The organism is Mycobacterium sp. 050272 (genome assembly GCF_039023525.1).
GTDB lineage: Bacteria > Actinomycetota > Actinomycetes > Mycobacteriales > Mycobacteriaceae > Mycobacterium.
This window is the reverse complement of record NZ_JBCHKV010000006.1, coordinates 161,917-219,242: the sequence shown is the minus strand read 5'-3', so window position 1 is coordinate 219,242 and position 57,326 is coordinate 161,917. Positions and strand designations below refer to the sequence as shown.

The following is a 57,326-nucleotide window of genomic DNA, read 5'->3' as shown; positions in this document are numbered from 1 at the left end:
AGGGGGGGGTGACGGCAGTCACAATGTGTCCTATAGTATCGCCAATGCTTATCAGGAATCGTGCCGCAGGGGTGCGAAGAACTGGGGTGGTCCGATGACGGTGCTGGCTGTGACGAGCGCACCTGCGCTGCTCATTCCCTTAACGCGCTGCGGCCGAAGCGGCGGTCGGTGGCGGGCGGCTGGCGCGATCGGCGGGAACCGGTGGTGATGGCATCGCGCCTTCTGTCGACCCCGATACGCGGAGTCGGCGACTTCTTCGCGATGTCGCTGGACACGTTCGTGCAGATGGTCCGCCCGCCGTTCGCGTGGAGTGAGTACGTCAACCAAACGTGGTTTGTGGCGCGGGTGTCGATCCTGCCGGCGCTGATGTTGACGCTGCCGTATTCGGTGCTGTTGGTGTTCATCTTCAGCATTCTGTTGACAGAGTTCGGGGCGGCGGATTTCTCCGGCACCGGCGCCGCGATCGGGACCGTGAACCAGATCGGCCCGATTGTCACGGTTCTGGTGGTCTCCGGAGCGGGCGCCACGGCGATGTGTGCGGACCTGGGCGCGCGGACGATTCGCGACGAGCTCGACGCGCTGCGTGTGATGGGCATCAACCCGATCCAGGCGCTGGTGGTCCCGCGCGTGCTTGCCGCCACCACGGTGTCGTTGGCCCTGGCTTCCACGGTGATCCTGGTGGGCCTGACCGGTGCGTTCCTGTTCGTCGTCTTCGTCCAGCACGTCTCACCAGGTGCGTTCGTCGCAGGATTGACGGTGCTCACCGGCGCCGCCGATGTGGTGGTCGCGTTGATCAAGGCGATGTTGTTCGGCCTGGCGGCCGGCCTGATCGCCTGCTACAAGGGCGTCTCGGTGGGCGGCGGCCCGGCGGGCGTGGGCAACGCGGTGAACGAAACCGTGGTGTTCACCTTCATGGTGCTGTTCGCCATCAACGTCATCGTCACTGCCGTCGGCATCCAGTTCACGGTGCAGTAAGGACGATCCATGAGCAGCAGCAGCGTCGTGACGAGTGTGCATCCCAGGCTTCGGCGCGCCCTTGAGCAGCTGATCGCAGGATGGAACAGCATCGGATCACAGACCCGGTTCTACTTCACGACCCTGAGTTCCATCCCGGACGCCGTAGTGCACTGCAGGACCGAACTGCTGCGGCTCATCGCGCAAATGGGGCTAGGGTCTGGGGCCCTCGCTGTGGTTGGGGGCACGGTCGCGATCGTCGGCTTCTTGACCATGACCACCGGCGCGTTGGTCGCGGTGCAGGGCTACAACCAGTTTGCCTCCGTTGGGGTGGAGGCCTTGACGGGGTTTGCGTCGGCCTTCTTCAATGTCCGGCTCATCGTGCCGGGCACCACTGCGGTAGCGCTGTCAGCGACGATCGGCGCCGGCGCGACCGCTCAAATCGGAGCGATGCGCATCAACGAGGAGATCGACGCGCTTGAGGTTATCGGCATTCGCACCGTCGCCTATCTGGCCTCTACCCGGGTATTGGCCGGCGTCATCGTGGTGATTCCGCTGTACTGCGTGGCGGTGATGATGGCGTTTCTCGCCGCTCGGACCGGCACCACGGCGATCTACGGCCAGGGCTCCGGCGTGTATGACCACTACTTCAACACCTTCCTCAATCCCACCGACCTGATCTGGTCGTTCTTCCAATCGGTCGTGATGACGGTGGTGATCCTGTTGGTGCACACCTACTACGGGTACACCGCGACCGGCGGGCCCGCCGGTGTCGGGGAGGCCGTGGGGCGCGCGGTGCGCACCTCCATGGTTGTCGCGGCGGTGGAAATCGTGTTCATCTCGCTGGCGATCTACGGCCAGTCCGGCAACTTCAACCTGGCGGGGTGACGGATGGAACACAGGCCAGGTGAGAACCGCATACACACCGGGTGGTGGACGCTGATTCTGGTTGTGGCGATCGCCGCGTTTCTCTTCGTGACCTCCACCGCCTATGCCGGCACCTTCAGGTCCTTTGTGCCGGTGACGCTGACCTCTGATCGGGCCGGTGTGGTGATGGACAGCGGCGCGAAAGTGAAGATGCGCGGTGTTCAGGTCGGCCGCGTCGCCCAGATCACCGGCGGCAAGAACTCCGTGAGCCTCATGTTGGAGATCGAGCCGGATCAGATCCGATACATCCCCGCCAACGTCGAGGCGCAGATCAACGCGACCACGGCGTTCGGCGCCAAGTTCGTCGAGCTGATCCCGCCGCAGCACCCTAGCGCGCAGCGGCTTGCCGCCGGCGCGGTCCTGCGCTCGGTCAACGTCGCCACCGAGATCAACACCGTGTTCGAGAACATCGTCGACTTGATCGAGGTTATCGACCCGGCCAAGTTGAACGCCGTACTGACCGCGGTGGCCGACGCCGTGCGCGGACAAGGTGAACGGATCGGCGAGGCCACCACCGACCTCAACGAGGTGTTGCTGGCTCTGAACGCCCGCGGCGACACCATCCGCCGAGACTGGCGCTCGTTCAAGAGTTTCAACGACACCTATAGCAGCGCCGCCAAGGACATCGTGGCGGTTCTGAATGCGGCCAGTACTACCAGCACGACGATCGTGGATCACTCAAAAGCGCTGGATGCGTTGCTGCTCAACGTCACCGGCATGTCCCACGCCGGGATCAACCTGCTCGGTGCGAGCAAAGACAATCTCGTTGGCGCGGTCAACGCGCTGGCGCCGACGACGGACCTGCTGCTGCAGTACAGCCCCAGTTATGCCTGCGCCCTGCAGGGCGCGACGTGGTACCTCAACAACGGCGGTTACACGGCGTGGGCGGGCGCCGACGGGCGCTCGGGCCAGTTCGACGCGGCCCTGATGTTCGGAAACGACCCCTTCGCCTACCCGGACAATCTGCCCATCGTCGCCGCCAAGGGCGGCCCCGGCGGAAAGCCGGGCTGCGGCTCGATGCCCGATCCGACCAAGAACTGGCCGGTGCGACAGTTGATCACCAACGTCGGCTTTGGCACGGGCCTGGACTGGCGACCCAACCCCGGCGTCGGGCACCCCTGCTGGGTCGACTTCTTCCCGGTCACCCGCGGCGTGCCGGAACCGCCGAGCATCCGGCCCTGCCTGCCCGGCCCGGCGCCCGGCCCCGTCCCCTACCCGGGAGCGCCGCCGTACGGCGCGCCGCTGTACGGACCGGGCGGAACGCCGTTGTGGCCCGGGGTCCCACCACCCCCGCCACCACCAACGCCAGATGCCGCCCCGGCCTCGGCCCAACCGACTCCCGTAGCCCCGCCGGGGTGACCAACCCCCCGATGACACGAAGACAGGAGAGAGTGTGAGCAAACAGCTCAAGGGCACTGTCTGGCGCCTGGCCGCGTTCCTGACGGTCTCCACCCTCGGCATGTTCGCCCTGCTGGCGATCTTCGCGGAATTCCGGTTCGAGGAGGGGAAGGCTTACTTCGCCCAGTTCAGCAACGTGTCCAACATGAGAAAAGGCAGCATCGTACGCGTCGCCGGGGTCGAGGTCGGCAAGGTGCGCGGCATCTCGGTGAATCGGGATTCGACCGTACGAGTCGAGTTCTCGGCGGAAAACTCGGTGATCCTCACCGAGGGAAGCCGGGCGGTGATCAGGTATGACAACCTGTTCGGCGACCGCTACCTGGCACTTGAAGAAGGGGCCGGGGGGGTCAAGACACTGCAGCCCGGTGACACGATTCCGCTGGCCCGCACCGAACCCGCGCTGGATCTGGATGCAGTGATCGGCGGCTTCCAGCCGCTGTTCCGGGCGCTGGACCCCGATCAGGTCAACGCGCTCACCGGCCAACTGATCCAAGCATTTCAGGGCCAGGGTGACACTATCGGATCATTTCTGAACCAGGCCGCGGCACTGACCAACACATTAGCCGACCGCGATCAGCTGTTCGGGCAAGTGATCACCAACCTCAACGTGGTCCTCGGGTCGCTCGGCGACCAGTCTGACCAGCTCGACAAGGCGGTCACCTCCCTGTCGGGCCTGATCGACGGACTGGCCGGGCGCAAGAAGGACATCGCCAACGCAGTGGCCCACACCAACGCGGCCGCCGGTTCGGTCGCCGATCTCTTCTCTCAAGTCAGGGAGCCGTTCCAGAAAGTCGTGCACGAGACCGACCGGGCCGCCGGCATCGTGCTCGCCGATCACGACTACTTCGACAACATCCTCAACACGCTGCCGGACAAGTACAAAGCCCTTGCGCGGCAAGGGATTTACGGTGACTTCTTCAGCTTCTACCTGTGCGACTTGATCTTGAAGCTCAACGGGAAAGGGGGGCAACCGGTGTATGTCAAGGTGGCCGGCCAGAGCACCGGGCGGTGCGCGCCGAAATGAAATCCTTCTCCGAACGCAACACCCCGCTCATCGGGGCCATCGGCCTCGCTGCAGTCACGGTCATCGTGCTGGCCGCACTCAACTTCCAGAAACTGCCCTTCCTGAACCAGGCCAACGAGTACTCGGCCTACTTCGCCGATGCCGGCGGACTGCACACCGGCGCCTCGGTCGATATCTCCGGCTACCCCGCTGGAAAAGTGTCCAGCATCGAACTCGACGGAACACGCGTGCTCGTCAAGTTCACCGTCGACAACACAATCCATCTCGGGGAGCGCACCGAGGCGGCGATCAAAACCAAGAGCCTTCTGGGCAGCAAGGTCCTCGACGTCATCTCGCGCGGCGACGGTGAACTCACCGCCACGATCCCGATGGAGCGGACCGTGTCGCCCTATCAGTTACCCGACGCCCTTGGCGACCTGGCCACCACGATCAGCGGGCTGAACACCAACCAGCTGTCGGACTCGCTGGCCACCTTGGCCCAAACGTTTTCCGGCACCGCGCCGGAGCTGAGAAACGCGGTGCAAGGAGTTGCCCGGTTCTCCCAGACACTCAACGAACGCGACGCGCAGCTACGCAACCTACTGGCCAACGCCAGAAAAGCCACAGCAGTACTGGCCCAGCGCACCGATCAGATCGTCACTCTGGTCAGGAACACCAATGCGTTGCTGGGTGAACTCCAAACCCAATCCAACGCGATCGATGAGATCTGGAACAACATCACGGCAGTCGCCCAACAACTCAAGGGGTTCATCGCCGAGAACCGTCAGCAGCTGCGCCCAGCGCTGGACAAGCTCAACGGGGTGCTGACCATCGTGGACAACCGCAAGGAGCGCCTCCAGGACGCGATCAAGCGGCTCAATGCCTACGCACTTTCCCTAGGTGAAGCCGTTTCGTCGGGCCCGTTCTTCAAGGCATACCTGGCGAACCTGCTTCCCGGCCAGTTCGTGCAGCCCTTCGTCGATGCAGCGTTCTCCGATCTCGGGCTCGACCCGGCCACCCTGCCGCCCTCCCAGCGCATCGACCCGCCCACCGGCCAGCCGGCAACCCCCGCATTGCCGGTGCCCTACCCCCGGACCGGGCAAGGCGGCGAACCGCGACTGAACCTGCCCGACGCGATCACGGGAAAGCCGGGTGATCCGCGCTATCCGTACCGGGAACCCCTACCGGCTCCGCCGCCCGGAGGGCCCCCGCCCGGACCGCCCGCACCGCCGCCACCCGGCATGCAAAACACGCCCGAGCCGACACCCTCCCCGGTCTACGTGCCGGCACCGGGTGAAGCGCCGCCCGCACAACCTGGGGGACAGCCATGACCCGGCCGCGTCTCATCCGCGCCGCCACGGCGATCGTCCTCGCGGCGATCCTGGTCGGCGGGCTGTTCGCCGCCCTCGGCCGCACCGGCCCGGCGGCGAAGACCACAGTGATCGCCTTCTTCCAGAACAGCAACGGTCTGTTCGCCGGCGACGATGTGCGCATCCTGGGTGTGCCCGTCGGGCGCGTCGCCAAGATCGAACCCCAACCACAGCGGGTCAAGGTCACCTTCTGGATCGACCGCAAATATTCGGTTCCCGCCGACGCCAAGGCGGTCATCCTCTCGCCCCAGCTGGTCACCGGGCGCGCCATCCAGCTGACCCCCGCCTACACCAGTGGACCCGTGATTCGGGACGGCGCGGTGATCCCGCAGGACCGCACGGCGGTCCCGGTCGAGTGGGACGACTTCCGCGCGCAGGTCGAGCGGCTGACCGAACTGCTCCGGCCGACCCAGCCCGGCGGCGTCAGCACACTGGGCGCGTTCATCAACACGGCGGCCGAAAACCTGCGCGGCCAAGGTGCCAACATCCGCGACACCATCATCAAGCTGTCGCAGGCGCTGTCGGCCCTCGGCGACCACAGCGACGACATCTTCTCCACCCTGAAGAACCTCGCGACACTGGTGTCGGCGTTGCACGACAGCAGCGGGCTGCTCACCCAGCTCAACGACAACCTGGCCGCCGTCACAGGGCTGTTGGCCGACGATCCCGACAAAGTCGGCCGCGCAACCAACACGCTCAACGGTGTGGTCGCCGACGTGCAGAGCTTCGCCGCAGAAAATCGTGATGCTCTGGGCGGCGCATCGGACAAGTTGGCCTCGGTCACCACCGCGATGGTCGACAGCCTCGACGACATCAAACAAACACTGCACATCTTGCCCTCGACGCTGCAGAACTTCATCTTCATCTACGAACCGGCCGGCGGCACGATGACCGGTGCCATCGCGGTCAACAACTTCGCCGACCCGATCAGTTTCCTGTGCGGTGCGATCCAGGCAGCCTCCCGTCTGGGCGCCGAACAGGCTTCGAAACTGTGCGTGCAGTACCTCGCGCCGATCGTGAAGAACCGCCAGTACAACTTCCCGCCACTGGGCGAAAACCTCATCGTCGGGGCATCGGCAAGGCCCAACGAGGTCACCTACAGCGAGGACTGGATGCGACCCGACTACGTGCCGCCCCCCGTCGCGGCGGCCGCGCCCCACCCGCCCGAACCTGCGCCGCTGCCCGCCGAGGCCGCCGCGCCGCCCATGCCAGTGGCGACTAACCCATCCGATGGCCTTTCCGGCCTCATGGTCCCGGCCGGAGGCGGCTCATGACAGCGCGTCGATTTGCCCGCGTCGCGGTGAAACTGCTTATCACCCTCGCGCTGGCCACACTTCCCGGTTGCGGCTGGCGCGGGCTGAACTCGCTTCCCCTACCTGGAACCGAGGGCTCCGGCCCGGGCTCCTTCGTCGTGCAGGCACAGATGCCCGATGTCAGCAACATCCAACCGAACTCCCGGGTCCAGGTGGGTGACGTGACCGTCGGCACCGTGAGCAGGATCGAGCGTCAAGGATGGCACGCGTTGGTGACCATGCGGCTCAACGCCGACGTCGACCTGCCCGCCAACGCGACCGCCAAGCTCGGCCAAACCAGCCTGCTGGGGTCGCTGCACCTTGAACTCGCCCCGCCGGCGGACACGCCACCGGAAGGGAAGTTGCACGAGGGCTCCCTGATCCCTTTGGCGCACGCAGGAGCCTACCCGACCACCGAGCAGACCCTGGCCGCGATCTCCATGCTGCTCAACGGCGGCGGAGTGGGGCAGATCCAAGACATCACCCGGGCGTTTTCCACCGCACTCCGGGGACGAGAACACGACCTGCGCAGCATGATCGAACAACTCGACAGATTCGCCACCCTCACCAATGACCAAACCAGCGACATCATCGCCGCCACCGACAGCCTCAACAACCTGGCCGGCAAGTTCGCCGACAACAAACCCGTCCTCGATACCGCGCTGCGCAAGATCCCCGACGCGCTGGTCGAACTACACAACGAGCGGGACAACCTCATCGAGGCGGCCGATCAGCTCGGCAAGTTCAGCGCACTGACGGTCGACTCGGTCAACCAGACCAAAGCGAATCTGGTCAGGGAACTCAAGGACATGGGGCCAGTGTTGGAATCGCTGGCCAACGCCGGGCCCAGTCTGACACGTGCCCTGAGTCTTTACACGACCTATCCGTTCCCAAATGAAACGCTTGAGAAGTGGATGCGCGGCGACTACGGCAACCTGAGCCTGATCGTCGACCTCACGCTCAGCCGCATCGACTCCGCACTCTTCACCGGCACGCGGTGGGAGGGCAACCTCACCGAACTGGAGCTGCAATGGGGCCGCACAGTCGGCCAACTGCCCAGCCCCTACACCCAAGCCAACCCGCTGATCATTCCGTACCGTTGGGATCAGGGACCCTAAATGTATCTGCACAAACGTGTAAAGGTTCAGCTGGCCATCTTGACCGTGCTCGCGCTCGTCGCGATGTCGCTGATGACGCTGCACTTCATGAAACTTCCCGCCAAACTCTTCGGTATCGGCCGGTACACGGTGACGATGGAACTGCCGCAAACCGGCGGGCTGTATGCGACCGGTAACGTCACCTACCGCGGCACCGAAGTGGGGCGGGTAGAGTCGGTGCACCTCACCGACACCGGCGTGGCAGCGGTGCTGTCGCTCAAATCCGGCATCGACATTCCCTCCGACGTCAAAGCCGAGGTGCACAGCCAGTCGGCGATTGGGGAACAGTACGTCGACCTGTTGCCCCGCAGCGACGCCGCGCCGCCGTTGAAAAACGGCGACGTCATCGCGCTGCGCGACACCTCCGTGCCACCCGACATCAACAAACTGCTCGCCGCGGTCAACACCGGCTTGCGGGCGATCCCGCGGGACAACCTCAACACCGCCATAAACGAGGCATACACCGCAGTAGGCGGGCTGGGCCCCGAACTCGCCCGGCTGGTCAGGGCCTCCACCCAGTTGTCGATCGACGCCCGCACCAACCTCGACTCACTGACGTCGTTAATCGACCAGTCCCGACCGGTGCTGGACTCACAGACCCAGACCTCCGATTCGATCCAGGCATGGGCGGCCAACCTGGCCACGGTCACCGCTGAACTGCAAACCCACGACAACGCGGTGGCGGGAATCATCGACCACGGCGGCCCTGCGGCCGGCGAGCTGCGACAACTCTTCGAGCGATTCCAGCCCACCTTGCCGATCCTGCTGTCCAACCTGGTCAGTGTCGGCCAAGTCGCCCTCACCTACCGAAATGACATCGAAGAACTGCTGGTGCTGCTGCCGCAAGCGGCCGCGATCCGCGCTGGCAGTGTTGTCGCCAATGCCAACACCAAGCAGGACTACCGTGGCGAGTACATCAGCTTCAACCTCAACATCAACCTCCCACCGGCCTGCACCACCGGGTTCTTACCCGCCCAGCAGCGGCGTCCCCCGTCCTTCGAGGACAGCCCCGAACGCCCCGCCGGCGACCTGTACTGCCGGGTGCCCCAGGATTCGCCGTTCAACGTACGCGGAGCGCGCAACATCCCCTGCGAGACCGTTCCCGGCAAACGCGCACCCACGGTGAGAATGTGCGAAAGCGACGAACAGTATGTACCGCTCAACGACGGCTTCAACTGGAAGGGCGACCCCAACGCCACCCTGTCCGGGCAGGACATCCCCCAGGGAGCTCCCGGATCACCGCCGACCGGAACCCCGCCTCCCGCTGCCGCGAGCCCACCCCCACCACCCGTAGCGGCCGCCCAGTACGACCCCGCCACGGGCACCTACATCGGACCCGATGGTAGGCAATACACCCAATCCGACCTCGCCCAGACCGGCCCGAAGGAGAAGACGTGGCAGACGATGCTGACACCGCCGGGCAGCTGAGAACCACCGGCCGCACCTCGACGCTCATACCGGATGAACACGGCGACTTTTCACCCATCGGCCCGGACCCGACGCATGACGGCGATGCCGGCATCGCCGATGACAGCACCGCGCCCGACGGCGAGGACACACCCACCGCACCCCCGGACGAACCGAAGGCGACCCGCTCGCCGCTGCGGGCCGCGATGCTGGTAGGGGTCACCGCCATCGCGGCGCTGGCGACGCTGGCGGGATGGCTGGGATTTCGTCTGCACCATCTGCAACAGGCGCAGACCCAGCGAAATGTGTATGTGCAGGTGGGCAAGCAGGCGGCGCTGAACCTGACGACGATCGATTGGCAGCACGCGGACGACGATGTGCGCCGCATCATCGACGGCGCGACCGGGCAGTTCTACGACGACTTCACCAAACGATCACAGCCGTTCATCGCCGTGGTCAAACAGACCAAATCGACCACCGTAGGCACCGTCACCGAGGCCGCGCTGGAGTCCGAAACCGCCGGCACCGCCCAGGTACTGGTCGCCGTGTCGGTCAAGACGTCGAACGCCGAAGTGCCCGACCAACAGCCACGGGCCTGGCGGATGCGCATCTCCGTGCAGCAAGTCGGCGACCAGGCCAAGGTCTCCAACGTGGAGTTCGTGCCATGAGGTGGCCCAAGCCGCGTCGTACCGGCGATCCCACCGACACCGACCCGGCCCAGGAAACACCCACCGCGACCGAGGACGACGCCAAGCGCACGCCGCCGACGGCGCGACGACGTATCCGCTGGTCAGCTGTGTTCGCCTACGGGATACTGCCAGCCCTCGCACTGGTGCTCGGCGCAGCCGCCGGCGGGCTGAAATGGCAGGTTGGTTCCCTGCGTGAGGCCCAGCTGGCCGTCGCCGAGTCCGTGCGGGCCGCCACCGACGGGACAATCTCGATGCTGTCCTACAAGCCCGGCACTGCCGAGAAAGATCTGACCGCCGCCCAAAACCGACTGACAGGACAATTCAAGGATTCCTATGCCTCGCTAACACATGACGTGGTGATCCCCGGGGCCAGGCAAAAGCAGATCTCCGCGGTCGCCAACGTTCCGGCCGCGGCGTCGGTGTCGGCCACCGCCAACCACGCCGTCGTCCTTGTTTTCGTCAACCAGACCGTCATCGTCGGCAGGGACGCACCCACCAGCACCACCTCCTGCGTGCGAGTGACGCTGGACAAACACGATGGCCGATGGCTCATTTCCCAATTCGAGCCGATTTAGCCAACATGATCGGGGTTCCACTCACAGCACCACGCAGCATTCAGACCGTCTGCATGGCGATGTGCTGCGCGGCAGCGCTCGGTGTGGCCACCGCGCACGCGCCTGCCGCGCATGCAGACTCGGTGGCCTATCTGGTCAACGTGACCGTGCGGCCCGGCTACGGCTTTGCGAACGCCGACGCAGCCTTAAGCTACGGTTACGGCATTTGCGACAAGGTGTCCAGCGGCGAAGGCTACGGGCAGCTTATCGGCGATCTGCAGGCTGATTTCCACACCGCCGACGACTATCAGGCCTCCTATCTGATCACCCAGTCGGTCAACGAACTCTGCCCGGCGTTGATCTGGCAACTCAGGAACTCCGCTGCACATGACCGCCCGCCGCCCTCTAGAGACGACGGCTGACATCGAGGAGATCAACATGCGGCAGTTGCTGTTGACCGTGCCGGCCGTGGTGAGCGTCGCCGTCGGTGCTGTGATTGGCGCGCCGATCGCACAGGGCGACAACAAACGACTCAACGACGCGGTCGTCGCCAACGTGTACACCATTCAGCATCAGGCAGGCTGCACCAACGACGTCACGATCAACCCGCAACTGCAACGTGCCGCCGAATGGCACACCCGGGATGTGCTGAACAATCGCGACCTCGACAGTGATATCGGGTCTGACGGTTCGACGCCGCAAGACCGCGCCAAGGCAGCCGGTTTCCAGGGTCGGGTGGCCGAAACGGTGGCGATCAATCCGGCCCTAGCGATCAGCGGTGTGGAGTTGATTAGCCGGTGGTATGACAACCCGGCATTTCTCGCCATCATGTCCGATTGCGCCCATACTCACATCGGCGTGTGGTCGGAGAACGGTTTCGACCGCACCGTGGTGGTCGCCGTCTACGGGTAGCCAGAGTGGGCCAGCTCCCGCAGATCGAAGCGAAGCGGCTACATCGGCCGTCGGCCTCACCACTGGTCAGGTTATTCATGATGAGTTTGACTCACATCAGCAGCACCCGTTGGGCACTCCGGCGGATCGGCCATCGCAGAGGATTGCCGGTGATCATTGGCTGGGCCACCATGTGGTGACGGTGTCGCACATCGGTCGTACGCGGTGCTCGGCCGCCAACAGTGCCAGATGGGCCAGTGTTTCACCGTTGGCGGCGCGACGCATGAAGTTGGGTACTTGCGCCCAGGGCCGCGACCACCCCAGTCCGGTGGTGATCTGCCAGCAGGTTGACCCAGGGCAGTCGGTCACCACGCGTTCGATCTCACCAAGGCGCGTGCGGTGATGGGTGAGGAGTTCGTCCAGCCTGGTTGTGAACGCGTCGAAGCGGTATTCGTGGGCGGGAAGCACCTCGTCGGGTTGGTAACCGCGCAGTTTGGTCAGCGAGGCGAGGAAGTCGGCGAGGGGATTGGCGGGTTGCTGGGGATGCACGGAGATGTTCGGGGTGATCCGCGGCAACACGCAATCGCCGGTCAGCATCAGCCTGCGGTCGGGCTCCGCGAAGCAGAGATGCCCGGGCGAATGGCCGGGCGTCCAGATCGCGCGCAGGTTCCAGCCCGGCAACGGGAGACGATCGCCATCGTCGATGAACCGGTCGGGTTCGGCCTGCCGGACGAACTGTCGGATTCCAAGTGACGCCGAGCTCAGTTCGTCCAACTCGGTCTCAGGCACCCCGCAGTCCATCAGCAGGTCTCGCATACTCGTCACGAGAGGTTCCACCTCGCCGTAGCGCGTCGGCAACACCGCGGCATCTGCCGGGTGCACCCCGACCCATGCTCCGGAATGCTCACGCACCCGACCAGCCAATCCGTAGTGGTCGGGGTGGACGTGCGTGATCAGCACCGCGGAGACGTCGGTGATGTCGCATCCGGCCTTGGACAGTCCCTCGACGAGCGCCGTCCACGCTTCTTCGGTGTCCCAGCCGGCGTCGACAATGGCGACCCCGTCAGGCAGCTCGAAGGCATATACCAGCACGTATCGCAGCGGATTATCTGGGATCGGCACCGGGATCGACCACAATCCCGGCCGCACCTGCTCGACCGGCGGCAGCACGCCGTCTACCCAGGCCTGCCGCTGAACGGCCCCCGGCGCCTCGGCCATGGCTGTGTTCCTCCTGTCGAGGTTCCGACGCCCACCGTCACCCGGGACAAATGTTACTCATTGTTCACAATCCCCCAGCACGCCCCTAGCTGGCTGCTATGCCGAGGACCGCGTGTCCCATGGCGGCCAGACGGGCAGCGACCCGCTCGGCGGGCAAGCCGGTCTCGCGGTAGTGAAGGATCGACTGGATCGCGCCGATTGCGCCATGGACGACCGCGCGGACATCGGCCTCGTCGAGCTCCGCGCGCAACTCCGCGACCACGTGCACCCATTCCTCGAGATACAGTCGCTGCTTGCGGCGCAGGCGGCGTCGCTGCTCATCGGACAAGTTGTGCAACTCGCGGTAATAGACGATCGCCAGCTCCCGGTCGTTGATCACCAGCGAGACATGGTCGGCGACCAGCGCGGTCAACGCCTCGCGCTCATCGCGAGCCTGGTCCACGATGGACGAGGCCCGCTCCAGCAGCGCGTCGATCACCCGCTCGAACAGCGACGCGAGCACGGCGGCCTTGCTGTCGAAATGCCGGTAGATTCCCGGTCCCACGATTCCGGCCGCCACACCGAGATCCGTCATCGACACGGCGTGATAGCCTCGCTCGGCGATGAGTCCGGCGGCCGCGGCAAGGATACGCTCACGACGTTCGCCGCCCCGCGTCCGTTGAGTAACGATCGCCCCGCTCACTGTCCGCTCCTCTCGAGTGGCCGCATCCAGCGTCGCCTGCTTCTGTCCTGAACTGTCCCGGCGCCGCCGCCGTCTAGCACCGATGCTAACAGTGGTTAACATGCCGACGGCGCGGGTGATGAACGGTTCCACGGGGCAGACCACCGCAACCGAGCCCCGCGACGTGTTCGTCGGCTCGGCCGCCAGGGGCCGGCACGCCCATCCGGTCGGCGATCACGGGGATGGTCGGTCTGGGCGCTGGCTTTCGGTCGCCGCGGGCGAGCTGGGAAGGCGCCCTTACTCCTCGGGCAGGATCAGGGACCAGAAGCGCGACTGGCGATCGTTGGTCAGGCTCATGTAAACGTGTTTGGCTTCGGTGAAATCGAGGAATCCGTCGTCGCCGAGTTCGCGGCCGAGGCCGCTTTGCCGGTACCCGCCGAACGGTGCGTCGGGGCGCAACTGGTGGTGGTCATTGATCCAGACCGTACCGGCGCGCAAGCGGCGGCTGATTTTGTAGGCGTTGACCATGTTGGTGGACCACACCGTCGCCGCCAAGCCGTAAATCGTGTCGTTGGCCAGGCGCACCGCGTCGTCGACGGAGTCGTACCCGATGACCGAGAGCACCGGGCCGAAAAGCTCCTGACGGGCGATCGGCATGTCGTTGTCGACGTTGTGGATCACCGTCGGCTGGAAGAAGTAGCCGTCGCCGATTTCGGCACGACGACCACCACACGCCACAGTGGCGCCGGCGACTGCGGCATCGTTGACGACGCGCTCCAGCTCGGCAACCTTGTCGGCCGAGATCACCGGGCCGAGGTCGGTCTGCGGGTTGCGCGTGTCTCCGAGTCTGATCGTGGCGGCCCGCCGCACCAGCCGGTCGATGAGTTCCTTTTCCCGCCCGCGTGGCACGAAGACCCGGCTGCCCGCTTCACAGCACTGCCCGGCGTAGAAGTTGACGCCGAACAGCACGCCGTCCACGACGAGATCGAAGTCGGCGTCCGGCAGGATGACCGACGGCGACTTTCCGCCGAGCTCTAGGGTGACGTTCTTCAACGTCTGTGCAGCCCCGGCGGCGACGCTGCGCCCAACCCCGGTGCTGCCGGTGAACGTGACATGGTCCACCAGAGCACTTTCGACGAGGTATTGGCCCACTTCGATGTCCCCGGTGACGACGTTGAACTGCCCGGGGGGAAGATCGGTGCGCGACAACGCGTCAGCCAGCAGCATCGCCGACAGCGGCGTGCGCGGGTTGGGCTTGAGCACGACGCTGTTGCCCATCAGCAGCGCGGGAATGACCTTCCACACGGCCAACAAGAGCGGGAAGTTGAAGGGGGTGATGGCCGCGACGACGCCCTCGGGTTCCCGCACGACGTGGCTGACGCTGAACGGCGGCGAATGGAACCCCAATGGCTGCTCCAGTCGCAGGCTCGGGGCCACATCGAGGAAATGCTGGCTGTGGGCCAAGGCGAATCCGACATGCAGAGCGCTTGCCGTCTTGATCGGTGACCCGCATTCAGCGATTTCCGCGTCCAGGAGGGTGTCCTGGTTTTCCACCAGGTAGTCGACGGCCGGCTGCAGCGCTCGGACCCTGCTCCGCACGTCCAGGCCGGCCCAGGAGCCCTCATCGAAGGCCGTGCGGGCACAGGCGACCGCCGCCTCGACGTCGGCGATCCCTCCGTCGGCGACATCGCCGACGACGGAGGCGGTGGCCGGATCGATGACCTCTCTGCGTTTGCCACTGACGGCGGGACGCCACGTCCCGCCGATGTATTGCTCGAAGCGCCATCGCACATCGGATTTCACCGGTGCTGTCATTGTCATCTTGGGTCTCGCTTTGCTGGTTGTAAGACGGGTCTGGTCAACTGGCGACGAGCTGTCAATCGCGGTAGCGAATTGTGATCGCGTGTTCGGGGCACGCCTGTGCGCCTTCCTCTGCTTCTTTGACCAACTCCGGCGGAACGGGATTGAGGATGACGACAGACTTTCCTTCGTCGTCCAACTCGTAAACCGCTGGCGCCAGTGAGTGGCAGCGGGCATGGCCCATGCACCGGCCGAGGTCGACGGTGACCTCTGCGGATTTGCTGGTCACGGGATTCCTCACGACCCGGCCTCGAAGATCACCGGCAAAGACTTCACGCCCCAGGTGTCACCGGTGTGCCACACCGGTGGCTTCTCGGGATGCAGCCGGTATTCGGGTGTGCCACGCCGGAACATCTCCTCCAGCAGCACTTTGATCTCCTTGCGCGCAACATGGGCGCCCAGGCAGCGATGAATGCCCGAACCGAACCCGACGTGGCGGTTGGGTTTGCGATCCGCCACGAACTCGTTGGGATTGACGAACTCCTCGGGGTCCCGGTTCGCCGACGGCCACAACAGAAGCAGGCGATCGTCCTTGCTGAGGTTCTGCCCAGCGAACTCGCACGGCTCGGTGACGGTTCGAGCCAGACCAGGCACCGGGGAGATGTATCGGATCAGCTCTTCGATGGCAACGTCGAGTGCTTGCGAGTCCTCGATTCGCGCTTTGATCGCCTCGCGAATCGAGCGGTCCGTCGCGAACAGCTGCAACATCCGGCCGATCGCGCTCGCCGTGGTGTCGAATCCCGCGGGCACCAGCAGCAGGCAGAAGCCCAGGATTTCTTCATCGGTCAGCTTTATGCCCTCGACGTGCGCCTGATCCAGCTCACTGATCAGGTCATCACCGTGGCCATTCTCCCGGAGCTTCGTGAGCAGCCCGGCGAAGTAGGTCATCAGCCCCAGGCCCGCCGTGGCGGCTTTCTCGTGCTTCTGTTCGTCGGAGTCGTCCGGATCCGGCTGCAGCATCTGCACGGCGAGTTCATACATCTTCTCGCTGTCCTGCTTTGGGATTCCGAGGAAGAGCTCAAGGATGACCCGCAGTGGAAGCTGGACCGCGACCTCTTTGGCGAGGTCGACGTCGCGCTTGCCCTCGATGTTGTCGAGCAGTTCGGTAACGAGTGACCGGATCTGCCCGTCCATTTCCTCGACCCGCTTGGGGCTGAATCGCTGGCCCACCAGGGCGCGGTAGTTGGCATGGCCGGGGGGATCCGCCTCGATGGGAATCATCGGGACGGGATTGCCGAACGGCGGTATCGTCACCGGAAACGACGAGAACCGCTCGGGGGTGTGCGCAGCGTCGTAGACGTCACGATAGGTGGAGAAGGCGTAGAAGCCGCCGTGTTCGACGGAGTGCCCGACCGGGCACGCCTCGCGCATCCGTTCATAGATTGCCAGTCGGTGGCGCTGGACCTCCCGGTCGTGCATGCTCAGATGCTCGATGAACTTGTCAGCCGCGTCGGCGTCGAGCCGGGTGGGTCGTTCATCATCGATGTTGAGCTCATGTGTCGTCATTGTTGAATTCGCTCCAATCTTCACGAATGGCTATGAATGGCTATGGGTGTTACGTGGTAACGCGTGGAGGCTGCCGCCGAGACAGACTCGCGTCGCCCGGGCGGAACCACCTCTTCGGCTCGGCGGCTAGTCGTCGGACAGGATGACCAGCCCGCGGATGTTGCGACCCGCGAGCATGGCCTCGTACCCGTCGTTGATCTGATCAAGCGAGTAGGTGTTGGTCACCAGTTCATCGAGCTTCAATTTGCCGGATTGATAGAGGTCGATCAGCTGGGGAATGTCGGAGAACGGGTTTGAGCTGCCGTACACGGTGCCGAGGATCTGCCGCTCGAACATCACGACGTCGAAGGGAGCGATGGGCAGGCGGTCGGCGCCGGCGGGGGGCACGGCGACCAGGACGGCGCGTCCGGCTTTCCCCAGCGCCTGCAGCGCCTGCGCCAGGATCGCCTCGGTCAGAACGCCGGGCGTGGCGATGGACACGTCGGCCCCCCTGTTCCAGGTGGCCTCGAGGACCGCCTCGACCGGATCGACGGCGTTCGGGTCCACGACGTGCGTCGCGCCGAACACCTCGTAGGCGAGTTTGCGCTTGACCTCGTCCGGTTCGACGGCCACGACGACGCGGGCACCGGACGTCGCAGCCCCCTGGATCGCGTTCATGCCGATTCCGCCGGCGCCCCAAACGACCACGGATTCACCGGGCCGCACCTTCGCCTTGTTGACCGCCGCCCCGTAGCCGGTGGGCACGCCGCACCCGATCAGGGCTGCGGTGCGCAGCGGAACGCTCTGATCGATCTTCACCACCGACACATCAGGCACCACCGTGTGCTCGGCAAACGTTCCCAGCAAGCACATCTGGCCAGCGCCTTGCTCTCCGACGTGGAATCGATAAGTCCCGTCGAGCTGCGGACCGGCCAGGATGCTGGCACCCAGGTCGCACAGATTGGAGTGTCCGGTCGCACATGAGCGGCAGTGCCCGCACGCGGGGATGAAGGACAACACCACATGGTCGCCCGGTTCGACCGACGTGACCTCGGCGCCGATCTCTTCGATGACACCGGCCCCTTCGTGGCCGCCGATCACCGGATACGGCATCGGAAGATCGCCCGTTACCAGGTGGTAGTCGCTGTGACAGAGGCCGGTTGCGGCTAGGCGCACCCTCACCTCATGCGGGCCCGGCGGGTCGAGATCCACCTCCTGCACCTTGAACTGCTCGTTTTGCCCATGGAGCACTGCCGCCCGAGTCTTCACGAAACTCCCTTCGTCGACACAACCACACCGAACACCCATCCACGCCGCGACGCCGGCTACCCGAACACGCGTGTCGAATCGAAGGCCCGTCGTCGTTGTCGGTATGTGACACAAGCCGCCGTTGATGTGACTCATGTCATTGAGTATGATGATCATACGTCATATCCACATCGCTGACAAGAATGGAATCTCCAGACTTTGCCCGTACCGCTGATTGCCAGCGCAAAGTTTCGGCCAGTTTACCGAGCAAGGAGCCAGGAGTTTTGGATGCCGGACGGGGTCGAACAGATCGAAGAGGTACCTAAATAACATGATGAAAATTAGCCTCCCCTCGCGGTCACAGGCATCGCCTGACGGCCCTGAAGGGGGCGGCCCGGCTGGTCAGCGGACGACGAGGTCGGCGTGACGCACACCTTCGCCCCCGGCGGCGAGGCCCGCGCACGGATCGCTGTCGTCGGCGCGGGGCCCGCCGGCTTGTACGCGGTGACCGAACTTGTGGAGTCGAGTCACCTGGTGCACATAGACGTGTTCGAACGGTTGCCCTCGCCGTTCGGGCTCGTCAGGTACGGAGTCGCGCCGGACAACCAGAAGATCAAGTCGGTCACCCGCGTTCTGGGCGCACCCTTCGCCCATTCAGCCACGGTCCGTTTTCTGGGAAACGTTTCCTTCAGCCGTGATATCAGCCGAGACGAGTTGCGACAATGTTACGACGCCGTCATCTACGCGTTCGGCGCCGAAGACGGCCGAGTGCTGGACATACCCGGTAGCCGCCTGCCGGGCAGCTTTGCGGCCAAAGAATTCGTCGGCTGGTATTCCGGACATCCCAACGCTGCTGAGCACAACTTCCCGTTGCACGGTCGGGGCGTGGCCGTGGTCGGGGCCGGCAACGTCGCCCTCGACGTCGCGCGAGTGCTCGCGCGCAGCGCCGAGGAAATCGCCGCCACCGACGTGCCCGACCGGGTCGTCACCGCACTTCGCTCCAGCCGCATCACCGACATCTATCTGCTGTGCCGACGTGGCCCCGCCCAGATGAAGTTCACACCGGTGGAACTTCGCGAACTCGGCGAGCTATCCAACGCCGACCTCATCATCGATCCGACCGAATTGGCGTTGAGCGAAAGCGAGCGAGCGTTGCTGTCGGGAAAGCCCCAGCTCGAACGCATGATTTCAACGCTGCGGCAGTGGGCGGATCGGCCGCTGCAGGGCAAACCGAGAAGACTGCACCTGCGATTCCTCCGAAGCCCCGCCGCTATCCTCGGCGACGATCATGTCAATGGCGTGGTCGTCGAACGCAACGAACTGACCGACGACGGCCGGGCGCGCGGTTCGGGCCAATACGAGATCCTCGACGTGAACCTGGTGCTGCATGCCGTCGGCTACCGCGTGCATCCAATCGCCGACTTGCCCTACGACAGCGGCACGCAAACCATCCGCAACCACGGGGGCCGCCTTATGGACGAACAGGGCGATGTCCTGCCGGGCGAGTACGTGACCGGATGGGCCAAGCGTGGCCCCAGTGGGGTGATCGGCACCAATCGGGCCGACGCCGCCGAGACCGTCAAGAACCTGCTCGCCGACCTGCCCGACCTCGCACCGCCGAGATACGACCCCCACCGGACGGTCATCGAACTGCTAGAGCATCGCGGGGTCGAGGTCGTGGACTGGGCGGGATGGCGGCGGCTGGACTCCCACGAAATTCAGGCGGGTGAGCGCCGAGGAAGCCCCCGGGTCAAGACCCCGGATCTGGCCGCCATGCTCGATCGCGCCCAACCCCTGGCCCGCGAGGCCCGAAGGACGCCGGGGCCGGCACCCCGAGCCCGGCCGGGCGAACACGACGATGACCCGGACGTATCCAGTGGTGTGCCCGAGAGCCCACCGAAACCGCACGCACAGTCGGCATCCCAACCCAGGTCCACAACACAGTCTCTGCGAAGGAGCTAAGACATGATCGACCGACACATTCCTTGGATGCAGCCCAGCTCAGCCCCGGCCCGGTTCCGTGAGATGGGCGTGTGGGGCGACCAGACGATCGCGGACGTCGTCGACGACCACGCACGACGGCATCCCGAAAAGACCGCGGTCATCGATTCCCGCGAAAGGCTGACATACGGCGAACTCAGGGACCTGTCGCTGTGCCTTGCGCGGGTCCTGCTCGATCACGGTATCGGGCCCGGCGATCCAGTCGCCATCCACCTCCCCGGCTGCGTCTTGCTGCCGGCGCTGCACCTGGCGTGCAACAGGGTCGGCGCGCTGTTTCTGCCGGTCAGCACCGGCTGGCGCGGCGCTGAGCTGCGGTCCCTGCTGGGCACGGTGCGGGCGCCGATGCTGATCGTCCTCAACGACAATGGTGGCTTCGACTACCTCGGCCTGGCAGAGACGCTGCGTGACGGGTTACCCGACCTCGAACACGTGTTGACGGCCCGAGGCGGTGCGCTGGAATCGCTGGCTGCTGACGCGGCGCCCTTGACCCCAGCCGAGCTCGACCAGCATCGCCCGAGCCCCGACGCCCCCGCACACGTCATGTCCTCGTCGGGAACGACGGGTATCCCCAAGGCGTCGGTGTGGAGTTCCAACGACCTGGTCGCCCTGCTGGTCCACCACATGGGCCGTCGTCTCCACATCGGCCCCGGCGACGTCGCCGCCGCCATCGCGCCGGCCAGCACGGGCTCGACCGGCTACGTCTTCCCCGTGCTGGCACCGCTGCTCGTCGGCGCGACGACCGCGCTGTTGGAAACCTGGAAGCCGCGGGCCGCGCTGGACCTGATCATCCGGGAACAGTGCACCTACGCGACCGCCGTGCCCACTCAGATGATCATGATGCTGGACCTCCCACTCGAGCAGTACGACCTGTCGCACTTCACCCGGTTCAACAACGCGGGCGCCCCGCTGCCCCCGGCCACCGCGCGCGACCTCGAAACACGGATGGGCTGCCGCGTGCAAACCATTTACGGGGCCACCGACGGGGGAGTGCCCGCCATCACATCGATCGACGATCCAGACGAGCTACGCCACGCCACCGTCGGCTCGGTCTGTCCCGGTGTCGAGGTTGTGCTGGTCGGTGCGGACGGCAACCCCGTGCCGCCCGGTGACGCGGGTGAACTGTGCTGGCGTGGGCCGAACAAGTCCTACGGCTATCTCAACGAGCCCGACTACGACCGGCAGGCGTGGGACGGTGAGGGTTTCTTCCACTCCGGTGACGTCGGTGAGCTCGACGACCGTGGATACCTCCGCATCGTGGGGCGCATCAAGGACATGATCTTGCGGGGAGGCACCAACATCTTCCCGCGGGAAGTCGAGGAGCTGCTGCTCGAGCACCCTGACGTGGCCGGCGTTGCGATCGTGGGAATCCCCGATGAGCGGCTCGGTGAGCGGGCCTGCGCCGCAGTGGTGCCCGCTTCAGCCACTCCGCCCCGGCTCGACGATCTGTGCGCGTTTCTGCTCGGCCGCCAGCTCGCCAAGGCCAAGCTCCCCGAAAGGCTCATCGTCCTCGATGAGCTGCCCACCAACGCCGGTGGAAAGGTCGACAAAGGGCTCATTCGAAACCTCGCAATCAAGGACCTGGCAGCTCACGCACGTAACGAAGACCCAACCCCGGCTCACCATCGGCCGTCCGCGGCAGGTGTGCTGGCCGACACCGCGCCGTCAACCGCAGATCGCGCAGCTGAGGGAACGGCATGAGCGATCAGACCGGCCCGCTGTCCGGGGTGCGCGTGCTGGATCTGTCCGCGCTGGCCCCAGGGCCTTTTGCCACCATGCTGCTCGGCGACCTCGGCGCGGAGGTGATCACGGTGGAGGCCCCGGCCGCAGCGCGAAGCGGCAGCGGACTTGGCGAGTTACCCGGTTACGGCGGCGAGCGGGCACGCCGACAGGGCATCAACCCGCTGTATCGCTCCCGACGATCACTCGTGCTGGACCTCAAGCAACCGCAAGCCCTGGAGATCGCCCTGCGACTGGTGCAGCGCAGTGACGTCTTCGTCGAGGGGTTCCGGCCGGGAACCTGCGAGCGGCTCGGATTGGGCTATGACACCGTCGCCGCGCGAAACCCGGGAATCGTCTATTGCTCGCTGACCGGCTACGGGCAATCCGGGGAGCTGGCGATGCGCGCCGGACACGATCTGAACTACATCGCCGAATCGGGCCTGCTGTCGGCGACGACACGCGATGGCCAGCGTCCGGGCATACCCGTCAACGTGGTGGCCGACTTCGCCGCAGGAGGTTTGCTCGCGGCGTTCGGCATCCTGGCTGGCCTGCTGGGCCGCCAGGCCAGCGGCCGGGGGACTCACGTCGACGTGTCGATGTATGAGGGGCTGCTCGGCCTGCTGCAGGTGGTGCAGTCGTGGACGCGGGCCTCCGCGCCGGACCCGTCGTGGGGTCGGGGCCTGCTGTCGGGGGCGGTGCCCTTCTATGACTGCTATCGCACGGCCGACGGGCAGTGGCTGTCGGTGGCCTCCCTGGAGCCGAAGTTTTTCTCCAACCTCTGCACAGCACTGGGCCGCCCCGACCTGATCCCCGCCTATGCCGACCAGTCTCGATGGGGCGAGCTGCGGGCCGCATTCGAGCAGACCTTCTCCGCTGCCTCCCTCGCGGAATGGCTGGCCCGACTCGACGAGGTCGACACCGCTGTGGCTCCCGTGAGGTCGCTGCCCGACGCGTTCGACGCAGCGCAGCGCAGAGGATTGTTAGACGCGCCGGGTGCGGTTGGCCCGCTGCCGCGCATGAGCGCGTGGAAGCCAACCGCGGGATCGGTCGTCACCCGGCCCGGTCAGCACACCCGCGAGATTCTCGATGAGATCGGCCTTTCCCGGGACGAGATCGAAACGCTGCTGACGGCCGGCGCGGTCATGGAGTGACCTCGGCGACAACTCAACGCAGACGAGGATGATTATTGTAAGGTAACCGACGCAGGACCTGGGTACTAGAAGCATCATCGGAGAGTGAACATGCAGGCACGTGTCGCCGTCGTCACAGGCGCCGCTAGGGGAATCGGACGCGAGATCGCGCTGGCGCTCGGCCGGCAAGGCCGCCACGTCGCGGTGGTCGATCTGCGCGACCACGAAGCCAAAGAAACGGCAGCGACGATCGCCGCAGCCGGCGGCACCGCCGTGCCTGTCGCCGTGGATGTCACCGACCCGGCGTCGGTGAAGGAGGGCCTGACCGAGGTTCGCCGGCAGCTGGGACCGATCTCCATCCTGGTCAACAACGCCGGGTGGGACGAGCTCAAACCTTTTCTGGATACCGACGAGGAGTTCTGGCAACGCGTGATCGAGATCAACTACAAGGGCGTGCTTCGGACCACCCACGACGTGCTACCAACCATGATCGAGGCCCGGTGGGGCCGGATCGTCAACATCGGCTCGGACGCCGGCCGCGTCGGTTCATCGCTGGAGTCGGTGTACTCGGGAGCCAAGGGCGCGGTGATCGCATTCACGAAGACGATCGCTCGTGAGGTCGCCCGCGCGGGGGTGACCGCCAACACGGTGTGCCCGGGGCCGACCGACACCCCTCTGCTGGGCGAGATCGTCGAAGGCCAAGCCGATGCCGACAAGGTGATTGGTGCGATGACCCGGGCGGTGCCGATGAAGCGGTTGGGCCGGCCGGAGGAGGTCGCCGCCGCGGTAGCCTTCCTCGCGTCCGAGGACGCCGGATTCATCACCGGACAGACGCTGTCGGTCAGCGGTGGCCTCACCATGGCCTAGCGTTGGCCTAGCGTTGACCGACAGCTGCAGGGCACGGAAACACTACAGCCCTCCGGTGCCGCTCCTTACCTCCAGGTTCTTGACGATAGCGGGATCGGCGCTGATCTTCCCGAGGTGGCGCGCGCCACCGGGAGAGCCGATTTCGGCGAAGAAGTCAGCATTGATCTGCAGATAGTGCCTTACGTCGTCTGGGAGATCGGTTTCGTAGTGGATGGCCTCCACCGGGCAGACCGGTTCGCACGCTCCGCAATCGATGCATTCGGCCGGGTGGATGTACATCATCCGTTCGCCTTCGTAGATACAGTCGACCGGGCATTCCTTGATGCATGTCTTGTCGAGAACGTCGACACATGCCTCGGTAATCACATAAGTCACGGATTCACCTTTCTCTACTATTTGTGTAACCCCGTTGCGACGTCATGCTGGACGTGGCGGATGACCGTCGGCTGGCACCTGGCAGAACGGGGGTTGTCGGCTTCACGCGGCCGAGGGGGCCGAAGATGGTCTGGGCTATCCGGGCACGGTGTTCGCGCCCGGTCCCGTACGCCTGTTCCAGTGCCTTCCCGCGTTTGAGCCACAGGTGCAGGTCATGCTCCCAAGTGAAGCCGATCCCGCCGTGGCACTGCAAAGCGCTGTCGTTGGCGCTCTTTTCCGCTTCCGACGCGCAACTCTTGGCGACCGCCGCGGCCGTCGGCGCTTCCGCTGACCCGCTGGCGACCAAGTGCGCGGCGACCCACGTCGCCGGCCGGGCGAATTCGACCGCGAGATAGGCGTTGGAGAGTTGATGCTTGACGGCCTGGAACGATCCGACCGGTCTGCCGAACTGCTCGCGCTGCCGCGCGTAGTCGACCGTGGCTTCCACGAGGTGCGCCCCGATGCCTACGAGTGTGGCGGCGGCGGCCACGGAGGCGCGCACCGCTAACCAGTCCGCGCGGCCGGTGCTGCCGGGCAACACGGTATCGGCGCTGGCTTGGGCGTGAACAGTCGCCAGGCGGCGGGCGCGGTCGTAGGCTTCGTGGGCCTCGATGTCGCAGTCGCTCACAGGTACGGCGTGCAAAGAGTCCTTGATCGCCACCACGACAAGGTCGAATGAACGGTCGACGACAGCGAACGGCGCCCCAGGGGGCTGGATGGTGGCGACGAGTTCGCCTGCGGCGATGGCGGGCAACCACCGCTCTTTTTGGCGGTCGCTGCCCATGTCTGCGATCGTCAGCGCCGCCACCGCCGTCTCCAGCAGCGGGTCGGGGAGTGCGACCCGGCCGGCTTCCTCGAGCAGCAAAGCGAGCTCCAGATCCGACTGTCCTAGCCCGCCAAAACATTCCGGCACCACGACACCGAGGAACCCCACCTCGGCCAGCCGGGCCCACGCGGACCGGTCTACCGCCCGGTCGGCATCCCAGGCGGTACGGACCCGCGAGGGCGGGCACTCGGTGCGCAAGAATTCGCGTGCCGCCGCCGCCAGTTCTTTGTGGTCGGGTGTGAGGTCGATGTTCACCGAGCCTCCCGTGGAAGTCCGAGTAAACGCTCGCCGATGATGTTGCGTTGTATCTCGTTGGTTCCGGCGAAGATTCGCGACGCTCGAGCGTGCCAGTACCGGCGATGAAACCCGGCCCCATCGGGGCAGGACGGGGCGTCCGCGAGTTCAGCGAAGGGACCCAGGATCTGCAGGGCCGTTTCCTGGATTCTGCTGTCGAGCTCCGACCAATACAACTTGACCAGGCTGGACCTAAAACCGACGCCGTTGCCCGCGGCGAGCTGGCTGGCGATGTGCTGCATGTACCGGCGGAAAAGCTCAGCCTCGGCGAATCGCGAGGCGATCTCGTCGCGCCATGCCGGATCGTCGGCGACGCCCGCACGTTCGGCAAGTTCGACCAGCTCCCGTACGTCGTTGGACAGCCGTACGTGGTTGCCCAAGCCGGTGCCGCGCTCGTAGCCCAGCGTCGCCATGGCCACCCGCCACCCGTCACCGACTTCTCCGATGACGTTTGTGGCGGGAACGCGTACGTCGGTGAAAAACACCTCGGCGAAACCCGGCTCGCCGTGCAACTGGCGGATCGGTCGCAGCTCGATGCCAGCACTGTCCATCGGCAACACGATGTATGTCAGGCCCCGATGCCGAGTCTGGCCGGGGTCCGTGCGGACCAGGGCGAACATCCAATCGGCGAACGCGGACAATGATGTCCAGATTTTCTGGCCATTCAGGACAAAATCGTCCCCGTCAAGCACCGCCCGAGTCCGCACAGCGGACAGGTCACTGCCCGCACCTGGTTCGGAGAATCCCTGGCACCACAACTCGTCGCAGCTGAGCATCCCCGGCAGCCAGCGCCGCTTCTGCTCGGTCGTGCCGAACTCGATGATGGTGGGGCCCGCTAGTCCGAGGGCGAGCCGGTTCAACCGCTGCGGAGCGCCGGCCCGGTGGTACTCCTCGTCGAACAGCATCTGGCGCATGAAGTCAGCGCCACCGCCGCCGTACTCCTGCGGCCAGTGCAGCGCCGCGTAGCCAGCGGTATAGAGCGCCTTCTCCCATTCCCGGTGTGCGGCGACCCCCTCGGCCGTATAGGCCGGCGGTAAGGGGTCAGTCGGCACGTTGGCCGTCAGCCAGTCGCGTACCTCGTCACGGAAGGCCAGCTCTGAGTCGGAGTACGCCAACTCCATCGTCAACGTCTCCCTGAATTCTCGCCGCCGTCACCAGTTGAGCCCGTCATCGTCACCGCCAGGGTGAGAAGTCGGGCTTGCGCTTGTTCATGAAGGCGTCGGCACCTTCGGTCTGCTCGCCCGACGCGAAGAAGCCGGGGTTGACCTGGTTGAGGATGCCGAACCGGTCCTGCGCTTCCCGCATGGCCGCGACGGAGTCGTCAAAGGACTTCTTGACCAGCTTCAGCACCGTCGGGCTCAGCGCCAGCAACTCGTCGCACCAACGCGCGACCTCGGCATCCAGGTCCTCCTGCGGCACACAGGCGTTGATGAGCCCCCAGTCCAGCGCCTGCTTGGCCGAGTAACGCCTGCACAACATCCAGATTTCCTTGGCCCGCTTCATCCCGACCACCGTCCACAGGTAGCTCACCAGCCATCCCTCGGCTGGACTGGCGACGCGCGGACCGTTTTGTCCGAGCACCGAGCGATCGGACGCGATGGTGAAATCACAGGCGTAGGCCATGTGGTGGCCGCCGCCGATCGCATAGCCATCCACCCGGGCGATCACCGGCTTGAGGCACTCACGAAATGCGCGGTAGAGCTGCTTGACCAACTCGTCAAAGGACTCATCGCCGGCGTTGAAAGTGCTCTCGTCCTCCACGCTGACATCACCGCCCGCGCAGAATGCCCGCTCGCCGGCACCGGTCAGCACGATCACCCCGACGTCGCCGTCCTCACCGGCACGTCGCACCGCCCTGGTCAACTCCCTGAGCGTGTGCGGGGTGAACGAGTTCAATTTCTCCGGGCGGTTGATCGTTATCCGGGCGACGGCATCCTTGACTTCGTAGAGGATGTCGGAGAACTGCACCATTGAACTGCTCATCGAAACAACTGCTCCTTCCCAACATTTCCGGGCCGCGGAATGGGCCTCGGTTATCGATATTCAGTGGACTTGGATATCCAACGTGCAGAAAGCGGCCGACCCGTCACGCCGGAACGTTCTGGGCTGGTCGCCGGCCGGCAGTAGACGCGAACGTCGCCTAGCCATAGCCGAAGTCGGGCGACCGCTTACCGATGAAGGCATCGAAACCCTCGCGCGCCTCCTCACCGGCGAACAGCTCGACAACCCCGGCGGACTCGGCCCGAAACCCTTCGGAACGGCCCCCGTCCAGTCGTGCGAGCACACACGACTTGATGTGGCGCATGGCCTGGCGCGCTCCTGACGCAAGCTGTCCGGCGAATTCGACGGCTTCGTCGACAACATGGTCGCCCTCCACAACCCTGTTGACCAGGCCGAGCGTGTGCGCTTCGGCGGCGCTTAATGGCCGGCCGGTGTACAACAATTCCAGGGCGCGGCCCTTGCCGATCGTCTCGCACAGCCGCTGCGTTCCTCCGGCACCGGGAAGCAGGCCCAATCGAACTTCGGGAACGCCCAGCCGCACGCGTTCGCCAGCGAACCGCAGGTCACACGCGAGGGCGAGCTCGAGGCCACCTCCCATGGCGTTACCGTTGATCGCAGCGATCACCGGCAACGGCAGCGCTTCCAGATCGTTGAGGGCCCGTTGGATCGTGTTGACAAAGTACGCAAATCCGGCCAGATCGATGTCGCGCATCACTTTGATGTCGGCGCCGGCGACGAACTGTTCTCCGTGTCCGGTGACCACGATGGCACCGACCTCGGGCAATGACGCCGCCTGCGAAGCCGCCCGGCTGATCTCTTGCACCACCTGCAGATCCAGCGCGTTAGCCGGCGCGCGATCCACCGTCAACAGTGCGACCCCGCTTTGCACCTCGACGCGGACGAATTTCGTGTCGCCTGCGGCGATAGCCATCGAACCTCCAGTAGCGCTTACGCTTGCACCCTTGCAACCCGGACCTTATCGTAGTACTGATTATAAGGCAATGTGCCAGTCTTGCGCCGCCTACCGAGCCGGGAAGCGAAGGACTGCACGCGTGCCAGCTGCTCCTACACCAGGGGGCGTGCAGTCGCCGGGTTGTTCGTCATGACCAAAACAAGGGAGTTCCGAATGCTCACGTTCCGCGGAAAGCCGACACCGGAGCAGTCGGCGTTTGTCGACGCCGTCGATGGCTTCTGCCAGCGCGAATGCCCATCGCACAAGCTCCGCGAGCTGACCAAGGGCGGCACCGTCGCCCACAACGACGAGCTTTACGGCAAACTTGCCAGCACCGGCTGGCTCGGGCTGACGATCCCCGAGGAGTACGGAGGAGTCGGGGGAACACTGTCAGAGGTCGCCCTGCTGACCGAGCGCCTGGCCTACCATCGCGTCCCGGTCGGCGGATACCTGACCACAGTGATCACACTGCAGGCGCTGCTCAAGTACGGGTCCGAAGAACAGAAACGTGCTGTGTTGCCCGGCGTCGCTGCCGGTGACATCCTGTCCATCGCGATCACCGAGCCCGATACCGGTTCTGACGCAGCTGCGGTCAAGACCCGGGCGCGCAAGGTGGGCTCGCGGTGGCAGCTCAGCGGCGAAAAAACCTTCACGAGCAACGCCAACCATGCCCGCTGGGTTCTGGTGGTCACCCGCACCAACACCGACGTGCCTAAGCATCAAGGGCTGAGCCTGTTCCTCTTGCCGATGGACCGGCGCGGCGTCAGCTTCGAACGGCTCGACATGCTCGGACATATCGACACCAACATCACTCGCTATGAGGACGTCGATGCGGGCGATGACGAGATCGTCGGAGGAATCGACCAAGGCTGGCGCGTGCTGGTACGCGGCCTCAACAGCGAGCGCCTCATCATTGCGGCCGAGGCCCTCGGCATTGGGCAGCGCGCGTTCGATGAGACGCTCCGGTACGTGAAGGAGCGGCGCCAGTTCGGCCAACCTATTGGTCGCTTCCAAGCACTCCAACACGGCCTTGCCGAGAGCGCGGCCAAGCTGCTGTCAACCCGGCTGCTGGTGGAGCACACCGCGGCGTTACTCGCAGCCGGAGAAGCAGCGCCGGGTGAGGCTTCCATCACGAAGCTGCAGGCGACGGAGACCGCGAAGGAAGTAGCACTGCAAGGTATGCAGTTCATGGGCGGCATGGGGTACAGCATGGAAAGCGAGATGCAGTCCTATGTCAGAGACACCCTTGTCATGACCATTTTCGGCGGCACGTCGCAGATTCAGAAAAACATCATCGCCGCCCAACTCGGGCTTGCCGACTGATCGGCAACCGCCGCGGCGCACAGACTTTGCCGCCCTTTGCCGAGCGGCAGGGTCACATCCAAGAAAGACACCCAATAGTGATGAAGGGAACAATCATGTCAGTCGAAATCGACCTGACCGGGCGCTGCGCGATCGTCACCGGCGCGGGTAGCGGAATCGGGCGCGAGGTAGCAACTCTTCTCGCACGTTCAGGAGCGAGAGTCGCTGCGGCGGATGTCAACGAGGCTGCCGCCAAGGAAACGGCCGCCATCATCGAACAGGCGGGCGGCACAGCGACCGCCGTCACGGTGGATGTGCGCGACCCACAGCGCGCGCGTGACGCGGTGAGCGCCACGGTAGAGCAATTGGGTGGGCTCGACATCCTCGTCAACAACGCTGCGGCGTGGAGTGTGGATCTGTTCAAGAACCTCACCTATGAGCAGTACCAACTCGACGTGGGCGTCACGCTGATCGGCACGATGGTGATGACCAAGGCGGCCTACGACCACATGCGTGAGCAGAAATCGGGAACGGTGGTGAATCTGATCTCAGACGCCGGCCGAATCGGCGAACCCTTCCTTGTTTCCTACAGTGCCGCGAAAGGAGGGGTAGTCGGCTTTACGAAGGCCTTCGCCAAAGAAGCCGGCCGTTACGGCATCCGATGCAACGCAGTGTCGCCGGGCACCACCAAGACCCCGGGCGCCAGCGCGCTGATCGAAAAGTGGGGCGGTGAGGAGAACTTGGTCAAGGCCTATCCGCTTGGCCGGCTCGGCGAACCTATCGACCAGGCGAACGCGATCCTGTTCTTCTGCTCTGACCTCAGCTCTTGGATCACAGGTCAGATCCTCAGCGTCAGCGGTGGCTACAGCATGGTGGACTGAGTGCCGCGCGATTGCGGATCTTGCGTGCGTGAGCTTGCCGTCATGTCAGCGTGGGGGCGAGCGCGCGCGGTTGTTCATGCAGGCGGTTGCTAGTCACGTTTCACCGAGTTTGGCGGCTCAACCGCCCGCCAGGTAGCGACGCAGGGGCCACGTTCGAAAATCGTGAGCACGCCCGCTTTGGAGGCTTTGATATCGATGACGCCGTCTGCGGTTGTTGCTGGGGTTCGTACGCCGGTCGGCAAGCTGACGGGTTCCCTGAAGGACTTTTTCGGGCAGCGATCTCGGCGCGATCGCCAGGCGCCGCACCTCTTGATGGACAACCGCCCTGGCTATAGGTACGGCGATGCCATAGTGCTCGACGACATAGCCTACGACGGCCCGTTTCACCGATCAGACGATGGGCGCTTTGACCGAGCGCGCAACGAGGTCGATCAGTTCGTTCACCCGCGCGGAGCAGGACGATCTCGCTGCGCAGTCACACCAAAGGCTGCTGCGGCATGAAAAAGACGGTGTCTACGCCGAGGAGGTGGTGCCGGTCAAGATCCCGCAGCCCGGAGGGGACCCGCTGGACTCCACCCAGGACGAAGGGAGCCGCGCCAACACCACCGGCGAATCGCTGGGCTGGATTGAAGCCCGCCTTCCGCAAAGACGGCACGATCACCGCCGGTTCCGCGTCGCAGATCTCCGACGGCGCTGCGGTGGTGGTGGTGAACAAGGCCAAGGCGCGGGTTGGGTCTGACGCGGCTGGCCGAGATCGGCGCTCACGGCATGGTCGCGGGCCCGGATTCCGTGCCTCGCTCGCAGCCGGCCAACGCGGTCAAGAAAGCCATTGGCCTCAAGGGACTTTCGGTCCACCAGCTCGACTTTATCGAGACCTATGAGGCGTTCGCGGCGGTCTCCCCGGCTTCTATGGAGGGACTCGGCGTCGATCCGCGGAGAGTGAATGTCAGTAGCGGAGCCATCGCGATCGGCCATCGATTGGCAGTCGCGCGGATCACTCTTCACGCCGCCCTTGAGCTGGCCCGACTTGGTTCCGGCTGCACGGTGGCCGCCCTACGCGGTGCGGGCGACCGGGGCGATGGACTCGTCCTGCGCGCCGACTAGCCACTGACAACACCCGACGGGACCTCGGCGGCTGCACCAAAGAGTGCCCGACGGCCTGCCGCGAAGACCCGCACATCGACACCAACACACAGTAAGGAGATCGAAATGCCCACCGATTACTCTGAATTCCCCAGTTTGAGGCTCGGCCAAGCCCAGGAAGGTGTCCTTGAGATGGTTCTTGATGCGCCTGGCCTGAATTCGGTCGGCCTCGGTATGCATCGTGACCTCGCCGACATCTGGCCCGTCATCGAACGGGATCCCGACGTGCGTGTTGTGGTGGTTCGCGGTGAAGGGCCAGCCTTTTCCTCCGGTGGCAACTTTGACTTGCTCGACGCGATGATTTCGGACTACGACAGCCGGCTGCGCATCATGCGTGAGGCACGTGACTTGGTCCTCAATATGGTCAACCTCGACAAGCCGGTGGTTTCTGCAATTCGGGGGCCCGCGGTGGGCGCTGGGTTGGTCGTCGCCTTGCTCGCCGATATCTCGGTCGCGAGCCGCACGGCGAAGATCATTGATGGGCACACGCGCCTTGGTGTCGCGGCTGGCGATCACGCCGCCATTTGTTGGCCATTGTTGGTTGGCATGGCCAAGGCGAAATATTATTTGCTTACCTGTGAACCGCTTTCCGGTGCGGAGGCCGAGCGAATCGGTTTGGTGTCGATGTGTGTCGACGACGATGAAGTCTTGGCAACGGCACATCGCATTGCCGCTCGGCTGTCCGACGGCGCGCAGGCTGCTATCCGCGGGACCAAGCGCAGCCTCAACCATTGGTATCGAATGTTTGGACCCACTTTCGAGGCCTCGCTCGGCATGGAGTTTCTCGGATTCGGCGGCCCCGACGTCCAAGAGGGGTTGGCAGCGCACCGCGAAAAGCGTCCGCCACGGTTTGGCCTTCTGTCAACGGATGATTGACGATGACACACGTCTGGAGGGCTGGACCGCGATTGTGACCGGCGGCGGGGCGCTCTGAATTGTTGAGGTATCGGTTCGCGATCAACGTCGCTTGAGGGCAAGAAATCTTGCTCGCGCGGGGTCAACCGCTGTCGCTTGCTTCAACGGCATTTGCGGAGTTCGCCACAACAAAGAAGTTAGAACCAACAGTGCATGGGTGTGACGAAGTCACGAAGGAGGTGAAGAAAGAGATGTTGATGCCGCGACTCCACAGTGAATCCGCCCGGACATCGTCATGTCCTGGCGCCGTCGTCACTGAATGGCGTCGAACCCAGCGTGTCACCGCAGATTGACTTGACCGCGGTGTCGGCAGGTGCGGTTCGATGACTGATTGATCCAGTCGATTGCGAACATGTCTGTCAGATGGCACTGTTTCCGCTTGCGGGGCTGGCGAAGGGCCCGACCTGCGGATTGGCATGCGGCGCTACCGCTAGTCGGTCTGGTAGAGCGCAGCGAACTGCTCGCGGAGCCGGTATTTGAGTATCTTGCCTCCGACGGTCTCGGGTAGCTTGTCGGCGAACACAACGCGCTTAGGGGTCTCGAAGCCGGCGAGCCTCTGACGGCAGAAGGCGAAAATATCGGATTCAGTGGGCGCGCGCCCGGCTAGGGGTGTGACGACTGCTGTGACGGCTTCGCCCCAGTATGGGTGCGGCAGTCCGATGACTGCCGCTCGCGCTACGTCGGGGTGGGTGTGCAGCACAGCCTCTACGCGCATGCTCGAGATGTTCTCTCCACCGGACTTGACGATGTCTTTGTAGCGATCGACCATGATTCGCAGCCCGTCGCGGTCAATCGAGGCACTGTCGCCGGAGTGAAACCAACCGCCACGGAAGGCTTCGCGTGTGGCGGCTGGGTTGCGGTAGTAGCCGGCGGTCATGATCGGCGATCGGTAGACCGCCTCACCGGGCTGGCCGCGCACAGGCTGGCCAGATTCGTCGACGACGTCGGAAGCAAGCAGCGGGCTGGGCACACCGACGTAGTTCGTCTGCGGTGCGGTTGCGCCGTGCACCTCGGGCCACTTCGCGGGCCAGAACCGATGACATGCGATCGCCTCGGTCTGACCGAAGATGCCCATCGTCACCAGTTCTGGGCCGCAGAGCTGCATCAACCGGTCGAGCAGCTTCGGGGCAAGTGCCCCCCACCCGTACACGAGCACGCGCAGGCTGGTTGGGTCGAACTCTGGGTGCGCCTCGAACTCGTCGGCGAGGGACGCAACGAATTGCGGTGAGCCGGCCCACAGCGCGGTGATCCGCCGGGCGTCGACAGCCTTTGCCACCACGTCGGGTACAGGTTTTCGGCCGATCAGCAGGCTGCCTCCGCTGAGAAACGCCGAGAACATGAAGATCTGGTCGCCGACGTGGTAGGTGATCGGCAGGAACGTGGCCAGGCGCAGGTCGGATTCCACGGTGAGACCGCGAGTCAGCGAAAGTGCGAAGTTCATCGCCGCGAGGTAGGTGCAGTGGTGGGACACCATTGCACCTTTGGGCATCGATGTGGTGCCCGAGGTGAACAGGAGCTCCCAGATGTCGTCGCCGTGGATCTCCACATCCGGCTCGGTGTCGGGTTTGTCGTCGATCAGCTCGGTGAAACTCGGCGTGCCAACCACGGGGGTGTCGCCGATGGTGATCGTCACACCAGGGCGCAGGCCGGCCGCGCTGAATCCGGGTTCGGCGCGTGGCCACAACTCGGCGTCCACCACCGCGAAGGCTGGTTCGGTTAGTTCGATGAGATGTTTAACCACATCGGGAGCCAGGTTGGGGTTGACGGGGACGGCCACCATTCCGGCCTTCGCGATGCCGATCTTGGCAAGGCAGGCTTCGACGGAGTTCTCGCAGAACAGCAGCACACGCGCGCCGGGTTGAAGTCCGACACATGCGAGCGCGTGCGCGAATCGGTTTGCGCTTTGGTCTGCCTGACGATAGGTCAGCTGGGCAAACCGCTGGTCCCCATAGGCGCCGGGCCATCCGGCGACCGCGATCTGGTCGGGGTAGCTCCAGGTGAGCCGTTCGAGCACGTCACCTACCGACGTCCGCTCCCATCGGCGCGTTGCTCGCCTGCCTCGCAGGGTGGTCACATCCGGGTCCATCGCAGCTCCTTGTGTCACGCTTATCCCAGCCGATCAACGCTCTAGTGATTCCTTGTTCACAATGTTTCGCGCCGGCGCCACGCCGAGACAGCCGTGCGCGGCGGTCCTGAGCAGCTCGGCGAGCCGAAGCGGCGGTAGTCCGCTGCGGAAGAACAGGGTCGATTGGATGGCGCCGATGGCGGCGTGCACCGCGACCCGCAACTCGGCGTCGGCGAGGTCGGGACGCAGGTGGCCGAGCACGTGCACCCACTCCTCCACGTAATGTCGTTGGGCCCGGCGCAGCATTCGCTGCTGTTCCGGCGCAACGTTGTGCCCCTCGCGGTGATAGACGGCGAGCACCGCACGGTCCTCGATCGCGATCTGGATATGGTCGTCCACCAGCGCTGACAGGGCTTCGTGATCGCTGCCCGTTGTCGAAATGATCGCCGTGGCACCCTCACTGAGCCGTCGCATCACCTTGTCGAGAAGTGCCACCAGGATCGCGTCCTTGCTGGGGAAGTGGCGATAGATCCCCGAGCCCACGATGCCCGCCCGGGCTCCAATGTCGACGAGACCCACGCTGTGGTACCCACGCTCGGCGACCAGTTCGGCGGAAGCGGCCAGAATCCGCTCCTTTCGTTCCGGGTCACGCTGCCGCGCGCGCGTCGCACCGTTATCCATCTGGCATTCCTCGCCGTGCGTGTCGTACAGTCTGCGGTGTGAACAGTGAATCACATGTCGTGTGCCGTGGGGGAGCGTTATGCCGGTGCTGACGTCCCAGCTGGATACGGCGAGTGAGGCATACCGTGCCAACCGGGAGGCGCAGCTGGGGTTGCTCGCGCAGCTCGATGAGCAGGTCGCGCTTGCGGTGGCCGGTGGTGGTGAGCGGTATCGGCGGCGGCATCGTGAGCGGGGGCGGCTTCTGGTCCGGGAACGTATCGAGTTGCTGCTGGACCCGGCGAGCCCTTTTTTGGAGCTCTCGACGTTGGCCGCGTGGGGGACCGAGTTCACCGTGGGGGCCAGTGTGGTGACGGGCATCGGTGTGGTGTCGGGGGTGGAGTGCGTGGTGATTGCGCACGACCCGACGGTGCGGGGTGGGGCGATGAATCCGTATTCGTTGCGAAAGACGTTGCGCGCGTTGGAGATCGCGCGGGTGAACCGGCTGCCGGTGATCAACTTGGTGGAGTCCGGCGGGGCGGATTTGCCCCAGCAGGCCGAATTGTTCGTGCCGGCGGGCCGGATCTTTCACGAGCTGACGGAGTTGTCGACGCTGGCGATTCCGACGGTGGCCTTGGTGTTCGGGAATTCGACGGCGGGCGGGGCGTATGTGCCGGGGATGTGTGACTACGCGGTGCTGGTGGATGGGCAGGCCAAGGTTTTCCTGGGTGGTCCGCCGTTGGTGAAAATGGCTACCGGTGAAGTGGCCGACGATGAGGCGCTGGGTGGTGCCGGGATGCACAGCCGCGTTTCGGGGCTGTCGGACTATTTCGCCGCCGACGAATACGACGCGATACGGATTGGCCGCCAGATAATGTCGCGGATCAACTGGCGCAAACTAGGCCCGGCGCCTGTCGGGTGCGCGGAGCCGCCAGCGTATAACCCGGAGGAGATTCTCGGGATCGTCTCTGCCGATGTGAAGGTGCCGTTCGACCCCCGTGAGGTGCTGGCGCGGGTGGTGGATGGCTCGGAGTTCGACGAGTACAAGCCGCTGTACGGGACATCGCTGGTCACCGGGTGGGCGCAGGTGCATGGCTATCCGGTGGGGATTTTGGCCAACCATCGAGGGGTGTTGTTCTCCGAGGAGGCCAAGAAGGCCAGCGAGTTCATCCTGCTGGCCAACCAGACCGATACCCCGCTGGTGTTTCTGCAGAACACCACGGGCTACATGGTCGGTGCGAGCTACGAGCAGGGCGGCATCATCAAGGACGGCGCCAAGATGATCAACGCGGTGACCAACAGCACGGTGCCGCATGTGACGATCACCATGGCCAGTTCGTTCGGTGCCGGCAACTACGGCATGTCGGGGCGGGCATACGATCCGCGGCTGCTGTTTGCGTGGCCGGGGGCGAAGCTGGCGGTGATGGGCGCGGCGCAGTTGGCCGGGGTGATGTCGATCGTGGGTCGGGAGTCGGCGGCGTCGATGGGGCGGCCGTTCGACGAGGAGGCCGACCGCGAGCGCACAGCGGCGATCGAGGCCCAAATCGACACGGAGTCGCACAGTTTCTTTGTCACTGCCCGGCTGTATGACGACGGGATCATCGACCCGCGCGACACCCGCACTGTGCTGGGCATGTCGCTGTCGGCGGTGCACTCCAACACCGTGGCCGGGCGCCGCGGCTTCGGCGTTTTCCGGATGTGAGGCTGATGATCCAGAAGCTGTTGGTGGCCAATCGTGGCGAGATCGCCGCCCGGGTGATGCGTACCGCGCACGCGATGGGTGTCGGGACGGTCGCCGTGTACTCCGACCCCGACGCCGACGCGCCGTTTGTCGGGCTGGCCGATGAGGCCGTCCGGCTGGCGGGCGCCGTGCCGTCAGATACCTATCTCAACGTCGAGGCGATCATCGATGCGGGCCGGTCGACGGGGGCCGATGCGGTGCACCCGGGCTACGGGTTCCTGTCGGAGAATGCCGGGTTCGCGGCGGCCTGCGCGCAAGCCGGACTGGTGTTCGTAGGGCCACCGCCGGCGGTCATCGCCGCGATGGGCTCAAAGGTCGAGGCGAAAGCGTTGATGGTGAAGGCTGGCGTGCCGGTGCTGCCGGGCGCAACCCTAGACGAGGACGCCGATCTGGCCGCCGAGGGGCAGCGGGTGGGCTATCCGCTGCTGGTGAAGGCGGCGTTCGGCGGTGGCGGGCGCGGCATGCGGATCGTGGAATCCGCCGAAGAGCTCGCCGACGCGGTGGCGGCTGCCCGCCGGGAAGCGGCCTCGGCCTTCGGCGATGCGACGGTGTTCCTGGAGCGCTATGTCGTCAATCCGCGGCACGTCGAAGTGCAGATTCTCGCCGACACACACGGGGCGGTGGTGCATCTGTTCGAGCGGGAGTGCTCGATTCAGCGGCGCCATCAGAAGATCGTGGAGGAGTGCCCCTCACCGGCCGTCGACGACACCCTGCGCGCCGAACTCGGTGCGGCCGCGGTGGCCGCGGCCAAGGCGATCGGCTATGTCGGTGCCGGCACCGTGGAGTTCGTGTTGTGGCCGGACGGGTTCGCGTTCCTGGAGGTCAACACCCGGTTACAGGTGGAGCACCCGGTCACCGAGCTGGTCACCGGCCTGGACCTGGTGGAGTTGCAGCTGCGGATCGCCGAGGGCGAGCCGCTGCCCCCGGAGGCCCTTGATGCGCGCATCTGCGGGCATGCGATCGAGGCGCGACTGTACGCCGAGGACGTGGGCGCTGGTTTCCTGCCCGCCACCGGGGTACTGCACCGCTTCGCCGTACCGGAGGACCCGGGCGTGCGGGTGGACACAGGGGTGGTCGACGGCTCGGTGGTCAGTGCGTTTTACGACCCGATGTTGGCGAAGGTGATCGCGCACGGGCCCACGCGTGCCGAGGCGGCGCGGCGGCTGGCCAGGTGGTTGGCGCGCGCTCAGCTGCACGGCGTGACCACCAACCGCGACCTGCTGGTCGGCATCCTGCGCGAGCAGGAGTTCCTGGCGGGCGGCACCGACACCGGATACCTCACCCGCCACGACCCGTCGATGCTCGCTGCCCCCGCGCAGGGGGCGCTGGCGGTGCACGCGGCCGCGGCGGCGCTGGCCGCGCAGGCGCAGGCCAGGGCGACGGCGCCGGTGCTGCAGACTCTTCCCGCGGGGTGGCGCAACATCGCAGGTGTGTCCCATCGAGTCGGCTACCAGTGCGGGCAGCGCGTCATCGAGGTCACCCATCGCAGGGTAGGTGACCGGGTGCTGATCGAGGTGGACGGCCAGCCGCTGTCGGCGGTGCGGGTGCTGGCGGCCGTACCCGATCGGGTTGTGTTGGAGGTCGAGGGGGTGCGCCGTTCGATCAGCGTGCACCAGGTTGGGGCGATGTCATACATGGACAGCGCTCTCGGATCAACTGAGCTGGTCGAAGTGCCGCGGTTCCCCGATCCGTCGTCGGCGCGGCAGGCCGGCTCGCTGCTGGCCCCGATGCCCGGCACCGTGGTGCGGGTGCTCGCCTCGCCCGGCACCGACGTCGCCGCCGGGCAGGCACTGATCGTGTTGGAGGCGATGAAGATGGAACACACCGTCACCGCCCCGACCGGCGGGACCGTCGTCGACGTGTGCGTAGCGCCCGGTGATCAGGTCGACACCGGGCAGACGCTGGCCATCGTCGAGGACAGCGCCGAAGACGGGGACGGGGGACAGCAGTGAGTGATCCGGTGACCTACCAGGTTGTCGATGGGGTGGCCTGGTTGACCATCGACCGGCCCGACGCGCGCAACGCGCTGAGCGCCGCGGTGCGTCAGGGTCTGTGGGACGGCGTGCGCCGGTTCAACGACGATGACGACGCACGGGTGCTGGTGTTGACCGGGGCGGGAGAGAAGGCGTTCTGCGCGGGCGGGGACCTCAAGGAGATGGCAGCCACCGCGCTGACCGTGCCGCCGCCGGATTTCGCCCCGCAGTTCGGCCGCAACATCGACGTGGTCAAGCCGACCATCGCCGCGGTCAACGGGGTCGCGTTCGCCGGCGGGTTCCTGCTGGCCCAGCAGTGTGACCTGGTGCTGGCCGCCGAGCACGCGACGTTCGCGATCACCGAGGTCAAGGTGGGCCGCGGCGCCCCGTGGGCGGCGCCGCTGTCATGGCTGGTGGCGCCCAGGATCGCGCTGCAGATCCTGCTCACCGGCGATCCGATCAGCGCGCACCGGGCGCAGCAGGTTGGCCTGGTCAACGAGGTGGTGCCGGCCGCCCAGCTGCATGAGCGCACCCAGGAGTTGGCGCAGCGGATCGCCGCCAACGCGCCCCTGTCGGTGCTGGCCGCCAAGCGCACGGCCTACCTGTCGGCGCAGCACCGGATCGATGAGGCCTACACGCTGGCCGAGCAGATCTGGGAGCCGGTGTATCACTCCGAAGACGCTCAAGAAGGCCCGCGAGCGTTCCGGGAGAAACGCGCACCGGTATGGAAAGGACGCTGAGGGATGCCGATATCGATGCAGGCGCTAGCCGATGATCTGGCCGCCGAGACCGCCGACCTGCGCGACCTGCTGTCGACGCTGCCCGACGCCGAGTGGCGCCGGCCCACCCCGGCGCCGCGTTGGTGCATCGGCGACCAGGTGTCACACTTAGCGTTCTTCGACGACGCAGCGGTGCAGACGGCCACCGACCCGGACGGCTTCCTGGCCGAATTGGCCCGCCTGAACGCCGAAGGTGGGGTCAACCCGGATTCGATTGCCGCGCGGTATCACGATATGCCAGGCGAGGCGCTGTTGGCCTGGCTGGACGAGGCGCGAATCCGCCTTCTGTCCGTCTACACCTCGCTCGACCCGTCCGCCAGGGTGCCGTGGTTCGGCCCACCGATGAGCGCCGCCTCGTCGCTGACTGCCCGGTTGATGGAGACTTGGGCGCACGGCCATGACATCGCCGACGCGCTCGGCGTCGACCGCGAACCCACCGACCGGTTGCGCCACATCGCACACCTCGGGGTGCGGGCTCGGGCGTTCAGCTACACCGCCAACGGCCTGCAGCCATCCGAGGTGCCGGTGCGCGTCGAGCTCACCTCACCCGGCGGTGCGACGTGGAGCTGGGGGCCGCACGACGCCGCCGATCGGGTGAGCGGTCCTGCGCTTGACTTCTGCCAGGTGGTCACCCAGCGGCGGCACCGCGACGACACCGAGTTGGCGATCACGGGGTGCGCGGCGGGGGAGTGGTTGGCTATCGCCCAGGCTTTCGCCGGATCCCCGGGCGCGGGACGGGCCAAAGGGCAGTTCCGATGACGGCAGCAGGCCGTGCCCGGTCGGTGCGGATCGCCAACTGTTCGGGGTTCTACGGCGACCGCATCGGTGCCGCCCGTGAAATGGTCGACGGCGGGCCCATCGACGTGTTGACCGGGGATTATCTGGCCGAGCTGACCATGCTCATCCTGGCCAAAGCCCAGCGCAAGGACCCAGGCGCGGGTTATGCCAAGACCTTCCTCACCCAGATCGAGCAGGTGCTCGGTACCTGTCTGGATCGCGGCATCAAGATCGTGGCCAACGCCGGCGGGTTGAACCCGGCAGGCCTGGCCGACGCGGTGAGCGAGGTCGCGGCCCGGCTCGGGCTCGAAGCGCGGGTGGCCCACGTGCAGGGCGACGACCTGCGCGGCAGACTTACGGCCATCACCCCGGCGGTGCGCGGCGAACCGGTGTCTGCCAACGCCTACCTCGGCGGGTGGGGGATCGCGGCCGCCCTGGGCGCGGGAGCCGACGTGGTGGTGACGGGCCGGGTCAGCGACGCGTCGCTGGTGGTCGGGCCGGCGGCCTGGTGGCACGGCTGGCGAGTCGACGACTGGGATGCGCTGGCCGGCGCGGTCGTGGCCGGGCACGTCATCGAGTGCGGGCCGCAGGCCACCGGCGGCAACTACGCGTGCGCCGAGGAACTGCCAGACACCCGCTACCCGGGGTTCCCGATCGCCGAAGTCTGCGCGGACGGGTCGTCGGTGATCACCAAACACCCGGGCACCGGCGGGCTGGTGTCGGTGGGCACGGTCACCGCTCAGCTGCTCTACGAGATCGGCCCGCCGGCTTACCTAGGCCCCGATGTCACCGCGCACTTCAACACCCTCACGCTCACCCAGGCCGACCGGGACCGGGTCGCCATCTGCGGCACCCGCGGCAGCCCCCCACCGGCGACCCTCAAAGTGGCGCTCAACGACGCCGGGGGCTACCGCAACACCATGACGATGGTGCTCACCGGCCTGGACATCGAGGACAAGGCCGCCCGCGCGCAGACGATGCTGTTCGACGTGCTGGGCGGACGCGAGCGCTTCGCCGAGGTAGACGTGCGGCTGCTGCGCTACGACACCCCGGACGCGCCCACCAACGAGCAGGCCACCGCACACCTGCGGATCACCGTCAAAGACCCCGACCCGGCGAAGGTCGGCCGGCGCTTCTCCAACGCCGTCATGGAACTGGCCCTGGCCGGCTACCCCGGATTCCACACCACCACCCCGCCCACACCGGAATCCGCCTATGGGATCTACCGACCCGCGGCGGTGCCCCGCGCGGTGGTGCAGCATGTCGCGGTGCTGCCCGACGGGCAGCGCCGCGTGGTGCCCGACCCACCGGCCGCGGCCACCACCGCCCCGGTGGTGGAGGGGGTTGCCGCCGCGCACACCGGCCTTCCGGTCGGGCAGACCCGCCCCGCGCCGCTAGGGCGGGTCTGCGGCGCCCGCTCCGGGGACAAGGGCGGCGACGCCAACATCGGGCTGTGGGTGCGCGACGACGCCAGCTATGTTTGGCTGCGCGAATACCTCTCCATCGAGCGGCTGCGCGCGCTACTGGGCCCCGAGGCCACCGACCTGCAGATCGACCGGTTCGACCTGCCCAACCTTCGCGCGATCAACATCGTCGTACACGGTCTGCTCGGCGACGGAGTGGCCTCCTGCACCCGACCCGACCCGCAGGCCAAAGGGCTGGGGGAATACCTGCGCAGCCGCGTCGTCGACATTCCCGAGGCGCTGCTCCACAGGTAACCCGACTACAGACCGTCCGACCGACCCGAGGCCCACGCTCCGTCCGCGCGCGTGTTGATCAGTCGACGAGCTCGACGATGGTCGCGTTGGCCATGCCGCCGCCTTCACACATGGTCTGCAGGCCGAACCGAATGCCGTGGTCACGCATGTGGTGCACCAACCGGGTCATCAAAATCGCCCCCGAGGCGCCCAAGGGATGCCCGACCGCGATCGCGCCGCCCAGCGGATTCATCCTCGCCGGATCGGCACCGGTCTCCGCCAGCCAGGCCAGCGGCACCGACGCGAACGCCTCATTCACCTCAAACGCCCCGATATCGCCGATGGACAGACCGGCGCGGCGAAGCACCTTCGCCGTCGCCGGGATCGGCCCCGTCAGCATCGAGACCGGATCACTACCGGCTATCGCGCCGGCGTGATAGCGGACGATGGGGGACAGGCCGAGTTCCTCGGCCCGCTCGGGCGAGCTGACCAGCACCGCGGCGGCCCCGTCGGCGATCTGGGAGGCGTTGCCGGCGTGGATCACCCCGTTCTCGAGGAACGACGGCTTCAGCGTCGCCAGTTTCTCGACGGTGCTGCCGCGGCGCAGGCCCTCGTCGGCGACCAGGCCGGGAGCTTCCGGCACCGCGACGAGCTGACGGTCGAAGGCGCCGGCGTCGATAGCCGCCGCCGCCCTGGCGTGGCTCGCGCAGGCGAACTCGTCGAGCCTTTGTCGAGAAAAGCCCCACTTCGCCGCGATCATCTCGGCGCCACGGCCTTGATGAAAAGTCGATCCCTCGAGGGCCGTCTCGTAGCGGTGTAGCAGCCGTGGCCCGTAGGGCAGCCCGACGTCGCGGCCGGCGCCCAACGGAACCCGGCTCATGCACTCCACGCCCCCGGCGACGACGAGATCGTACTGCCCCGACATCACCATCGCGGCCGCGAAATCGAGGGCCTGCTGGCTTGAGCCGCAGGCCCGGTTCACCGTGGTGCCGGGCACACTGTCGGGCCAACCGGCGGCCAGCGCTGCCGAACGGCCCACGTTAGCCGACTGGTCGCCCACCTGGTTCACGCAGCCCCAGATGACGTCGTCGATCAGGGCAGGGTCCACACCGGTCCGCTCGACCAGCGCCTCCAGTACCCGTGCGGACAGGTCCACTGGATGCACACCTGCCAGTGCGCCGCCTCGCTTGCCGATCGGCGTTCGAACCGCTTCGACGATCACGGCCTCAGACATGTCAACCTCCAATATCTGATAATCATTATCAGCACACTATCCGATGTGATGGTCCCAACTCCAGGGCTTGGTACTCGTTAGTGCGCCTAGCGGCGGCGCATTGACCACATTTGCGGGGCCCGCTCGGTCTGTACAGCCACGTCCCAGCCCAGAGCCGGCGGCCCGGTCTCCAGCCGGAAGGTGCGCGCCATGGCGCGGGCTAGCGCAGGGTCAGTGGCCACTTGGCGGGCAAGGTCGAAGGCCCGGTCCTCGACCGCCTCGTCGGCGACCGACTCCCACGCCAGGCCCAATTGAGCCGCGCGGTCCCCGTCGATCTCGGCACCGCACAGCGCCATCGCCGCGGCCGCTTCGCGGCCGGCCAGGCGGGACAGCAGCACGAAGTGTCCCCCGCCCGGGTGCAGACCGATGCGCTGGAAGCCCGACATCAGCCGCGCGGTGCGAGACACGATCCGCAGGTCGGTGGCCAACGCCAGGTTCAGGCCCGCGCCGACCGCCGGGCCGCGTACGGCGGCGATGGTGACTGCCCGCACGGACCCGATCCGGGTGAACGCGGCATAGATGGCCGACAAGCCCGCATAGGTGCCCTCTTCGGCTGGGTCAGATCCAGCGTCGCCGAGCGTGGTGGTGTGCGCTCCCGCGCAGAACGATCCGCCCGAGCCACGGATCACCAGTGCGCCGATCGAGTCGTCGGCGTCGATGCGGTCGGCGGCGGCGACCAGTTCCCGGGACATCTCCGGGGTCAGCGCGTTGCGCCGCTGCGGTGCGGCCAAGGTGAGGGTGGCCACGCCGCCTTCCACGGTGAGTTCGATCTCCACGGTTTCTCCGTTCATGCGGGGTTATATGCCGGTGATCGTGGGCCACAGCCCGTCGCCGTCGCCGGCGATAACAGCGCGGCCTAGCTCACGCGCCCAGTACTCGGCGGAGCCGCACTCTTCGCGCCAGGCCCACAGTCGACGCGTTAGGTGATGGAGGCGGTGTTCCTGGGTAAAACCGATCGCCCCGTGAACCTGATGGGCAATCCGGGCCGCCGGTCCGGCCGCGGCGCTGGTCCGTGCTTTGGCCGCGGCTATGGCCAAGGTCGCGGCGTCCGGATCGGCAGCCACTGCGGCGACCGCCGCCTGCGCGGCGGCACCGGCGCCCGCAACCAGGCCGGCCAACTCGGCGATCTGATGGGCCACGGCCTGAAACTGCCCAATGGGCCGGCCAAACTGGACCCGCTCTCCGGCGTAGCGCACCGTCGCCTCCAGCACTGCATCCAGGGCGCCGGAGAGTTGGACCGCGCGGGCGAGCGCACCTAGGCGGCGCAGCTGGCCCGCCGTGCCTGGCGGCACTTCGGCAATAGCCGAGCTGGGTATGCGCACTCCGTCGGCGGCCAGGTCGTCGCGAGGCTCACCGGCCAGATTGTCGATGCTCACCAATCGGCAGTCGGCAGGGTCGAGGAGGGCCGCCAGCGCGGGCTGCTGATCATCGGTCACCACCAGCACGCGTTGAGACATTCGCGCATACGGCACCCGGCTGGCGACGCCACGCAGGACGGCTCCGGCGCCGTCCGGCGTGAGAGTCAGACCGGCCCCGTAGGCCACCGTCACCGGCCCGTCGGGCAGGGCCAGCCCGGACACGGTGCACCCGGCGGCCACCGGGAACAGCGCCTCGGCCAATGGGACGGGCGCGGCGTGTGCGGCAGCCACACGCAGCACCGCGGCCGCGTCGGCAATTCCACCGCCGGCGCCCCCCAGCCGTTCGTCAACCCCGATCCGGGTCAGCCCGATCTCCTCGAGCCGCTGCCAAAGCTGCGGGCTCCATGAGCCCTCTGCTGCGGAGATGAGCTCCGGAGTGCAGTGCCGGTCCAGCAGGTCCGCTGCGGTGCGTTCGACCAGATCGATGTCGCTCATCGCAACCCCAGGCCCCGCGCCACGATGCCGCGCAGTACCTCGTTCGTGCCGCCGCGCAAGGTGAAACCAGGCGCGTGCAGTACCGCCCGCGCTAATTCCCGTTCGAGGGGATGAGGTGAGTGTCGGCTCGGTTCGACCTGCGCCAACGTCCGGACGACATCGATGATGTCGTTTTCCAGCGTGGTGCCCGCGTCCTTGACCAAGGCGGCGGCGACATCGGGGGCCTCCCCGCGATCCAGCGAGCCGGCGATCTGGAGCGAGAGCCGGCGCAACGTCCACAGCTGTGCTACGAGCGCGCCGACAGCGATCGCCTGACGATCATCGTCGGGGTCGGCGCCGCACACCAGTTCGCGCAGCAGCGGCAGGGTCGACAGGAACCGCTCCGGCCCGGAGCGTTCGTAGGCGAGCTCGGAGGTGACCTGCCGCCAGCCCGCGCCCACCTCGCCGAGGACCATGTCGTCGCCGACGTGGACGTCATCGAGGACGACCTGATTGAAGTGATGCTCGCCGTCCAGCAACCTGATCGGTGTGATCGTCACTCCCGGCGAGGTCAGGTCGACGATGAACTGGCTCATCCCCGCGTGCCGGTCCCCCTGCTGCAGTGGTGCCGTCCGGCACAACGCGATCATGTAGTGGCAGCGGTGAGCCTGGCTGGTCCACACCTTGGTCCCGTTGAGCACCCAACCGTCTCGCTCGCGTCGCGCGGCGGTCCGGATGGAGGCGAGATCCGAACCGCTATCGGGCTCGCTCATCCCGATGGCGAAAAAGCACTGGCCCGCCGCCATCGCGGGGAGGAACTTCTTGCGCTGCGGCTCGGTGCCGTAGCGCAGCAATGCCGGCCCGCTCTGCCGGTCGCTGACCCAGTGCGCCACTACCGGTGCTCCGGCCGCGAGCAACTCCTCCACCACGACGAACCGGTGCAGTGCCGGCCGCTCATGCCCGCCGTAGCGGCGCGGCCAGGTCATCCCGAGCCAGCCGCGATCCCCGAGGCGCGCCGAGAAGTCCGGGTCGAAACCGGCTAGCCAGGCGTCGGTCTGCGGCTCGAACGCGCCCCGGCGCCGCTCGTGGTCGAGGAATGCCCGGACCTCATCGCGCAACTGTTCGGCCTCGACGGGAAGCTCGACGTCCGGCAGCCGCAACTGCGGCGAGGCCATCGTTGACGTGGCCATCAGCTCACCACCTGGGAAGCGAGGCCAGGTTCTGATCCGTCGCCGCGCGGCATGTGCGCGCAGCGATCGTGTGGGATTGCGGTCACGATCGCTTCCTTCCGGGCTAGAGCTGGGCGCAGCAGGGGACGTACTTCATGTCCGGCGCTCACCGTCTCAACAATACCGTATAGATCGTAATCATTATGATCTGGAGATCTCCGGTTGGTTGTTCGGGGATTTGCCATCGCGGTGTCCAGCCGATGCCGGCGATCCGCGTGAGCCATCCCGTGCTTACCCGATCGTGTGAAGTTCAGCAGGTCGGCCGCTCCGTGCTCTATCCTCGCAGCCGGACCGTAATGCCATAATCATTCGCACGGACTAGAGAATCTCGCCCGGAGTACGGGCAGCCAGACGTTCACTCCACGGCGGTGCCGTGCCGATCGCAGGAGGACCGACATGGCGACGAACCCACCAAAGCTGCTTTCCTCGTCCGAGGACAGGCTTGAGGAACCGATTCCCGCCAACCAGATGCCGCTCGGTTTGGTCGGCACCCCATGAATGCGCCGGTGACGGTCAAGGAAGCCGGGTTCGGCGTCATGCTGCCCAATTTCGATCCCCTACGGCTCGGTACGCCGCCGCTCCTGGCTGCCGCCCGCCTCGCAGAAGACCTGGGGTTTGAGTCAGGGTGGGTTGGCGATCATCTGAGCTTCCATCCGCCAATCTTGGAGCCGTGCGGGGCGCTCGCGGCCGTCGCTGCTGTCACCCAGCGTCTGGTGCTGGGCACCGGCGTGCTGCTGTTGCCGATGCGCAATCCGGTATGGACAGCGAAGCAGCTCGGGACGGTCGCCGCGCTCGCGCCGGACCGCCTGATCGTCGGAGTCGGAGTGGGCGGGGAGAACCCGGCTGAGTTCGAGGCCGCCGGGTACCCCGTTGCACAGCGTGGCCGCAGGCTGGACGAGGCGATGGTTGTCGTCGATGCGCTGATGCGCGGCGAGGCGGTGGACCATCCGGGCCCACTGCTTCCGGTGCATTCGCCGAAGCTGGAGCCGGTGCCATCGTCGCGCCCGCCGCTGGTGGTCGGTGGTCGATCCGCCCACGCGGTGCGGCGCGCGGCCCGGCTCGCTGAAGGCTGGTTCGCGGTGTGGCTGAGTCCCCGTCGAGTGCGTGCGGCAGTCGAAGATCTGCGGGCTCACGCGGAGGAGTTCCGCAGGCCCGTGTGCACGACGGTGATGTTGGTGTTCGCGCACATCACCGAGGGCACCGAAACGGGTCGCGCCGAACTGCAACGATTCGTTGCGGGTCAGTACGGCATGCCGGTCGAAGCTATCGAGAAATGGTGTGTGATCGGCAGCGAGGCGCGGGTGGCCGACGTGCTCGCGGAGTACCGCGACGCCGGCGCCGAGTCGTTCGTGATAATGCCGACCGCCGCTAACGTGTTGGCACAGTACGAACGACTCGCCGCGGTTCGGGAGCAGCTTGCGACGCACGTCTGACGAGTCGCTCGACCGAACTCGCGCCCTCTTGCGTAATGAACTCTCGCACCAGTAGATGCCCGGCGCGACCAGCTCGCCCGCTACCTGCGAACCGCGGTCGTCAGCCGATAGCGGTGATCCGCGTGGGCCAGCTGGCACATCGCCGCTGTGCGTGCGACGGTGTCGAGTCCCCGCAGGTCGGCGGCGCCGTGTTCGGTCACCACCCAATGCACATCGGCGCGCCCGGTGGTGACTGGACCGTCCACGCGGTCCACGATGCGAGAGACCGACCCGCGGTTGGCGGTCGACGGCAGCGCCACGACGCCCACTCCTCCCGGGGACATCGCCGCGGCGCGTAGGAAGTCGACCTGGCCGCCGATCGCGCCACGCCGTCGGCCTCCGATCCCCTCCGCGTTGACCTGGCCGGAGAGGTCAACTTGCAGTGCCGAGTTGACCGCCACGAAGCCAGCGATCTTGCCCGCGACTGCCGGGTCGTGCACCCGCTCGACCGGGCGCACCTCGACGGCCGGGTTGTCGCGCAGGAAGTCATACAGCCGGTCGGTGCCTACTGCGGTACCGGTGACCACCGCCGGCCCGCCCGGCTCCCGGGCGAGCGCACCCGCCTCGGCGAGACCCACGACCCAGTCCCCGACTAGTCCACTGTGCACGCGCAGGTTCCGGTGCCCATGCAGCGCGGCGGCGACCGCCGAGGCCAGGGCGCCGATACCCAGTTGTACGGTGGCGCCGTCGGGCACCAATCCGGCGACATGCGCGCCGATCTGCGTGGTCACCGGGTCGGGCGCCGGATCGGGCACCTGGATCAAGCAATGGTCCGCCGGCACGGTGGCGGCCAAGCGGGAGTGCGGGATCGGCACCGGGCCGTGCGTGCGGGGTACGGCCGGGTTGATCTCGCCCAGCACGACGCGGGCGACGTCGAGCGCGGCGGCGAGGTAGTCGACCGTGACGCCCAGGCTGTGGTTGCCGTCGGCATCCGCGGGGGACAGCTGACACAGCACGACGTCGGCACGCAGACGGCCCGACCGGAGCAGCTTGGGCAAGGCGGACATGTGGCAGCTGATCACCTCGAGCGGGATGTCGGCTGCCGCGCCGAGCGCGCCGTAGGACCGCAGTTGAAGCCCCGGGGCCGCCAGCCGCGGGTTGTAGGTCAGTCCTACGAATCCGACGACCTCGCCCAGCCGCTCGGCCTGCTCGGCCAGCGCCGCAGTGAGCGTCAGCGGCTCTCCGGCACCCTGGCCCCACAGAATCGTGTCTCCCGGCCGCACGAAGCGGCTCAGGTCGATGTCGGCCGCGGGGACCGTGGGAACCGGCCAGTGGACGCGCATACCCCGATCGCCCACGCGGGTTCAGCGCTGCGGCCTCAGCCGCTCGGCCCGCGATCGCAGCGCATAGCGCATGAACTTCCCCGTGCTGGTCAGCGGGAACGACTCGACCATCTCGACCGCCTCCGGCCACTTCGTCCGGCTGACCCCCTTCTTCTCCAGGAACGCGGTGACTTCGGCGAGCTCGAGGCGGCCGCCCGGTGTGCTCGGGACGATGAACGCCGCGGGCCGCTGACCGAGCCGTGCATCAGGCATGGCCACCACCGCCGCCTGACCCACCCCCGGATGCTCGTAAAGGACCTCCTCGACTTCGCGTGGATCGATCTTGTACCCGCCGCGGTTGATGAGGTCGTCCCGGCGCGACACGAAATATCCGTAGCCATCGGTGTCGAAGCGGACCACATCGGCCGAACGGAACCAGCCGTCGGCGGTGAACATCTTGGCCGTCGTCTCCGGCTGGCCGTAGTATCCGACGATGAAGCTGGGTCCACGCGCCCACAGCTCACCTTCTCCGGGTAATGGCACCTCGCACTCGGCCTCGCCTTCCTCCACCAGCTCCATCAGCCGCTGCTGCACGCCGCGGACGGCCTTGCCGAAACTTCGGCTGGTGATCGAGATCGGGTCGCCGGGCCGCGTCATGTGGGTGACGCCCGCCTCGGTGTAGCCGTAGAACGCGTACACGTCGGCGCCGAGGTCGGCGTTGAGCCGGTTGAGGATGTCGGCGGGACACGGGGCGCCGGCGTAGCAGATCGCGCGCACCGAACGCACATCGCGCTCGCGCAGCCGCGGGAACCGGGCGAGGTCGATCAGCATCGGGGGAGCCCCGAGCAAGTAGCTGGGGCGGTCCCGTTCGAGCAGTTCAACACAGCGGCCCGCGTCCCAGGCCGCCAGCAGAGTAAACGGCGCCCCGCGGTGCAGCGCGGACAGCACACCGATCCCCAGGCCGGTCAGATGCGCGATCGGGGTGACGATGATCCATTGCGCGTCGGCGGGAAACCGCTGTTCGGCCTCGAAGTTGCGGATCCAGAAGAGGTTGTTGGCGTGCGTGTGCAGCTCGGCCTTCGGCCGCCCGGTCGTCCCGGAGGTGAACATGATGAAAAACGGGTCGGCCCCTGTCGGGCGCAGCGCTGCGAGGTCGTGGTCCGGCCCCTCGGCGCTCACCAGGTCCTCGAAGCGGATCGTTCCGGCCGCGCCGGTACCGCCAACCGCGATCACATGCTCCAGTGTGTCGATCCGCTCGCGCATCACCAGAGCCAGTGGGACGTACTCGCGGCTTCTGAGCCGCTGCGGCACTATCAGCGCCCGCGCCCCAGTCAGTCCCAGCACATAGTCGAGCTCGTGTTCGTCGTAGGCCATGTGGCAGAACACGGCGAGCAGTCCGGCGCGGGCGCACGCCAACAAGGTCAGGCAAAACTCGCTGGTATTGGGCAGTTGCATGGCTACCCGGTCGCCCGGGCGCAGACCCAGCCCCAGCAGCGACGACGCCAGTTGACGGGTGCGTTGCTCGTACTCACGGTACGTGGTCCGGCGCCCGTCCTCGTCGAGGATGGCCAGCGCGTCTGGGCGCTCGGCGGCATGCCGCTCGAGGTCGTGCACAAAACTCTGCTCGGTCCAGGCTCCCTCGTCGACATAGCGTCGCAGAACCTCGCGCGTGACCCAGGTGTCCTCGCGCGCGGCCAGCGAGTCCAGCCGCGCATTCAGTCGATCGGCCACGTTCTCACTCCTATGTCACGTGCCGCTCAGCCCGGTGCGGCTCATGTGCTGCGCGGCTGGGGAACTGGCGGGTACCGAAAGGCGTTGCCACCGTCCCCGTGCGGTCGAGGCGCCCGTTCTCCGCGCCCTTGCGTCGCCGCATGACAGCGGCCTATTTATTATAAGCATATGGAGGTATAGTACAGGCTTTGTGATCGCTGTCACTCACCCTGCCGGCATGCATATCGGACGAGGGGGCGGGTGCGTGCATGACGGTATCGACAGCTAACGAAGGCTAATGGAGGGGTGATGGGTTCAGATTCTGCTTCCAGTACCGGTAGGCCGTCGCTGGTTTGTTTCGGCGCCGACATCTATCAGCTGCGCGACGCGGCCGTCGCGGCGGAAAAGGCCGGCTTCGAATCGGTGTGGGCGGCGGAGTTCTACGACCGGTCCGCGACGATCGCTCTGGCCGCAATGGCCACAGCGACCTCGACGATCGAGCTCGGCAGCGGCATCGCCTACGGTTTCGGGCGAACGCCGTTGGTGCTCGCCGCTGAGGCGCGCGATCTAGACACGCTGTCGGATGGTCGGCTGCTACTCGGCCTGGGTACCGGCACCAAACGGATGCAGCAGGACTGGCATGGACTTGATGGCCAGCACCCGGCAGCGCGTATCGAGGAACTTGTCGGGCTGTTGCGCCGCCTGTGGCGGCTGCATGAGGGCCCGATCGCTCACGATGGGCGCTTCTACCGCCTGCATGTCCAGCCGACCGCCGCGGTGTCGGCGCCGCTGCGCACCGATATTCCGGTCTATCTTGCCGGCGTGAACCGGCGCATGGTGCAGGCGGCAGGTGCGGTGGCTGACGGCCTCGTCGGCCACCCCTTGTACACCCGCGACTACGTCGAGCAGGTGGTTCGGCCGATGCTCGCCGAAGGTGCCGCGCGTACCGGCAGGCGGCCGAATGTGCCCATCGCGGGGTATCTCATTTGCTCGGTGGACCACGACGAGGCGCGTGCCCGCGCCCGCGCGGCGGCGCAGATCGCGTTCTACTCGACCGTGAGGACATACAACCCCATCCTGCAACTCGGCGGGTTCATGCGCGAAGCGGAGGCGATCCGCGCCGCGTGGAAGAAGGGGTCGAAGGAGTCCATGCTGGCCGCGGTCAGCGACCCGATGATCGACGCGATGGCCGTCGCCGGTACACCCGAACAAGTCCGCCAACAGGTCCAGCAACGCTGGGCGGGGGTGTACGAACGGACCCTGCTCTACCCGCCGACCTTTGGCGGTGAGCCCGACCTTGGCCTGTTGATCGACAGCTTTGCCCAATGAGCGGCGGGCCTGGCGACTGTCAGCTGACGATCAGGGTGACGGTCTCGGCGACGCAGACCGGACGCTCGACGCCGGCTGCTTCAACGACCCAGCCGAACACCACTTGGGTGCCGGCCGGCGTGGTTTGCACCCGTCTGATGGTGGCGGTCGCGCGGATCTTGGAGCCCACCGGGACGGCAGCGGGGAAGCGCACTTTGTCAAGGCCGTAGTTGAGCCGCGCTGATCCGGCCTCGATCGAGTAAAGCCGCGAGCCGAAGGCCGGCAGCATCGACAGCGTGAGGTAGCCGTGCGCGATGGTGCCGCCGAAGGACGACGCGGCGGCCCGTTCCACGTCGACGTGGATCCACTGATGGTCACCGGTCAGGTCGGCGAACCGATTCACGATGGCCTGGTCGATCTGCGTCCAGTCGGTGGTGCCGAGCCCCTCGCCGATCGCCGACTGCAGCTCCTCGATCGAGGCGAACACCCGCGCGGTCATCAGACGACCCGCTCGAAGACCGCGGCCAGGCCTTGGCCACCGCCGATGCACATCGTTTCGAGTCCGTAGCGCGCCTGCCGGCGGTGCAGTTCACGCGACAGCGTTGCGAGCATCCGGACCCCGGTGGCGCCGACCGGGTGGCCGAGCGAGATGCCGGAACCGTGCACATTGGTGCGCTCGTGGTCCTCCTCGGTGAACTTCCACTCGCGCATCACGGCCAGCGCCTGGGCGGCGAACGCCTCGTTGAGTTCGATCACCTCCATGTCCGCCAGCGTCAGTCCGGCGCGGCCGAGAGCCGCCTCGGTGGCCGGCACCGGGCCGATGCCCATGATCTTGGGCGGAACCCCGGCGACCGCCCAGCTGACCATCCGTACTAGTGGACGCAGGCCGAGCTGGTCGGCCAGCTCCGCGGTGGTGACGAGGCACATCGCCGCGGCGTCATTCTGACCGCTGGAGTTGCCCGCAGTCACGGTGGCCTCGGGGTCCGAGGAGACCAAGATCGGCCGTAGTCTGGCCAGGGATTCAAGCGAGGTGCCCGGCCGCGGGTGCTCGTCGGCGTCGACCACGGTGTCACCCTCGCGGCCGGGAACAGTAACCGCCACGATCTCCTCGGCCAGCACGCCGGCCTGCTGGGCGGCGACCGCCCGCCGGTGGGAGCTGACCGCGAGCCGGTCCTGCTCCTCGCGGCAGATAAGGTATTCGCGGCGGAGGTTCTCGGCGGTCTCGAGCATCCCGCCGGGCACCGGGTGGAATCGGCCGCCGGCTGTGGACCGCGCTCTGACCAACCCGTCGTGTATCTGAACGCCGGAGCGCGCGCCGCCCCACCGGATGTCGGTGGAGTAGAACGCCGCGTTGCTCATGCTCTCCGTGCCACCGGCGACCACGACATCCTGGGCACCGGTCTGCACCTGCATCACCGCGTTGATCACGGCCTGCAGCCCCGATCCGCAGCGGCGGTCCAGGTGCTGTCCAGGAACGGTGACCGGCAGCCCGGCGTCCAGGGCGACCACCCGGCCGATCGCTGGCGCCTCGCTGTTGGCGTTGCAGTGGCCGAGGATCACGTCATCGATGCGCTCTGCGTCGATGCGGGTGCGGTTCAGCAGGCCGCGCAGGGCGATTACTCCCAAATCTACGGCGGTGAGGTCCTTGAACATGCCGCCGTAGCGGCCGATAGGGGTGCGAACGGGCTCACAAATGACGACATCACGCATCGGTCGTGCCTTTCGGCGTGGGTGGACTGACGGCGCGGCCGGTCACATGAACCTCCCGCCGGTGACCTCGGCGACGGTGCCCGTCATGTACGACGAGAGGGAGGACGCGTAGAACAGCGCCACCGCGGCGACCTCGGCCGGTTCGCCGGCGCGACCCATCGGTATCTCGGCCATCTTTTGATCCCAGACCTTCTGCGGCATGGCCTCGGTCATCGCCGTCCGGATCAGCCCGGGCTGGATCGCGTTGACCCGCACGCCGTGGTGGGCCACCTCCTTGGCGGCGGCCTTGGTGAGTCCGACGATGCCCGCCTTCGCGGCCGAGTAGTTCGTCTGCCCGGCCATCCCGACCTTGCCGGACAGCGATGAGATGTTGACGATGGCTCCGGACTTCTGCTCGCGCATCCGGGCAGCGGCCAGCCGGGTGCCGTTCCAGCAGCCCTTGAGGTGCACGGCGATGACCTGGTCGAACTGCTCCTCGGTCATTGTGCGCATGCTCGCGTCCCGGGGGATGCCGGCGTTGTTGACCATGACGTCTAACGACCCGAAGGTTGTCACCGCAGTCTCCAACGCCCGCTCGACCTCCACCGCGCTGACCACGTTGCACGCGACGCCGACGGCCAGATCCGACCCCAGAACCTTGGCCGCCGCCGCGGCGATAGCGCCGTCGAGGTCGGCAAGCACGACCCGGGCGCCCTCGGTCGCGAACGCCTCGGCAATGGCGTACCCGATGCCCTGCGCACCGCCGGTGATGACCGCCGTCTTGTTGTCGAGGAGACGCATCAGATGGTCCTGTTCTTGTTGCGAGCTACCAACTGGGCCGCGATTACGTTGCGCTGGATCTCGTTCGTGCCTTCGCCGACAATCATCAGTGGCGCGTCGCGGAAGTAGCGTTCGACCTCGTATTCGCACGAGTAGCCGTAGCCGCCGTGGACGCGGATCGCGTCGAGTGCGACCTGCATCGCGACCTCGGAGGCGAACAGCTTGGCCATGCCGGCCTCCATGTCGGCCCGCTCGCCTGCATCCAGACGCTGAGCGGCGTCCAACGTCATCAGCCTCGCGGCCCGCAGCTTGGTGGCCATGTCGGCCAGCAGATTGCCCACCGACTGGTGCTGCCAGATGGGCTTTCCGAAGGTCTCCCGCTGCTGGGCATAGGCCAACGCGTCGGCGAGGGCGGCCTGTCCGACGCCGACCGCGCGGGCGGCAACCTGAATTCGTCCTACCTCAAGCCCACGCATCATTTGCCGCCAGCCGTCGTTCGGTTCGCCTCCCAGGACGGCATGGGCCGGCACCCGCATCCGGTCGAAGGTGAGTTCGCACGCCTCGACGCCGCGATAGCCGAGTTTGGGGATCTTGGCCGAGATGGTCAGGCCCTCGCCGGGCTCGACCAGCACCACGCTCATGCCCCGGTGCGCCGGCTGGGCGTTTCGATCGATGACGCAGAGCAAGCCGATCAGGCCGGCGTGCTGGGCGTTGGAGATCCAGGTCTTCGAACCGGTGATCACCAACTCGTCGCCTTTTCGAACAGCGTGCGTGTGCATTCCCTGCAGATCGCTGCCACCAGACGGCTCGGTCAGCGCCATCGTCGTGCGAAGCGAGCCGTCCGCCATCCGGGGCAGATAGGCCTCCTTCTGCGCGGTCGTGCCGAAGTGGCGGATCAGGTAGCTGATCACGGAGTGTCCGCCCATCGCGCCCGCCAGGCTCATCCAGCCGCGGGCCAACTCCTCGGTCACCGCGGCGAAGCAGGCGGTGCTGACGTCCACACCGCCATGCTCCTGAGGGATGAGGAGCCCGAAGAAGCCGAGCTTCTTCATCTCGTCGATGAACTCCTCGGGGTAGGTGTCGGTCGCCTCGAACTCCCGCACCCGGGGCCGGACACGGTCGTCGACGAACGCGGCGACGAGGCCGATCATGGCCTGCTCATCGGTGGTCAGACCGCTCATGGGCGTACTCCTAAAGGAAGCGGGTGGGTGGTCAGGCCTGCAGTGGCCCAGTGCGAGCGCTCAGGGCAAGTCATCGCAGGTACAACCGCACTGTGTCGATCTCATCGCGGAGCAGGCGGACGTCCTCCCGGGTGGGGCGTGCCGTCTCACAGACGTCGTGGGCGACAGGAATGTCCCAGCCGGTCGCGGCCTTGACGTCCTCAACCGTCAGCCCCGGATGTACCTCGCTGATGAGCAACTCGCCGAACTTGTCTGGCCGGCGAAGGACCGCCATTGGTGTGATTACGGCTGACACTCCGTGACCAGGGGGCACCATCCGCACATCCTCTTCGCGTGCGCGCACCGGGCTGGGCGAGGTGCAGAAGTCGAGCCGTTGCGGAAGTGCACCGGGGTCGTGTCGGCGCAGCACGACGATGCACTCTCCGGCGTTGGGCATGATCTCGGTGGCGCCGCCGGCACCGGGCAGCCGCACGCTCGGCTTGACCCAATCGCCGATGATGCTGGTGTTGAGGCTGCCCCAGCGGTCCACTTGCGCGGCGCCCAGGAAGCCGACGTCGATGTGGCCGCCCTGCAGCACGTAGCCGAAGAGGGCGTGCATGCTGATCACGGCCTCGGCGCCGGAGACCAGGACGGAATCGGCGATGCCCTCGGCCAGTCCCTCAGGGTGCGAGCCGCAAACGCCGGATTCGTACACCAACTCGAGGTCGGGGTTTATCGTGCGCCGCGCCAGGTCGACGGCCAGGGTCGGCAGCCCTACGCCTGCGAAGACCCGGGTCTTCCCCGCCAATTGGCGGGCCGCGACGGTGGCGAGGAACTCGGTGCTCGACGGTGCGACGTCGGACACGGGCGAAGCCGTCATGAGTGCTCCAAGACGGCGGAAGCCCGGCGGCCGAAGTTGACCGGCCGTGAAGTGCGCTCGAGGACCCGCAGGTCGGCCCAGCGATCCTGCCCGAGGTGCTCGAGATATGCCGCCCGGTCGGGCATTCCGTAGACCCACTCCGAAAGCCACGAGAGGACGGCGGCGCGGTCACGGCTGATCGGCGTCCACTCGCGATAGAAGGCGTTGTCGCGGTCGTAGTAACCCTGGCTATAGGACGGGTGCGCACCGCCCGAACAGCAGACAACCGCGGTGACGGCGTGCGCGGGGATGACCGTGCGGTTCGGATCCGACCTGATTACCTCGGATTCGACGATCTCCTCGACGGTGACGATCACGGTGCGTGCAGCGTAGGCGGCCTCCTGCTGAGCGCCCACGATGCCCCACATCTGAACATTGCCACAGCGGTCGGCACGCTGGGCATGCACGATCGTGACATCCGGCCTGAGCTGGGGCACGACGTAG

52 protein-coding genes and 1 pseudogene (1 of these 53 running past the window's edge) are annotated in these 57,326 nt (G+C 66.5%); 28 read left to right on the top strand and 25 right to left on the bottom strand.

Annotation, left to right across the window (positions count from 1 at the left end):
* Positions 1 to 207 precede the first annotated feature (207 nt).
* From AAHS21_RS15200 to AAHS21_RS15145, 12 genes and pseudogenes are all read left to right on the top strand, one after another.
* A complete protein-coding gene (locus tag AAHS21_RS15200; RefSeq protein ID WP_342928444.1) occupies positions 208 to 975 on the top strand; it encodes an ABC transporter permease in 768 nt (255 codons plus the stop codon).
* Between the two features lie 9 nt (positions 976 to 984).
* The gene (locus AAHS21_RS15195) at positions 985 to 1,842 is read left to right on the top strand and encodes an ABC transporter permease (protein ID WP_342928443.1); all 858 of its coding nucleotides are present in this window, start codon (positions 985 to 987) and stop codon (positions 1,840 to 1,842) included.
* 3 nt (positions 1,843 to 1,845) lie between these two features.
* Positions 1,846 to 3,240, top strand: a complete 1,395-nt coding sequence (locus AAHS21_RS15190; protein WP_342928442.1) for an MCE family protein — start codon at positions 1,846 to 1,848, stop codon at positions 3,238 to 3,240.
* A gap of 34 nt (positions 3,241 to 3,274) precedes the next feature.
* A complete protein-coding gene (locus AAHS21_RS15185; protein ID WP_342928441.1) occupies positions 3,275 to 4,303 on the top strand; it encodes a virulence factor Mce family protein in 1,029 nt (342 codons plus the stop codon).
* Positions 4,300 to 5,613: an MCE family protein gene (locus tag AAHS21_RS15180; RefSeq protein ID WP_342928440.1), complete on the top strand. Its 1,314-nt coding sequence runs from the start codon at positions 4,300 to 4,302 to the stop codon at positions 5,611 to 5,613. The genes AAHS21_RS15185 and AAHS21_RS15180 overlap by 4 nt, the downstream gene beginning before the upstream one ends.
* Positions 5,610 to 6,926, top strand: coding sequence for a virulence factor Mce family protein (locus AAHS21_RS15175; RefSeq protein WP_342928439.1), 1,317 nt, complete (start codon positions 5,610 to 5,612; stop codon positions 6,924 to 6,926). The genes AAHS21_RS15180 and AAHS21_RS15175 overlap by 4 nt, the downstream gene beginning before the upstream one ends.
* Positions 6,923 to 8,062 carry a virulence factor Mce family protein gene (locus tag AAHS21_RS15170; protein WP_342928438.1) on the top strand — a complete coding sequence of 380 codons (1,140 nt, stop codon included), beginning with the start codon at positions 6,923 to 6,925 and terminating at the stop codon, positions 8,060 to 8,062. The genes AAHS21_RS15175 and AAHS21_RS15170 overlap by 4 nt, the downstream gene beginning before the upstream one ends.
* Positions 8,063 to 9,529, top strand: coding sequence for an MlaD family protein (locus tag AAHS21_RS15165; RefSeq protein ID WP_342928437.1), 1,467 nt, complete (start codon positions 8,063 to 8,065; stop codon positions 9,527 to 9,529).
* Positions 9,496 to 10,176 (top strand): Mce protein, encoded by a 681-nt coding sequence (locus AAHS21_RS15160; protein ID WP_342928436.1) that lies wholly within the window; start codon positions 9,496 to 9,498, stop codon positions 10,174 to 10,176. The genes AAHS21_RS15165 and AAHS21_RS15160 overlap by 34 nt, the downstream gene beginning before the upstream one ends.
* On the top strand, positions 10,173 to 10,772 hold the full coding sequence (locus AAHS21_RS15155; RefSeq protein ID WP_342928435.1) for a hypothetical protein: 600 nt from the start codon (positions 10,173 to 10,175) through the stop codon (positions 10,770 to 10,772). The genes AAHS21_RS15160 and AAHS21_RS15155 overlap by 4 nt, the downstream gene beginning before the upstream one ends.
* A gap of 53 nt (positions 10,773 to 10,825) precedes the next feature.
* Positions 10,826 to 11,173 (top strand): DUF732 domain-containing protein, encoded by a 348-nt coding sequence (locus AAHS21_RS15150; RefSeq protein WP_342928517.1) that lies wholly within the window; start codon positions 10,826 to 10,828, stop codon positions 11,171 to 11,173.
* 16 nt (positions 11,174 to 11,189) lie between these two features.
* Positions 11,190 to 11,660 (top strand): annotated as a pseudogene (locus AAHS21_RS15145) (CAP domain-containing protein); the annotation flags it as partial.
* Positions 11,661 to 11,816: 156 nt separating this feature from the next.
* Here the strand turns inward: AAHS21_RS15145 and AAHS21_RS15140 are convergent.
* The 6 genes from AAHS21_RS15140 to AAHS21_RS15115 form a co-directional block, all read right to left on the bottom strand.
* Complete coding sequence (locus AAHS21_RS15140; RefSeq protein WP_342928434.1) at positions 11,817 to 12,860, bottom strand: MBL fold metallo-hydrolase; 1,044 nt, start codon at positions 12,858 to 12,860, stop codon at positions 11,817 to 11,819.
* An 85-nt stretch (positions 12,861 to 12,945) separates the two neighbouring features.
* On the bottom strand, positions 12,946 to 13,542 hold the full coding sequence (locus tag AAHS21_RS15135) for a TetR/AcrR family transcriptional regulator (protein ID WP_342928433.1): 597 nt from the start codon (positions 13,540 to 13,542) through the stop codon (positions 12,946 to 12,948).
* 276 nt (positions 13,543 to 13,818) lie between these two features.
* A complete protein-coding gene (locus AAHS21_RS15130; RefSeq protein ID WP_342928432.1) occupies positions 13,819 to 15,342 on the bottom strand; it encodes an aldehyde dehydrogenase family protein in 1,524 nt (507 codons plus the stop codon).
* 55 nt (positions 15,343 to 15,397) lie between these two features.
* Complete coding sequence (locus AAHS21_RS15125) at positions 15,398 to 15,610, bottom strand: ferredoxin (RefSeq protein WP_342928431.1); 213 nt, start codon at positions 15,608 to 15,610, stop codon at positions 15,398 to 15,400.
* Between the two features lie 8 nt (positions 15,611 to 15,618).
* Positions 15,619 to 16,887 (bottom strand): cytochrome P450, encoded by a 1,269-nt coding sequence (locus AAHS21_RS15120; protein ID WP_342928430.1) that lies wholly within the window; start codon positions 16,885 to 16,887, stop codon positions 15,619 to 15,621.
* Positions 16,888 to 17,013: 126 nt separating this feature from the next.
* Entirely contained in the window at positions 17,014 to 18,135 is a 1,122-nt protein-coding gene (locus tag AAHS21_RS15115) for an NDMA-dependent alcohol dehydrogenase (RefSeq protein WP_342928429.1), read from the bottom strand.
* A gap of 402 nt (positions 18,136 to 18,537) precedes the next feature.
* Between AAHS21_RS15115 and AAHS21_RS15110 the strand changes: the two genes are divergently transcribed.
* The 4 genes from AAHS21_RS15110 (at position 18,538) to fabG (AAHS21_RS15095) (ending at position 23,831) form a co-directional block, all read left to right on the top strand.
* Positions 18,538 to 20,076, top strand: coding sequence for an FAD-dependent oxidoreductase (locus AAHS21_RS15110; protein ID WP_342928428.1), 1,539 nt, complete (start codon positions 18,538 to 18,540; stop codon positions 20,074 to 20,076).
* Positions 20,077 to 20,079: 3 nt separating this feature from the next.
* Positions 20,080 to 21,813 carry an AMP-binding protein gene (locus tag AAHS21_RS15105; protein WP_342928427.1) on the top strand — a complete coding sequence of 578 codons (1,734 nt, stop codon included), beginning with the start codon at positions 20,080 to 20,082 and terminating at the stop codon, positions 21,811 to 21,813.
* Complete coding sequence (locus AAHS21_RS15100) at positions 21,810 to 22,985, top strand: CaiB/BaiF CoA-transferase family protein (RefSeq protein ID WP_342928426.1); 1,176 nt, start codon at positions 21,810 to 21,812, stop codon at positions 22,983 to 22,985. The genes AAHS21_RS15105 and AAHS21_RS15100 overlap by 4 nt, the downstream gene beginning before the upstream one ends.
* A 90-nt stretch (positions 22,986 to 23,075) precedes the next feature.
* A complete protein-coding gene (gene fabG / locus AAHS21_RS15095) occupies positions 23,076 to 23,831 on the top strand; it encodes a 3-oxoacyl-ACP reductase FabG (protein ID WP_342928425.1) in 756 nt (251 codons plus the stop codon).
* 42 nt (positions 23,832 to 23,873) lie between these two features.
* Here fabG (AAHS21_RS15095) and fdxA read toward each other — a convergent pair whose 3' ends face one another.
* The 5 genes from fdxA to AAHS21_RS15070 form a co-directional block, all read right to left on the bottom strand.
* A complete protein-coding gene (gene fdxA / locus AAHS21_RS15090; protein WP_342928424.1) occupies positions 23,874 to 24,206 on the bottom strand; it encodes a ferredoxin in 333 nt (110 codons plus the stop codon).
* Between the two features lie 4 nt (positions 24,207 to 24,210).
* The gene (locus AAHS21_RS15085) at positions 24,211 to 25,326 is read right to left on the bottom strand and encodes an acyl-CoA dehydrogenase family protein (RefSeq protein WP_342928423.1); all 1,116 of its coding nucleotides are present in this window, start codon (positions 25,324 to 25,326) and stop codon (positions 24,211 to 24,213) included.
* Positions 25,323 to 26,486 (bottom strand): acyl-CoA dehydrogenase family protein, encoded by a 1,164-nt coding sequence (locus tag AAHS21_RS15080; protein ID WP_342928422.1) that lies wholly within the window; start codon positions 26,484 to 26,486, stop codon positions 25,323 to 25,325. The genes AAHS21_RS15085 and AAHS21_RS15080 overlap by 4 nt, the downstream gene beginning before the upstream one ends.
* A 52-nt stretch (positions 26,487 to 26,538) precedes the next feature.
* Positions 26,539 to 27,348, bottom strand: a complete 810-nt coding sequence (locus AAHS21_RS15075; protein WP_342928421.1) for an enoyl-CoA hydratase-related protein — start codon at positions 27,346 to 27,348, stop codon at positions 26,539 to 26,541.
* A 157-nt stretch (positions 27,349 to 27,505) separates the two neighbouring features.
* Positions 27,506 to 28,297, bottom strand: coding sequence for an enoyl-CoA hydratase-related protein (locus tag AAHS21_RS15070; protein ID WP_342928420.1), 792 nt, complete (start codon positions 28,295 to 28,297; stop codon positions 27,506 to 27,508).
* A gap of 195 nt (positions 28,298 to 28,492) precedes the next feature.
* On the opposite strand from AAHS21_RS15070, the gene AAHS21_RS15065 reads away from it, so the two are divergent.
* From AAHS21_RS15065 to AAHS21_RS15045, 5 genes are all read left to right on the top strand, one after another.
* A complete protein-coding gene (locus AAHS21_RS15065) occupies positions 28,493 to 29,641 on the top strand; it encodes an acyl-CoA dehydrogenase family protein (RefSeq protein ID WP_342928419.1) in 1,149 nt (382 codons plus the stop codon).
* A gap of 26 nt (positions 29,642 to 29,667) precedes the next feature.
* Complete coding sequence (locus tag AAHS21_RS15060; RefSeq protein WP_342928418.1) at positions 29,668 to 30,501, top strand: SDR family oxidoreductase; 834 nt, start codon at positions 29,668 to 29,670, stop codon at positions 30,499 to 30,501.
* Between the two features lie 406 nt (positions 30,502 to 30,907).
* Positions 30,908 to 31,240: a hypothetical protein gene (locus tag AAHS21_RS15055; RefSeq protein ID WP_342928417.1), complete on the top strand. Its 333-nt coding sequence runs from the start codon at positions 30,908 to 30,910 to the stop codon at positions 31,238 to 31,240.
* Positions 31,231 to 31,605: a hypothetical protein gene (locus AAHS21_RS15050; protein WP_342928416.1), complete on the top strand. Its 375-nt coding sequence runs from the start codon at positions 31,231 to 31,233 to the stop codon at positions 31,603 to 31,605. Before AAHS21_RS15055 ends, AAHS21_RS15050 begins: the two co-directional genes overlap by 10 nt.
* A gap of 105 nt (positions 31,606 to 31,710) precedes the next feature.
* Positions 31,711 to 32,520, top strand: a complete 810-nt coding sequence (locus tag AAHS21_RS15045) for an enoyl-CoA hydratase/isomerase family protein (protein WP_342928415.1) — start codon at positions 31,711 to 31,713, stop codon at positions 32,518 to 32,520.
* Positions 32,521 to 32,989: 469 nt separating this feature from the next.
* On the opposite strand, the gene AAHS21_RS15040 is transcribed toward AAHS21_RS15045, so the two are convergent.
* Together AAHS21_RS15040 and AAHS21_RS15035 are read right to left on the bottom strand one after the other, a co-directional pair.
* Positions 32,990 to 34,645 (bottom strand): AMP-binding protein, encoded by a 1,656-nt coding sequence (locus AAHS21_RS15040; protein WP_342928414.1) that lies wholly within the window; start codon positions 34,643 to 34,645, stop codon positions 32,990 to 32,992.
* A gap of 33 nt (positions 34,646 to 34,678) precedes the next feature.
* The gene (locus AAHS21_RS15035; RefSeq protein WP_342928413.1) at positions 34,679 to 35,305 is read right to left on the bottom strand and encodes a TetR/AcrR family transcriptional regulator; all 627 of its coding nucleotides are present in this window, start codon (positions 35,303 to 35,305) and stop codon (positions 34,679 to 34,681) included.
* Between the two features lie 79 nt (positions 35,306 to 35,384).
* Here AAHS21_RS15035 and AAHS21_RS15030 point away from each other — a divergent pair, with 79 nt between their 5' ends.
* The 5 genes from AAHS21_RS15030 to AAHS21_RS15010 are packed head-to-tail and all read left to right on the top strand — an operon-like array spanning position 35,385 to position 42,269.
* Positions 35,385 to 36,983, top strand: a complete 1,599-nt coding sequence (locus tag AAHS21_RS15030; protein WP_342928412.1) for a carboxyl transferase domain-containing protein — start codon at positions 35,385 to 35,387, stop codon at positions 36,981 to 36,983.
* 5 nt (positions 36,984 to 36,988) lie between these two features.
* Complete coding sequence (locus AAHS21_RS15025; protein WP_342928411.1) at positions 36,989 to 38,974, top strand: biotin carboxylase N-terminal domain-containing protein; 1,986 nt, start codon at positions 36,989 to 36,991, stop codon at positions 38,972 to 38,974.
* Positions 38,971 to 39,735, top strand: coding sequence for an enoyl-CoA hydratase-related protein (locus AAHS21_RS15020; RefSeq protein WP_342928410.1), 765 nt, complete (start codon positions 38,971 to 38,973; stop codon positions 39,733 to 39,735). The genes AAHS21_RS15025 and AAHS21_RS15020 overlap by 4 nt, the downstream gene beginning before the upstream one ends.
* Positions 39,736 to 39,738: 3 nt before the next feature.
* On the top strand, positions 39,739 to 40,533 hold the full coding sequence (locus AAHS21_RS15015; RefSeq protein ID WP_342928409.1) for a TIGR03084 family metal-binding protein: 795 nt from the start codon (positions 39,739 to 39,741) through the stop codon (positions 40,531 to 40,533).
* The gene (locus AAHS21_RS15010) at positions 40,530 to 42,269 is read left to right on the top strand and encodes an acyclic terpene utilization AtuA family protein (protein ID WP_342928408.1); all 1,740 of its coding nucleotides are present in this window, start codon (positions 40,530 to 40,532) and stop codon (positions 42,267 to 42,269) included. Before AAHS21_RS15015 ends, AAHS21_RS15010 begins: the two co-directional genes overlap by 4 nt.
* Positions 42,270 to 42,327: 58 nt before the next feature.
* Here AAHS21_RS15010 and AAHS21_RS15005 read toward each other — a convergent pair whose 3' ends face one another.
* The 4 genes from AAHS21_RS15005 to AAHS21_RS14990 form a co-directional block, all read right to left on the bottom strand.
* A complete protein-coding gene (locus AAHS21_RS15005) occupies positions 42,328 to 43,482 on the bottom strand; it encodes a thiolase family protein (protein WP_342928407.1) in 1,155 nt (384 codons plus the stop codon).
* A gap of 86 nt (positions 43,483 to 43,568) precedes the next feature.
* Positions 43,569 to 44,312, bottom strand: coding sequence for an enoyl-CoA hydratase-related protein (locus AAHS21_RS15000; protein ID WP_342928406.1), 744 nt, complete (start codon positions 44,310 to 44,312; stop codon positions 43,569 to 43,571).
* Between the two features lie 6 nt (positions 44,313 to 44,318).
* Entirely contained in the window at positions 44,319 to 45,374 is a 1,056-nt protein-coding gene (locus AAHS21_RS14995; RefSeq protein WP_342928405.1) for an acyl-CoA dehydrogenase family protein, read from the bottom strand.
* On the bottom strand, positions 45,371 to 46,543 hold the full coding sequence (locus AAHS21_RS14990) for an acyl-CoA dehydrogenase family protein (RefSeq protein WP_342928404.1): 1,173 nt from the start codon (positions 46,541 to 46,543) through the stop codon (positions 45,371 to 45,373). The genes AAHS21_RS14995 and AAHS21_RS14990 overlap by 4 nt, the downstream gene beginning before the upstream one ends.
* 545 nt (positions 46,544 to 47,088) lie before the next feature.
* On the opposite strand from AAHS21_RS14990, the gene AAHS21_RS14985 reads away from it, so the two are divergent.
* The gene (locus tag AAHS21_RS14985; protein WP_342928403.1) at positions 47,089 to 48,015 is read left to right on the top strand and encodes an LLM class flavin-dependent oxidoreductase; all 927 of its coding nucleotides are present in this window, start codon (positions 47,089 to 47,091) and stop codon (positions 48,013 to 48,015) included.
* Positions 48,016 to 48,095: 80 nt separating this feature from the next.
* On the opposite strand, the gene AAHS21_RS14980 is transcribed toward AAHS21_RS14985, so the two are convergent.
* Both AAHS21_RS14980 and AAHS21_RS14975 read right to left on the bottom strand, forming a co-directional pair.
* Positions 48,096 to 49,337, bottom strand: a complete 1,242-nt coding sequence (locus AAHS21_RS14980) for an acetyl-CoA hydrolase/transferase C-terminal domain-containing protein (protein ID WP_342928402.1) — start codon at positions 49,335 to 49,337, stop codon at positions 48,096 to 48,098.
* A gap of 21 nt (positions 49,338 to 49,358) precedes the next feature.
* Positions 49,359 to 51,047, bottom strand: coding sequence for a class I adenylate-forming enzyme family protein (locus AAHS21_RS14975; protein WP_342928401.1), 1,689 nt, complete (start codon positions 51,045 to 51,047; stop codon positions 49,359 to 49,361).
* Between the two features lie 288 nt (positions 51,048 to 51,335).
* On the opposite strand from AAHS21_RS14975, the gene AAHS21_RS14970 reads away from it, so the two are divergent.
* The gene (locus tag AAHS21_RS14970; RefSeq protein WP_342928400.1) at positions 51,336 to 52,355 is read left to right on the top strand and encodes an LLM class flavin-dependent oxidoreductase; all 1,020 of its coding nucleotides are present in this window, start codon (positions 51,336 to 51,338) and stop codon (positions 52,353 to 52,355) included.
* A gap of 19 nt (positions 52,356 to 52,374) precedes the next feature.
* Here the strand turns inward: AAHS21_RS14970 and AAHS21_RS14965 are convergent, their stop codons facing one another.
* The 6 genes from AAHS21_RS14965 to AAHS21_RS14940 form a co-directional block, all read right to left on the bottom strand.
* Complete coding sequence (locus tag AAHS21_RS14965) at positions 52,375 to 52,833, bottom strand: MaoC family dehydratase (RefSeq protein WP_342928399.1); 459 nt, start codon at positions 52,831 to 52,833, stop codon at positions 52,375 to 52,377.
* Entirely contained in the window at positions 52,833 to 54,044 is a 1,212-nt protein-coding gene (locus AAHS21_RS14960) for an acetyl-CoA C-acetyltransferase (RefSeq protein ID WP_342928398.1), read from the bottom strand. Before AAHS21_RS14960 ends, AAHS21_RS14965 begins: the two co-directional genes overlap by 1 nt.
* Before the next feature lie 42 nt (positions 54,045 to 54,086).
* A complete protein-coding gene (fabG, locus tag AAHS21_RS14955) occupies positions 54,087 to 54,824 on the bottom strand; it encodes a 3-oxoacyl-ACP reductase FabG (RefSeq protein WP_342928397.1) in 738 nt (245 codons plus the stop codon).
* Complete coding sequence (locus tag AAHS21_RS14950) at positions 54,824 to 55,984, bottom strand: acyl-CoA dehydrogenase family protein (RefSeq protein ID WP_342928396.1); 1,161 nt, start codon at positions 55,982 to 55,984, stop codon at positions 54,824 to 54,826. The genes fabG (AAHS21_RS14955) and AAHS21_RS14950 overlap by 1 nt, the downstream gene beginning before the upstream one ends.
* A gap of 70 nt (positions 55,985 to 56,054) precedes the next feature.
* Positions 56,055 to 56,843: a CoA-transferase gene (locus AAHS21_RS14945; RefSeq protein ID WP_342928395.1), complete on the bottom strand. Its 789-nt coding sequence runs from the start codon at positions 56,841 to 56,843 to the stop codon at positions 56,055 to 56,057.
* Positions 56,840 to 57,326, bottom strand: the 3' portion of a protein-coding gene (locus tag AAHS21_RS14940; protein WP_342928394.1) for a CoA-transferase. Its footprint extends 458 nt past the window's final position; the window shows 487 of its 945 coding nt (coding positions 459–945); its start codon lies beyond the right edge, outside the window; the stop codon is at positions 56,840 to 56,842. The genes AAHS21_RS14945 and AAHS21_RS14940 overlap by 4 nt, the downstream gene beginning before the upstream one ends.

Coding starts and splice junctions, on each gene's coding strand:
- AAHS21_RS15015 (WP_342928409.1), top strand. CDS start 39,739: ATGCCGATATCGATGCAGGCGCTAGCCGATGATCTGGCCGCCGAGACC.
- AAHS21_RS15070 (WP_342928420.1), bottom strand. CDS start 28,297: ATGGCTATCGCCGCAGGCGACACGAAATTCGTCCGCGTCGAGGTGCAA.
- AAHS21_RS15105 (WP_342928427.1), top strand. CDS start 20,080: ATGATCGACCGACACATTCCTTGGATGCAGCCCAGCTCAGCCCCGGCC.
- AAHS21_RS15005 (WP_342928407.1), bottom strand. CDS start 43,482: ATGTCTGAGGCCGTGATCGTCGAAGCGGTTCGAACGCCGATCGGCAAG.
- AAHS21_RS15200 (WP_342928444.1), top strand. CDS start 208: ATGGCATCGCGCCTTCTGTCGACCCCGATACGCGGAGTCGGCGACTTC.
- AAHS21_RS15190 (WP_342928442.1), top strand. CDS start 1,846: ATGGAACACAGGCCAGGTGAGAACCGCATACACACCGGGTGGTGGACG.
- AAHS21_RS14960 (WP_342928398.1), bottom strand. CDS start 54,044: ATGCGTGATGTCGTCATTTGTGAGCCCGTTCGCACCCCTATCGGCCGC.
- AAHS21_RS15065 (WP_342928419.1), top strand. CDS start 28,493: ATGCTCACGTTCCGCGGAAAGCCGACACCGGAGCAGTCGGCGTTTGTC.
- AAHS21_RS14970 (WP_342928400.1), top strand. CDS start 51,336: ATGGGTTCAGATTCTGCTTCCAGTACCGGTAGGCCGTCGCTGGTTTGT.
- AAHS21_RS15130 (WP_342928432.1), bottom strand. CDS start 15,342: ATGACAATGACAGCACCGGTGAAATCCGATGTGCGATGGCGCTTCGAG.
- AAHS21_RS15150 (WP_342928517.1), top strand. CDS start 10,826: ATGGCGATGTGCTGCGCGGCAGCGCTCGGTGTGGCCACCGCGCACGCG.
- AAHS21_RS15045 (WP_342928415.1), top strand. CDS start 31,711: ATGCCCACCGATTACTCTGAATTCCCCAGTTTGAGGCTCGGCCAAGCC.
- AAHS21_RS14965 (WP_342928399.1), bottom strand. CDS start 52,833: ATGACCGCGCGGGTGTTCGCCTCGATCGAGGAGCTGCAGTCGGCGATC.
- AAHS21_RS15155 (WP_342928435.1), top strand. CDS start 10,173: ATGAGGTGGCCCAAGCCGCGTCGTACCGGCGATCCCACCGACACCGAC.
- AAHS21_RS14995 (WP_342928405.1), bottom strand. CDS start 45,374: ATGAGCGACATCGATCTGGTCGAACGCACCGCAGCGGACCTGCTGGAC.
- AAHS21_RS15170 (WP_342928438.1), top strand. CDS start 6,923: ATGACAGCGCGTCGATTTGCCCGCGTCGCGGTGAAACTGCTTATCACC.
- AAHS21_RS14945 (WP_342928395.1), bottom strand. CDS start 56,843: ATGACGGCTTCGCCCGTGTCCGACGTCGCACCGTCGAGCACCGAGTTC.
- AAHS21_RS15175 (WP_342928439.1), top strand. CDS start 5,610: ATGACCCGGCCGCGTCTCATCCGCGCCGCCACGGCGATCGTCCTCGCG.
- AAHS21_RS15080 (WP_342928422.1), bottom strand. CDS start 26,486: ATGGAGTTGGCGTACTCCGACTCAGAGCTGGCCTTCCGTGACGAGGTA.
- fabG (WP_342928397.1), bottom strand. CDS start 54,824: ATGCGTCTCCTCGACAACAAGACGGCGGTCATCACCGGCGGTGCGCAG.
- AAHS21_RS15180 (WP_342928440.1), top strand. CDS start 4,300: ATGAAATCCTTCTCCGAACGCAACACCCCGCTCATCGGGGCCATCGGC.
- AAHS21_RS15030 (WP_342928412.1), top strand. CDS start 35,385: ATGCCGGTGCTGACGTCCCAGCTGGATACGGCGAGTGAGGCATACCGT.
- AAHS21_RS15075 (WP_342928421.1), bottom strand. CDS start 27,348: ATGAGCAGTTCAATGGTGCAGTTCTCCGACATCCTCTACGAAGTCAAG.
- fabG (WP_342928425.1), top strand. CDS start 23,076: ATGCAGGCACGTGTCGCCGTCGTCACAGGCGCCGCTAGGGGAATCGGA.
- AAHS21_RS15000 (WP_342928406.1), bottom strand. CDS start 44,312: ATGAACGGAGAAACCGTGGAGATCGAACTCACCGTGGAAGGCGGCGTG.
- AAHS21_RS15195 (WP_342928443.1), top strand. CDS start 985: ATGAGCAGCAGCAGCGTCGTGACGAGTGTGCATCCCAGGCTTCGGCGC.
- AAHS21_RS14980 (WP_342928402.1), bottom strand. CDS start 49,337: ATGCGCGTCCACTGGCCGGTTCCCACGGTCCCCGCGGCCGACATCGAC.
- AAHS21_RS15165 (WP_342928437.1), top strand. CDS start 8,063: ATGTATCTGCACAAACGTGTAAAGGTTCAGCTGGCCATCTTGACCGTG.
- AAHS21_RS15140 (WP_342928434.1), bottom strand. CDS start 12,860: ATGGCCGAGGCGCCGGGGGCCGTTCAGCGGCAGGCCTGGGTAGACGGC.
- AAHS21_RS15040 (WP_342928414.1), bottom strand. CDS start 34,645: ATGGACCCGGATGTGACCACCCTGCGAGGCAGGCGAGCAACGCGCCGA.
- AAHS21_RS15120 (WP_342928430.1), bottom strand. CDS start 16,887: ATGACGACACATGAGCTCAACATCGATGATGAACGACCCACCCGGCTC.
- AAHS21_RS14950 (WP_342928396.1), bottom strand. CDS start 55,984: ATGAGCGGTCTGACCACCGATGAGCAGGCCATGATCGGCCTCGTCGCC.
- AAHS21_RS14990 (WP_342928404.1), bottom strand. CDS start 46,543: ATGGCCACGTCAACGATGGCCTCGCCGCAGTTGCGGCTGCCGGACGTC.
- AAHS21_RS15035 (WP_342928413.1), bottom strand. CDS start 35,305: ATGGATAACGGTGCGACGCGCGCGCGGCAGCGTGACCCGGAACGAAAG.
- AAHS21_RS15010 (WP_342928408.1), top strand. CDS start 40,530: ATGACGGCAGCAGGCCGTGCCCGGTCGGTGCGGATCGCCAACTGTTCG.
- AAHS21_RS15025 (WP_342928411.1), top strand. CDS start 36,989: ATGATCCAGAAGCTGTTGGTGGCCAATCGTGGCGAGATCGCCGCCCGG.
- AAHS21_RS15100 (WP_342928426.1), top strand. CDS start 21,810: ATGAGCGATCAGACCGGCCCGCTGTCCGGGGTGCGCGTGCTGGATCTG.